The 56,945-nt window shown below is 71.9% G+C and carries 50 protein-coding genes and 1 riboswitch (2 of these 51 running past the window's edge); of the genes, 23 read left to right on the top strand and 27 right to left on the bottom strand.

Going from position 1 to position 56,945, the window contains the following annotated elements; all coding sequences use genetic code 11:
* From KV205_RS01075 to KV205_RS01060, 4 genes are all read left to right on the top strand, one after another.
* Window positions 1–232: the 3' portion of a cupin domain-containing protein gene (locus KV205_RS01075; protein ID WP_265861350.1), read on the top strand. The gene continues 86 nt to the left of window position 1, outside the view; the window shows 232 of its 318 coding nt (coding positions 87–318); the start codon falls outside the window, past its left edge; the stop codon is at window positions 230–232.
* Between the two features lie 253 nt (window positions 233–485).
* The gene (locus KV205_RS01070) at window positions 486–698 is read left to right on the top strand and encodes a DUF5326 family protein (RefSeq protein WP_265861348.1); all 213 of its coding nucleotides are present in this window, start codon (window positions 486–488) and stop codon (window positions 696–698) included.
* 282 nt (window positions 699–980) lie between these two features.
* Complete coding sequence (locus KV205_RS01065) at window positions 981–1,751, top strand: IclR family transcriptional regulator (protein ID WP_306806228.1); 771 nt, start codon at window positions 981–983, stop codon at window positions 1,749–1,751.
* A 136-nt stretch (window positions 1,752–1,887) separates the two neighbouring features.
* Window positions 1,888–2,322 carry an SsgA family sporulation/cell division regulator gene (locus KV205_RS01060; protein ID WP_265861347.1) on the top strand — a complete coding sequence of 145 codons (435 nt, stop codon included), beginning with the start codon at window positions 1,888–1,890 and terminating at the stop codon, window positions 2,320–2,322.
* 112 nt (window positions 2,323–2,434) lie between these two features.
* Here KV205_RS01060 and KV205_RS01055 read toward each other — a convergent pair whose 3' ends face one another.
* On the bottom strand, window positions 2,435–3,814 hold the full coding sequence (locus KV205_RS01055) for a YibE/F family protein (RefSeq protein ID WP_265861346.1): 1,380 nt from the start codon (window positions 3,812–3,814) through the stop codon (window positions 2,435–2,437).
* Between the two features lie 72 nt (window positions 3,815–3,886).
* Window positions 3,887–4,021: riboswitch (TPP riboswitch) on the top strand.
* Here KV205_RS01055 and thiC point away from each other — a divergent pair.
* The 3 genes from thiC (at window position 4,015) to KV205_RS01040 (ending at window position 7,715) form a co-directional block, all read left to right on the top strand.
* On the top strand, window positions 4,015–5,829 hold the full coding sequence (thiC, locus tag KV205_RS01050; RefSeq protein ID WP_265861345.1) for a phosphomethylpyrimidine synthase ThiC: 1,815 nt from the start codon (window positions 4,015–4,017) through the stop codon (window positions 5,827–5,829). Its footprint overlaps the riboswitch before it by 7 nt.
* 97 nt (window positions 5,830–5,926) lie before the next feature.
* Window positions 5,927–6,256 (top strand): hypothetical protein, encoded by a 330-nt coding sequence (locus KV205_RS01045; protein WP_265861344.1) that lies wholly within the window; start codon window positions 5,927–5,929, stop codon window positions 6,254–6,256.
* Between the two features lie 82 nt (window positions 6,257–6,338).
* Window positions 6,339–7,715 (top strand): VWA domain-containing protein, encoded by a 1,377-nt coding sequence (locus KV205_RS01040; RefSeq protein WP_265861342.1) that lies wholly within the window; start codon window positions 6,339–6,341, stop codon window positions 7,713–7,715.
* Window positions 7,716–7,736: 21 nt separating this feature from the next.
* Here the strand turns inward: KV205_RS01040 and KV205_RS01035 are convergent, their stop codons facing one another.
* The 3 genes from KV205_RS01035 to KV205_RS01025 all read right to left on the bottom strand — a co-directional run bounded on the left by KV205_RS01035 (window position 7,737) and on the right by KV205_RS01025 (window position 11,491).
* Window positions 7,737–8,540, bottom strand: a complete 804-nt coding sequence (locus KV205_RS01035) for a hypothetical protein (RefSeq protein ID WP_265861341.1) — start codon at window positions 8,538–8,540, stop codon at window positions 7,737–7,739.
* Between the two features lie 162 nt (window positions 8,541–8,702).
* On the bottom strand, window positions 8,703–10,022 hold the full coding sequence (locus KV205_RS01030) for a metallophosphoesterase (RefSeq protein WP_274709933.1): 1,320 nt from the start codon (window positions 10,020–10,022) through the stop codon (window positions 8,703–8,705).
* A gap of 362 nt (window positions 10,023–10,384) precedes the next feature.
* Window positions 10,385–11,491 (bottom strand): LacI family DNA-binding transcriptional regulator, encoded by a 1,107-nt coding sequence (locus KV205_RS01025; protein WP_046908646.1) that lies wholly within the window; start codon window positions 11,489–11,491, stop codon window positions 10,385–10,387.
* 404 nt (window positions 11,492–11,895) lie between these two features.
* Between KV205_RS01025 and hisC the strand changes: the two genes are divergently transcribed.
* Complete coding sequence (gene hisC, locus KV205_RS01020; protein ID WP_265861339.1) at window positions 11,896–13,002, top strand: histidinol-phosphate transaminase; 1,107 nt, start codon at window positions 11,896–11,898, stop codon at window positions 13,000–13,002.
* 43 nt (window positions 13,003–13,045) lie between these two features.
* Here hisC and KV205_RS01015 read toward each other — a convergent pair whose 3' ends face one another.
* Window positions 13,046–13,423, bottom strand: a complete 378-nt coding sequence (locus tag KV205_RS01015) for a cyclophilin-like fold protein (RefSeq protein ID WP_265861338.1) — start codon at window positions 13,421–13,423, stop codon at window positions 13,046–13,048.
* A 215-nt stretch (window positions 13,424–13,638) separates the two neighbouring features.
* Here KV205_RS01015 and KV205_RS01010 point away from each other — a divergent pair, with 215 nt between their 5' ends.
* Genes KV205_RS01010 through KV205_RS00995 form a run of 4 tightly spaced genes read left to right on the top strand, consistent with a single transcriptional unit; the run spans window position 13,639 to window position 21,591 of the window.
* Complete coding sequence (locus KV205_RS01010; protein WP_265861336.1) at window positions 13,639–15,144, top strand: cytochrome ubiquinol oxidase subunit I; 1,506 nt, start codon at window positions 13,639–13,641, stop codon at window positions 15,142–15,144.
* Window positions 15,145–15,163: 19 nt separating this feature from the next.
* Window positions 15,164–16,168: a cytochrome d ubiquinol oxidase subunit II gene (gene cydB / locus KV205_RS01005; RefSeq protein ID WP_265861335.1), complete on the top strand. Its 1,005-nt coding sequence runs from the start codon at window positions 15,164–15,166 to the stop codon at window positions 16,166–16,168.
* A 42-nt stretch (window positions 16,169–16,210) separates the two neighbouring features.
* On the top strand, window positions 16,211–19,858 hold the full coding sequence (gene cydD / locus KV205_RS01000; protein WP_265861334.1) for a thiol reductant ABC exporter subunit CydD: 3,648 nt from the start codon (window positions 16,211–16,213) through the stop codon (window positions 19,856–19,858).
* A 20-nt stretch (window positions 19,859–19,878) separates the two neighbouring features.
* On the top strand, window positions 19,879–21,591 hold the full coding sequence (locus KV205_RS00995; protein WP_265861332.1) for a GAF domain-containing protein: 1,713 nt from the start codon (window positions 19,879–19,881) through the stop codon (window positions 21,589–21,591).
* Window positions 21,592–21,630: 39 nt separating this feature from the next.
* On the opposite strand, the gene KV205_RS00990 is transcribed toward KV205_RS00995, so the two are convergent.
* Window positions 21,631–22,491 carry a Cof-type HAD-IIB family hydrolase gene (locus tag KV205_RS00990; RefSeq protein WP_265861331.1) on the bottom strand — a complete coding sequence of 287 codons (861 nt, stop codon included), beginning with the start codon at window positions 22,489–22,491 and terminating at the stop codon, window positions 21,631–21,633.
* Between the two features lie 178 nt (window positions 22,492–22,669).
* Between KV205_RS00990 and KV205_RS00985 the strand changes: the two genes are divergently transcribed.
* Window positions 22,670–23,572, top strand: a complete 903-nt coding sequence (locus KV205_RS00985; protein WP_265861330.1) for an LLM class flavin-dependent oxidoreductase — start codon at window positions 22,670–22,672, stop codon at window positions 23,570–23,572.
* A gap of 43 nt (window positions 23,573–23,615) precedes the next feature.
* Here KV205_RS00985 and KV205_RS00980 read toward each other — a convergent pair whose 3' ends face one another.
* The 5 genes from KV205_RS00980 to KV205_RS00960 form a co-directional block, all read right to left on the bottom strand.
* A complete protein-coding gene (locus tag KV205_RS00980) occupies window positions 23,616–24,077 on the bottom strand; it encodes a hypothetical protein (RefSeq protein WP_265861329.1) in 462 nt (153 codons plus the stop codon).
* Window positions 24,078–24,114: 37 nt separating this feature from the next.
* Window positions 24,115–24,657: an RNA 2'-phosphotransferase gene (locus KV205_RS00975; protein WP_265861884.1), complete on the bottom strand. Its 543-nt coding sequence runs from the start codon at window positions 24,655–24,657 to the stop codon at window positions 24,115–24,117.
* Between the two features lie 117 nt (window positions 24,658–24,774).
* Window positions 24,775–25,728 carry a MerR family transcriptional regulator gene (locus KV205_RS00970; RefSeq protein ID WP_265861328.1) on the bottom strand — a complete coding sequence of 318 codons (954 nt, stop codon included), beginning with the start codon at window positions 25,726–25,728 and terminating at the stop codon, window positions 24,775–24,777.
* A gap of 92 nt (window positions 25,729–25,820) precedes the next feature.
* Window positions 25,821–27,611, bottom strand: a complete 1,791-nt coding sequence (locus tag KV205_RS00965; protein ID WP_265861327.1) for an SDR family oxidoreductase — start codon at window positions 27,609–27,611, stop codon at window positions 25,821–25,823.
* Window positions 27,611–28,468: a M24 family metallopeptidase gene (locus KV205_RS00960; RefSeq protein ID WP_265861326.1), complete on the bottom strand. Its 858-nt coding sequence runs from the start codon at window positions 28,466–28,468 to the stop codon at window positions 27,611–27,613. The genes KV205_RS00965 and KV205_RS00960 overlap by 1 nt, the downstream gene beginning before the upstream one ends.
* Window positions 28,469–28,708: 240 nt before the next feature.
* Here KV205_RS00960 and KV205_RS00955 point away from each other — a divergent pair, with 240 nt between their 5' ends.
* From KV205_RS00955 to KV205_RS00940, 4 genes are read left to right on the top strand one after another with little or no spacing between them, the layout of a single operon-like run.
* Window positions 28,709–29,671: an ABC transporter ATP-binding protein gene (locus KV205_RS00955; protein ID WP_265861883.1), complete on the top strand. Its 963-nt coding sequence runs from the start codon at window positions 28,709–28,711 to the stop codon at window positions 29,669–29,671.
* Entirely contained in the window at window positions 29,668–30,582 is a 915-nt protein-coding gene (locus tag KV205_RS00950; RefSeq protein ID WP_265861325.1) for an ABC transporter permease, read from the top strand. Before KV205_RS00955 ends, KV205_RS00950 begins: the two co-directional genes overlap by 4 nt.
* Window positions 30,579–31,493 (top strand): ABC transporter ATP-binding protein, encoded by a 915-nt coding sequence (locus KV205_RS00945; protein WP_265861323.1) that lies wholly within the window; start codon window positions 30,579–30,581, stop codon window positions 31,491–31,493. Before KV205_RS00950 ends, KV205_RS00945 begins: the two co-directional genes overlap by 4 nt.
* Before the next feature lie 16 nt (window positions 31,494–31,509).
* Window positions 31,510–32,229 carry an ABC transporter permease gene (locus KV205_RS00940; RefSeq protein WP_265861321.1) on the top strand — a complete coding sequence of 240 codons (720 nt, stop codon included), beginning with the start codon at window positions 31,510–31,512 and terminating at the stop codon, window positions 32,227–32,229.
* Window positions 32,230–32,260: 31 nt separating this feature from the next.
* On the opposite strand, the gene KV205_RS00935 is transcribed toward KV205_RS00940, so the two are convergent.
* Window positions 32,261–33,538 (bottom strand): CynX/NimT family MFS transporter, encoded by a 1,278-nt coding sequence (locus KV205_RS00935; protein ID WP_374214594.1) that lies wholly within the window; start codon window positions 33,536–33,538, stop codon window positions 32,261–32,263.
* Window positions 33,535–34,224 (bottom strand): FadR/GntR family transcriptional regulator, encoded by a 690-nt coding sequence (locus tag KV205_RS00930; protein ID WP_265861318.1) that lies wholly within the window; start codon window positions 34,222–34,224, stop codon window positions 33,535–33,537. Before KV205_RS00930 ends, KV205_RS00935 begins: the two co-directional genes overlap by 4 nt.
* Before the next feature lie 145 nt (window positions 34,225–34,369).
* Between KV205_RS00930 and lpdA the strand changes: the two genes are divergently transcribed.
* Window positions 34,370–35,773 carry a dihydrolipoyl dehydrogenase gene (gene lpdA, locus KV205_RS00925; RefSeq protein WP_265861316.1) on the top strand — a complete coding sequence of 468 codons (1,404 nt, stop codon included), beginning with the start codon at window positions 34,370–34,372 and terminating at the stop codon, window positions 35,771–35,773.
* Between the two features lie 157 nt (window positions 35,774–35,930).
* Window positions 35,931–36,551 (top strand): rhomboid-like protein, encoded by a 621-nt coding sequence (locus KV205_RS00920; protein ID WP_374214593.1) that lies wholly within the window; start codon window positions 35,931–35,933, stop codon window positions 36,549–36,551.
* 135 nt (window positions 36,552–36,686) lie between these two features.
* On the opposite strand, the gene KV205_RS00915 is transcribed toward KV205_RS00920, so the two are convergent.
* From KV205_RS00915 to KV205_RS00875, 9 genes are all read right to left on the bottom strand, one after another.
* Entirely contained in the window at window positions 36,687–37,496 is an 810-nt protein-coding gene (locus tag KV205_RS00915; RefSeq protein ID WP_265861314.1) for an HAD family hydrolase, read from the bottom strand.
* Window positions 37,493–38,782 carry a serine--tRNA ligase gene (gene serS / locus KV205_RS00910; RefSeq protein ID WP_265861313.1) on the bottom strand — a complete coding sequence of 430 codons (1,290 nt, stop codon included), beginning with the start codon at window positions 38,780–38,782 and terminating at the stop codon, window positions 37,493–37,495. Before serS ends, KV205_RS00915 begins: the two co-directional genes overlap by 4 nt.
* Before the next feature lie 377 nt (window positions 38,783–39,159).
* Complete coding sequence (gene pheA, locus KV205_RS00905; RefSeq protein WP_265861312.1) at window positions 39,160–40,095, bottom strand: prephenate dehydratase; 936 nt, start codon at window positions 40,093–40,095, stop codon at window positions 39,160–39,162.
* 89 nt (window positions 40,096–40,184) lie between these two features.
* Window positions 40,185–41,471 (bottom strand): iron uptake transporter deferrochelatase/peroxidase subunit, encoded by a 1,287-nt coding sequence (efeB, locus tag KV205_RS00900; RefSeq protein ID WP_274709976.1) that lies wholly within the window; start codon window positions 41,469–41,471, stop codon window positions 40,185–40,187.
* Complete coding sequence (locus KV205_RS00895; RefSeq protein WP_265861310.1) at window positions 41,468–43,441, bottom strand: copper resistance protein CopC; 1,974 nt, start codon at window positions 43,439–43,441, stop codon at window positions 41,468–41,470. The genes efeB and KV205_RS00895 overlap by 4 nt, the downstream gene beginning before the upstream one ends.
* Before the next feature lie 25 nt (window positions 43,442–43,466).
* Entirely contained in the window at window positions 43,467–43,919 is a 453-nt protein-coding gene (locus KV205_RS00890) for a copper chaperone PCu(A)C (protein ID WP_265861308.1), read from the bottom strand.
* On the bottom strand, window positions 43,916–44,674 hold the full coding sequence (locus KV205_RS00885; RefSeq protein ID WP_265861307.1) for an SCO family protein: 759 nt from the start codon (window positions 44,672–44,674) through the stop codon (window positions 43,916–43,918). Before KV205_RS00885 ends, KV205_RS00890 begins: the two co-directional genes overlap by 4 nt.
* Before the next feature lie 29 nt (window positions 44,675–44,703).
* Window positions 44,704–45,462 carry a YcnI family protein gene (locus tag KV205_RS00880; protein ID WP_265861305.1) on the bottom strand — a complete coding sequence of 253 codons (759 nt, stop codon included), beginning with the start codon at window positions 45,460–45,462 and terminating at the stop codon, window positions 44,704–44,706.
* A 133-nt stretch (window positions 45,463–45,595) separates the two neighbouring features.
* A complete protein-coding gene (locus KV205_RS00875) occupies window positions 45,596–46,399 on the bottom strand; it encodes a hypothetical protein (RefSeq protein WP_265861303.1) in 804 nt (267 codons plus the stop codon).
* Between the two features lie 287 nt (window positions 46,400–46,686).
* On the opposite strand from KV205_RS00875, the gene KV205_RS00870 reads away from it, so the two are divergent.
* Window positions 46,687–47,136 (top strand): ATP-binding protein, encoded by a 450-nt coding sequence (locus KV205_RS00870; protein ID WP_265861302.1) that lies wholly within the window; start codon window positions 46,687–46,689, stop codon window positions 47,134–47,136.
* A gap of 46 nt (window positions 47,137–47,182) precedes the next feature.
* On the opposite strand, the gene KV205_RS00865 is transcribed toward KV205_RS00870, so the two are convergent.
* Both KV205_RS00865 and KV205_RS00860 read right to left on the bottom strand, forming a co-directional pair.
* Window positions 47,183–48,658, bottom strand: a complete 1,476-nt coding sequence (locus KV205_RS00865; protein ID WP_265861300.1) for an aminopeptidase P family protein — start codon at window positions 48,656–48,658, stop codon at window positions 47,183–47,185.
* A gap of 127 nt (window positions 48,659–48,785) precedes the next feature.
* A complete protein-coding gene (locus tag KV205_RS00860) occupies window positions 48,786–50,204 on the bottom strand; it encodes a PP2C family protein-serine/threonine phosphatase (RefSeq protein ID WP_265861299.1) in 1,419 nt (472 codons plus the stop codon).
* A 561-nt stretch (window positions 50,205–50,765) separates the two neighbouring features.
* Here KV205_RS00860 and KV205_RS00855 point away from each other — a divergent pair.
* Together KV205_RS00855 and KV205_RS00850 are read left to right on the top strand one after the other, a co-directional pair.
* Window positions 50,766–51,689 carry a bifunctional DNA primase/polymerase gene (locus KV205_RS00855; RefSeq protein ID WP_306806227.1) on the top strand — a complete coding sequence of 308 codons (924 nt, stop codon included), beginning with the start codon at window positions 50,766–50,768 and terminating at the stop codon, window positions 51,687–51,689.
* Between the two features lie 143 nt (window positions 51,690–51,832).
* Window positions 51,833–52,417: a hypothetical protein gene (locus tag KV205_RS00850; RefSeq protein WP_265861298.1), complete on the top strand. Its 585-nt coding sequence runs from the start codon at window positions 51,833–51,835 to the stop codon at window positions 52,415–52,417.
* Between the two features lie 274 nt (window positions 52,418–52,691).
* Here KV205_RS00850 and KV205_RS00845 read toward each other — a convergent pair whose 3' ends face one another.
* The 3 genes from KV205_RS00845 to KV205_RS00835 form a co-directional block, all read right to left on the bottom strand.
* Complete coding sequence (locus tag KV205_RS00845) at window positions 52,692–53,678, bottom strand: DUF5926 family protein (protein ID WP_265861297.1); 987 nt, start codon at window positions 53,676–53,678, stop codon at window positions 52,692–52,694.
* Window positions 53,679–53,871: 193 nt separating this feature from the next.
* Window positions 53,872–54,471, bottom strand: coding sequence for an ATP-binding protein (locus KV205_RS00840; protein WP_265861296.1), 600 nt, complete (start codon window positions 54,469–54,471; stop codon window positions 53,872–53,874).
* Between the two features lie 102 nt (window positions 54,472–54,573).
* Window positions 54,574–55,398 carry a glycerophosphodiester phosphodiesterase gene (locus tag KV205_RS00835; RefSeq protein ID WP_265861295.1) on the bottom strand — a complete coding sequence of 275 codons (825 nt, stop codon included), beginning with the start codon at window positions 55,396–55,398 and terminating at the stop codon, window positions 54,574–54,576.
* A 173-nt stretch (window positions 55,399–55,571) separates the two neighbouring features.
* On the opposite strand from KV205_RS00835, the gene KV205_RS00830 reads away from it, so the two are divergent.
* A protein-coding gene (locus tag KV205_RS00830) for a S1C family serine protease (protein WP_265861294.1) crosses the window boundary here: on the top strand, window positions 55,572–56,945 show its 5' portion. It continues 96 nt past the right edge of the window; only the first 1,374 of its 1,470 coding nucleotides appear in the window; its start codon is at window positions 55,572–55,574; the stop codon falls past the right edge of the window.

Below are 56,945 nucleotides of genomic sequence, written 5' to 3'. Positions count from 1 at the left end.
GTCGGTGGGGCTGTACGCGCTCGACGCCGGGGCGCTCGATCCGCAGCAGCCGCACGGCCAGGACGAGGTGTACTTCGTGGTGAGCGGCCGGGGGGCGATCACGGTGGGGGCGGAGACGACCCAGGTGGCGCGGGGCAGTGTGGTCTATGTGCCGGCGGGGGTGCCGCACAAGTTCCACCACATCACCGAGGACCTGCGGGTCATGGTGGTCTTCTCGCCGCCGGAGGCGTGATCCCGGAGACCCGGAGCATCCCGGAGCGTCCCGGGGCCTCGGAGCCCAGGAGCCGCGTGGACCCTGAGCCTCCCCGGCCCGGAACTCCCGGGTCCCTTAGGGGGCGGATCAGGGAAGAGCGGGGGCCGGGAGGGCCCCGCGGGCTCGGTGCCCGGCCCTAGCATCGAGGTGTCGGGTGCAGAGAGCGCCCACGGACCCGGTGGCTGAGCCCTTCGGGCTCGCACTCTTCGGAGATGAGGTAAGCGCAATGGCGGTGAAGGAGATTCTCGCGGGGATGCCGTGGTGGGTGAAGTGGATCGCCATACCCGTCATCGCTCTGGTCGTCTTCGGCGGCCTGATCACCAGCGTTCTGACCTTCGTGGTCGGTCTGCTGTTCAAGCTGCTGGTGTTCGTGGCGCTGGTCGGTGGACTGATCTATCTGGTCCGCAAGTTCACGTCCTCGTCCGGTTCTCGGGGCGACTGGTAGACCCGGCCGGGACCCCGGCCCGGACCGCGGCCGGGAGGCTCCGTTCACCACGGGTTACCTGCCGGTATGAATGCCCTGTCGGGTATTAGCCCGGCAGAGGGAACGCGCAGGTGGAAACCGGGTGTGCCCCCAGAGGCGCCATTAGGGTGGAAAACCTCCGCCGCCCCGGGAACCACAGGCGTAGGCCCCACGGGATCCACCGGTCCCGGGTCGCGGCGGGCGCGCGGGGGCGGCCCCCGCGGGCGGGTGCGACGCACTCGTCGACACGCCTGGGGGTGACCTTTGGCCACTGCTTCGCAGCCCGCTGCGCCAACCCTGATCGGTTCGGTTCAGCGGGCGCTGAGACTTCTGGAGGCCGTGGGCTCCCACGAGGACGGGGCCCCCGCCAAACAGCTCGCGCGCGAGGCGGGACTTCCGCTTCCCACCGCGTACCACCTGCTCCGCACCCTGACGCACGAGGGCTATCTGCGCCGTGAGAAGGGTGTGTTCGTCTTCGGCGACGCGGCCGGCCGTCTGGTCGGCGGCGGAGTTCTGCAGAATCGTCGCACCAAGATCGAAGACTCTCTCGCCCACTGGCGGGACTCCATCGGCGTCCCCGTCTACTTCGCCATCTACCGCGAGGGCGAGATCGAGCTCGTCTCCGTCGCCGACACTCCCGCCGCGCCCGCCGTGGAGGAGTGGGCGGACTTCCGGGAGACCGGTCACGCGCACGCCATCGGGCAGTGTCTGCTCAGTCAACTGGATCTGAGGAGTCGTCAAGACCACCTCGACCGCCACCCGGTGGAAGCCATCACGCCATATACGCTGCGTAATCGCCGTGCCCTTTTGGACCGTTTGGGCGGTATGGGGCGAATGGAACCCCTGGTGGAGCGTCAGGAATATGCGCTCGGCACAGTTTGTGCCGCCATCCCCATCACCGCGGGGTCAACGGCGGCCGCGATGGCGATTTCACTCCCACTTCACCAGGAAGAACGGTTGCTACCTGCTATCGCTCGGCTACAGAATGAGATCGGAAGGCTCTTCAGCTCACTCGCGTTCTCTATCAGTATCTGAAAAATCACTCCTTGTGATCTGCTAGCGCTTACAGCACGATTGCGTCAAGAGGGCCATGGGGGATCATTCCTGGCCGTTTCGACCACAGCTTTCAGCAGCGTGTTTACACAACTGCTCATCAACTGCGGGGTACATGATGCGAGAGACGGTTCAGGCCGAAGTCCTGATGAGCTTCCTCGTCTCCGAGGAGCTCTCCTTCAGGATCCCGGTGGAACTGCGATACGAGACCCGCGATCCCTACGCGGTAAGGATGACGTTCCACCTCCCCGGAGACGCGCCGGTGACCTGGGCCTTCGGCCGGGAGCTGCTCCTCGACGGGATCAACCGGCCGAGCGGGGACGGCGATGTGCACATCGCCCCCACCGACCCCGAGAGCCTCTCTGACGTGATGATCCGGCTCCAGGTCGGCGGCGACCGCGCCCTGTTCCGCGCGAGCGCGCCGCCGCTGGTCGCGTTCCTCGACCGTACGGACAAGCTCGTCCCGCTCGGTCAGGAACGTACCCAGGGTGACTTCGAGGACCACCTCGAGGCCGCGCTCGGCCGGATCCTCGCCGAGGAGAACGCGGGCTGACGGAAGGGTCGTCGAGCACGCGCCCCGGTACGAGTCCCCGCCCGCGGCCCGTCGCCCGCCCCCGTACGGGTCAGCGCCCACCCGGCCCGTACAACCGCCCCTTCGATACGTGTCACTTGGCGCGGCGCCGACGGCCGCCGCCCCCGGCAGCCCGCCCGCCCCGGCCCGCCCCGGCCTTCGCTGCCTCCGGTCCCGGACGGTCCGCCGACACCACGAGCGCCGCGAGGGCGGTGGTGATCGGCACCGAGGCGACCAGACCGATCGACCCGACCAGGGTCCGGACGATCTCCTCCGCGACCAGCTCGCTGTTGGCCACCGTGCCCACGCTGCTCTGCGCGATCGAGAACAGCAGGAGCAGCGGAAGCGCCGCGCCCGCGTAGGCCAGGACCAGGGTGTTCACCACCGAGGCGATGTGGTCGCGACCGATCCGGATCGCGGCCCGGTAGAGCCGTCGCGGCCCCATGCCCGGGTCGGCCTGGTGCAGTTCCCAGACCGCGGAGGTCTGGGTGACGGTCACGTCGTCGAGCACGCCGAGCGAGCCGATGATGATGCCGGCGAGCAGCAGACCGGACATGTCGATCTGCGGGTAGAGCCCGTGGATGAGGCCGGTGTTGTCGTCGGTGTTGCCGCTGAGCGAGGCCCAGTCGATGAAGACCGAGCCGAGCAGCCCGATCAGCAGCAGCGAGACGAGGGTGCCGAGCACCGCGACCGAGGTGCGGGCCGAGAGGCCGTGGCACATGTAGAGCGCGATGAGCATGATCGCGCTCGATCCGACGACCGCGACGACCAGCGGATTCGAGCCCTCGAGGATCGCCGGCAGGATGAACAGGGTCAGCACCAGGAAGCTGATGGCGAGCGCGATCAGCGCCATCACGCCGCGCATCCGCCCGACGATCACGACGGCGAGCGCGAAGATGCCGGCGAGCACCGCGATCGGCACCTTCCGGTTCACGTCGGTGACGGAGTACTGCAGGTCGCGCGGGGCGTCGGGGGCGTACGCCACCACCACGCCCTGCCCCTCGTGGAGTTGCCGGGGCGCGTCCGGCTGCACGACCTCGACGAACCTGCGGCCCTTGTCCTGGCCGGTGGTGACCTCGACGGTGGCCTTCGCGCACTGCCCCTGCTGCCCGTTGACCGCCTCGCGCCCCTGCGGGGTGGAGGTGTCGCCGGTCGGCGGGACCTGGGCGGCGTTCACGTCCTTGCAGTCGACGTGCTCGACGGAGACGACCTCGCCCTGCTCGGTCTGCCGGTCGAAGCCGACGCCGGTGCGCTCGTGCCCGGGCGTGGCGCCCGGCCACAGCACCACGAGCCCGACGACGACGGCGGTGGCGAAGGGGATCAGAACGGCCGCGATGACCTTGCGCAGATGCCGGGAGACCGGCGCGGCGGGGCCGTGACCGTGCGCATGGGAATGCCCATGGCCGTGCTCGGGCCCGTATTCATGGCCGTGCTCGTGGCCGTGCGGTTCGGGGGGCTGCTCGGAGGAAGTCACCGACCGATCATCGCAAGAACGTCGAGACCCCCACTGTTCAGCACGCCCGGGATGCCGCTAGCGTGGTGACACCTTTGCACACGCGGGAGCTCGGAGCACCGGGCTGAGAGGGCGCTGATCACCGTACGCACGTACGGGAAGAGGCTGCGCCGACCGCCGAACCTGTTACCGGGTAATGCCGGCGTAGGGAGATCGGTCTCATGACCATTCAGGATGCACACACGCCTGCCTCCGACCAGAACGACGGCCAGGGCGGCCGGCTCGGTCAGACCGGCCAGGGCGAGCGCACGCCGGGCTGGCACAAGGGTTACGTCGAGGGCTCCCGCCCCGACCTCCGGGTGCCGGTGCGGCAGGTGCACCTCACCAACGGCAAGGACGTGACGCTGTACGACACGTCCGGCCCGTACACCGACCCGGGCGTCGAGACCGACGTCCGGCGGGGGCTGGCGCCGCTGCGCGAGAACTGGATCATCGCGCGCGGCGACACCGAGGAGTACCCGGGCCGCCCGGTCCGGCCCGAGGACGACGGCATCAAGCACACCTCGCCGCGCGGCGGCGGGCTCAAGAACCTCGACGCGGTCTTCCCCGGCCGCCCGCGGCTGCCCCGCCGCGGCCGCGCCGGCCAGGCGGTGACGCAGCTCGCGTACGCCCGCCGGGGCGAGATCACCCCGGAGATGGAGTACGTCGCGATCCGCGAGAACGTCTCCCCCGAGGTCGTACGGGAGGAGATCGCGGCGGGCCGCGCGGTGCTGCCGGCGAACGTCAACCACCCGGAGATCGAGCCGATGATCATCGGCAAGCGGTTCCTGGTGAAGGTCAACGCCAACATCGGCAACTCCGCCGTCACCTCCTCCATCGAGGAGGAGGTGGAGAAGATGACCTGGGCGACCAAGTGGGGCGCCGACACGGTCATGGACCTGTCCACCGGCCGCAACATCCACACCACCCGCGAGTGGGTGCTCCGCAACTCCCCCGTGCCGATCGGCACCGTGCCGCTCTACCAGGCCCTGGAGAAGGTCGACGGCAAGGCCGAGGAGCTGACCTGGGAGATCTACAAGGACACGGTCATCGAGCAGGCGGAGCAGGGCGTCGACTACATGACGGTGCACGCCGGCGTGCTGCTGCCGTACGTGCCGCTCACCGCCCGCCGCAAGACCGGCATCGTCTCGCGTGGCGGCTCGATCATGGCCGCGTGGTGTCTCGCGCACCACAAGGAGAACTTCCTCTACACGAACTTCGAGGAGCTCTGCGAGATCCTCGCGGCGTACGACGTCACGTACTCGCTCGGTGACGGCCTGCGGCCCGGCTCGATCGCGGACGCCAACGACGCCGCGCAGTTCGCGGAGCTGCGCACGCTCGGCGAGCTGAACACGATCGCCAAGCGGCACGACGTGCAGACGATGATCGAGGGCCCGGGCCATGTCCCGATGCACAAGATCAAGGAGAACATCGACCTCCAGCAGGAGATCTGCGAGGAGGCGCCGTTCTACACGCTCGGCCCGCTGACCACGGACGTCGCCCCGGCGTACGACCACATCACCTCGGGCATCGGCGCCGCGATGATCGCCTGGTGGGGCACCGCGATGCTCTGCTACGTCACGCCCAAGGAGCACCTGGGCCTGCCGAACAAGGACGACGTGAAGACCGGCGTCATCACCTACAAGATCGCCGCCCACGCCGCCGACCTCGCCAAGGGCCACCCGGGCGCCCAGGAATGGGACGACGCGCTGTCCGACGCGCGCTTCGAGTTCCGCTGGGAGGACCAGTTCAACCTCGCCATGGACCCGGTCACGGCCCGCGAGTTCCACGACGAGACGCTCCCGGCGGAGCCCGCGAAGACGGCCCACTTCTGCTCGATGTGCGGCCCGAAGTTCTGCTCGATGAAGATCTCCCAGGACATCCGCCGCGAGCACGGCGGCGACCTGAAGGCGGAGGAGATCGAGGCGGGCATGGCCGAGAAGTCGGCCGAGTTCGCGGCCGCGGGCAACCGGGTGTACCTGCCGATGGCGGACTGACCCGGCGACCGTAAGCACGAGGCGGGCCCGCGGCCCATGGGGGGAGTCGCGGGCCCGCCTCCGACCGCTCACGGCGGCGTCGTATGGGATCGCCCGGGTGTACGACCTCGAACGGGCACTGACAGAGCCGGGCGTGCTCGACGGTGATGGCCTGCTGCCTTGGCGGAGCTGGGCCGACGCCGAGATCTACGCCGCCTGTTGGCTCGCCGGCGATCGCCTGGCGGTGGCGACGGGTGAGGACGAGGGCGAGGAAGACGAGGACGACCCGGCGACGCTGGGGCACAGGCAGTTGGGCGTGCGGTCGCTGTCGGAGCAGAGACACGTACCGACTTCCGTGGCCGCGCTCCATCCGGACGGCAGCCGTCTGGCGGTAGCCCAGCCGGACGGAATCGCGATCGTCACGCTTCCGCCGCCGGTCGGCCGTTGAGCCCGAGTCCGCCGAGTCCGCCGAGTCCGGAAAGAACGGCAAGAACAAGCCATTCGGGCCGTGCACTCGGCAGACTGAGTCCATGACAGCGAGATCCCTCAGCAAGGGTGCCAACGTGGCCGTGGAGTCTTCGGCGTTGCGTGTCGAGCTCGTCTGGAGCCAGGGAGCGGGGGTGCCCGATGTCGATGCCTCGGCGCTGCTGCTGACGTCGGGCGGGCGGGTGCGGGACGACGGGGACTTCGTCTTCTACAACCAGCCGCGGCATGCGTCCGGGGCCGTGGCTCATCTGGGGAAGCAGAGCGCGGCCGGTGGTATGAGCGACACCGTGGCGGTGGACCTCGGCTCGCTGGAGGCCGGGATCGAGCGGGTCGTGTTGTGCGCGTCGGCGGACGGGGGGACGTTCGGGCAGGTGCCCGGGCTGATGATGCGGCTGCTCGACGCGGCTTCCGGGGACGAGGTGGCGCGCTTCGAGATGACGGCCGGGACCGAGACGGCGTTCATCTGCGGCGAGCTGTATCTGCGGCAGGGGCAGTGGAAGTTCCGGGCCGTGGGGCAGGGGTACGCGGCGGGACTCGCCGGTCTCGCCACGGAGTTCGGCATCACGGTCGACGAGCCGGCCACGGGTGCTGCCCCTCCGCCCGTCCCCGTCCCCGTACCGTCGCCGCCGCAGGCGCCGGCGCCGGCCGCCGGACCGCGGCTCACCAAGGGCGAGGAGCGGCTGCCCGTGGACATGCGCAAGCGGCTGTCGCTGCGCAAGGAACAGGTCGCGGTCAGTCTGCGCAAGCACGGGGCGGAGGGGGTCGTCGCGCGGGTCGTGCTCGTGCTCGACGCCTCCGGTTCCATGAGCTTTCTGTACACCCGGGGCGTCGTGGCCGACGTGGTCGAGCGGATGGCCGCGGTCGCCGCGCAGCTCGACGACGACGGCGAGATGCAGGCCTGGACCTTCGCCTCGCAGCCGGCTCGGCTGCCCGACCTGCGGCTCGGCGAGCTCCCCGACTGGCTGCGGCTGCACGTACGCGTCGGGCAGGTGGGCCTCTTCCGCCGCAACAAGAGGCCGAGGGGGCTCGAACCCGGCCAGGTCGACATGCGGACGGTCGGCATCCAGAACGAGGAGCAGCGCGTCATCGCCGAGGTGCGCTCGTACGTCGCCCAGCACCCCGCACCCGTCCCCACCCTGGTGCTGTTCTTCTCGGACGGCGGGGTCTATCGCAACGCCGAGATCGAGCAGGAGCTGCGCGCGGCGGTCGAGGAGCCGATCTTCTGGCAGTTCGTCGGCCTGGGTCGGTCCGACTACGGAGTCCTCGAACGGTTCGACACGCTGCCCGGCCGCCGCGTCGACAACGTCGGCTTCTTCTCCGTCGACGACATCAGTACGGTCCCCGACCCGGAGCTCTACGACCGGCTCCTGTCCGAGTTCCCGAGCTGGATCACCGCGGCGCGCCAGGCCGGCATCCTCTGACCCCCGACCTCTGTCCGACGGCTATTCGGGCTGTCGCTCCGGTGAGCCGAAGTCCGGGCTGGTGAAGTCCGGGCTGGAGTACGTGGGGCGGATGTCGGACGCGCCCTCGTTGGGGCTGGAGAAGTCCGGGCCGCTGTAGCCGATCTTGGGTATCCGGCTGGCCGGGGGCGGGGTCTGTTTCGGTACGGAGGGCGGCGGTGTCGCGGCGAGGGCGTCGCGGAGGAACGGGAGCACGCCCCGTTCCAGGAGCGCCGCGCGCCAGGCGGCCCGGGCGCGGGTCAGTTCGTCGTCGGGGGCCTCGGCAGGGACCTCGGTGGCGCTGTTGCGCAGCGCGGTGACGAGGAGGCTGGCCCCCGCCCACAGCAGGCCGGCCGCGGCGACGGAGCCGAAGAACAGGCCCGCGGTGAGCAGCGCGTCGGCGAAGGCCGGGGCCGGGTCCAGCATCTTCAGGACGGCGCCGACCAGCAGGAAGATGACGGCCGCGGTGCCCGCGAGGAGCGGGGCGAGGACGGTCACGACGGCGACGACGCCCGCACCGTCCGGGCCGCCGGTCCGGGTCTCGGCCGGGTCCGGTGCGGCGGTCGCCCGCACCTGTTCCCGGATCTGCTCGCGGACCTTCACGAAGTGGTCGTACTCGGTCGCGGCGGCGGTGGTGATGAGCGCGGTCGCGTTCAGGGCCATCGCGCGCAGCTGGGTCGTGCTGAGCCGGGTCCCGGCCTCGGCGAGGTCCGGGTGGGCGTGCGCGTTGCGCAGTGCGTCGTCGAGGACCCGCTCGAACTCGGCGCGGTCCTCGGTCAGCAGGTGCGGAGCCACGTTCATTCGCATCCCCCGATGCTCCGTACGGGCCGGAACCGACCGTGACGGGACGGCGGTTCAGGCGGAAACGGAGGAGAGCCTGCTACGGATGAGCCGATGGTAGGGCGGCCACGGCACGTGGTGACAGGGTGTTTCGGGAAATCGACTTCCCCGGATGCGGAGTGTTATGCGTCAGGCGGGCAGCGGGAGTTGGACGACCAGCAGCTTTCCGGCCATGGTCACTCCGCCGTCCATCGCGATGGCGAGCCCGTCCGCGTACACGTGCGGGCCGTCCACGACCGGGCGCTCGCCCTCCTCGCCGTCCTCCGTGCCGACCTGGCCGAGGAGGTACGGGATGGGGCTGTGGCCGTGCACGATCCGGCGCCCGCCGTAGGTGCCGAGCAGCTCCTGCACCGCCTGCGGCCCCGACGCCTCGTCACGGAACGCGAAGCGCTTGGTGAACTTCCGGAAGAGGTCCCAGACTTCGTCCGCGTCGTTCCGGGTGAGGATCTCGTGGACCTTGTCGTTGACGTCCTCGATGGTCTGGCCGTACTCCAGGTACGCGGTGGTGTCCGAGTGCAGCAGCAGGTGCCCGTCCTGCTCCACCACGGCGTCGAGCCGGGACATCCACTGCAGGTGCATGTCCGTGAGGCGGTCCATGTCGTGCTTCTGGCCGCCGTTGAGCAGCCAGGCGGCCTGGAAGGTGGCGGTGCCGGCGCCGGAGTTGACCGGGGTGTCGCCGAAGCGCTTGGCGCCGATGAGCAGCAGTTCGTGATTGCCCATCAGGGCCTTGCAGTAGCCGCCGGCGGCGGCCGCCTCGGCGGACAGGCGCATCACGAGGTCGATCACCCCGATGCCGTCGGGGCCGCGGTCGGTGAAGTCGCCGAGGAACCACAGGCGGGCGTTGCCCGCGGCCCAGCTGCCGTTCTCGTCGATGAGGCCCTGGGCGCGCAGCGCCTCCAGGAGCTCGTCCAGGTAGCCGTGGACGTCGCCCACGACGTAGAGCGGGCCGCGGCCGTCGGGCGCGGCGGGGGCGGGCAGCGGCGCCGTGGCGACCGGGACCTGGAGGGTGTCGGTCCGCTTGATCACCGGCAGGTCGCGCTCGGTCGGCGTGTAGCCCTCGGGCGGTGCGTCGTCCGGGTAGGCGTTGCCGGGGTGGCCGGAGGCGGCGGGAGCCGCGGGGGCTGCGGGGGCTGCGGGGGTTGCGGGCGCCGCCGGGGCCGGCGCGCCGGCCGGAGCGCCGTAGGAGGGCTCGTACGCCGCCTGGGGCGCGTTCGCCAGGGGGTGCTGGGGCGTGAGGGACCCGAGGTGCAGCGTGGCATCGGCGGGCGCGGGGGTGGGTGCCGGTGCGGACGCGGGTGCCGGTGCGGTCGCGGCCGGGGGTGCGGGGACCTCGGCCGGGAACGGCTCGCCCGTATGGCCCTGGACGGGCACCCGCGCGTACGGAGGTACACGGAAGTCACGCAACGTCGCCGTGCGCACCACGGGTTCCTGCCCGGCCCCCTGTGTCATCGACCCCTCCACCACCGTCGCGATGCCCTGCACATCGCGGACCGGTCCTGGTCGGGGTGGCCCGCGGTGTCGTCCGCCCATCATAGGAATGAGCGTCCTCCTGTGTGACGCACCAGGGGTGGTGAATCCGGGTCCACTCCGGGTTCACCGGTTGTTTCGCCCGAATTGAGAAGGTCCAGGCCAGGGAAGGGACCGGGCCGCGCCGAGGTTTGGCCCCGGACCGCGCCAGAGATGCGGCCCCCGCCCCGCACCTCTGGCCCCGACCCCGCCCCCGTTCCCGCCCCGACCCCGCCCCCGTTTCCGGCCGCGCGTCCCCGCGCGCGGCCGGTTCCCCGCGCCCCCCGTCCGCTCCCCCCTCGGGATCAGTCCTTCGAGGGAGAGCGCGGCGGGCTGACCGTCGTCCGCGGCGAGCGGCGCTGCGAGGAGGTGCGGACGATCAGCTCCGTCGGTATCACCTGCTCGACCGGGCCGTCCGTCTCGATGCCCTCGATGGCGTCGATGAGCAGCTGGACGACGGCGGTGCCGATCCGGCGCGGTTTGAGCGAGAGCGTCGTGATCGGCGGCTCGGTGTTCGCGTAGACCGTGGACTCGCTGCAGCACACGAGCAGCAGGTCGTCCGGGACCCGCAACCCGTAGCGGCGGGCCGCCGCGAGCAGATCGGTGCCGTTGGGGTCGAAGAGCCCGTAGACGGCGTCCGGGCGGTCCGGCCGGGCGAGCAGCCGGTCGGCGGCGACGGCCCCCGCACACGGGTCGTGCGCCGGGTAGGCCTCGTAGACCGGGTCCTGGCCGACCCGTTCGCACCAGTTGAGGTAGGCGGTGGTGGACAGGCGGGTGTACGTGTCGGTGGTGGTGCCGGTGAGCAGGCCGATCCGGCGGGCGCCGGCCGCGGCCAGGTGGTCGAGCAGGTCGAGGACGGCGGCCTCGTGGTCGTTGTCGACCCAGGCCGTCACCGGCAGGGTGCCGGCGGGGCGTCCGTCGGAGACGACGGGCAGCCCCTGGCGGACCAGTTCGGTGACCACCGGGTCGTGGTCGGAGGGGTCGATGACGACGGTGCCGTCGAGGGCGACGTTCGACCACACGTCGTGGCGGGAGGTGGCGGGGAGGATGACGAGGGCGTAGCCGCGGGCGAGCGCGGCGGACGTGGCGGCTCTCGCCATCTCCGCGAAATACGCGAATTCGGTGAAGGTGAAAGGTTCATCCCCGTATGTGGTCACGGTCAGGCCGATGAGTCCCGACTTGCCCGTACGGAGCGTGCGGGCCGCCGCGGACGGGCGGTAGCCCAGCCGGTCTGCGACCTCGCGGACGTGACGGCGGGTGGCGTCCGGGAGCCGGCCCTTGCCGTTGAGCGCGTCGGAGACAGTCGTGATGGAGACCCCGGCGGCGGCGGCCACGTCCCGGATGCCCGCTCGACCCTGCCGGCTTCCCCGGGTCTGTGCCCGGCTCACCTGGTGCTTCCCTGCTGCTGTCATGGCGAGCCGATAGTAGGGCGATGGGGGTGGGTTGAGCCGGTCGCATATGCAGGCATTGACAGGCACGTTTCTGCATGATCGAGAAACGTCAATGGCCTTGGAAACAAAGAAAGTTCAGGTCAGCGCCATGGGACCTGGGGCCCCGGGTGCTCATGCGCCTGGTGTGGGGGCGAGGTCTCGAAGAGGTCTCAACTCACCTCTACGGGGGATGCGCGCCACGGCGCTCGCCACCGGCGCGCGCCACCCCGCCGCGCGCTCCCCCCTGGGTTGTCCCCTGGGTTGTCCACAGGGTCGGCCGGGCCGAGGGCCGTGGTGGACCTTTTGTCCACAGCCCATTCGCAGCGGAGCCGAATCCTCATAAGGTGAGGAGTATTGGTGGTACGGAAGGTCGAGGAGGACACAGAGTGAGCGAGACCAGCGGGACGAGCGGGACGAGCGCGTCGGGCCCCAGGCTGCGCGCCGAGCTGGACGGCGTCCCCACCTACAAGCCGGGCAAGCCGGCCGCCGCGGGCGGTCCGGTCGCCTTCAAGCTGTCCTCCAACGAGAACCCGTATCCGCCGCTGCCCGGCGTCATGGAGAGCACGCTGGCCGCCGCCGCGAACTTCAACCGCTACCCGGACATGGCGTGCACGGGGCTGATGGAGGAGCTGGCCGACCGCTTCGGCGTGCCCGTCTCGCACCTGGCCACCGGCACCGGCTCGGTCGGCGTGGCCCAGCAGCTGCTGCAGGCCACGGCGGGCCCGGGCGACGAGGTGATCTACGCCTGGCGCTCCTTCGAGGCGTACCCGATCATCACGCAGATCAGCGGGGCCACCTCGGTACAGGTGCCGCTGACCGAGGGCGAGGTGCACGACCTCGACGCGATGGCGGCGGCGATCACCGACCGGACCCGGCTGATCTTCGTCTGCAACCCGAACAACCCCACGGGCACCGCGGTGCGCCGCGCCGAGCTGGAGCGCTTCCTGGACCGGGTGCCCTCCGACGTCCTGGTGGTGCTCGACGAGGCGTACAAGGAGTTCGTCCGCGACGCCGACGTACCGGACGGCATCGAGATCTACCGCGACCGGCCGAACGTGGCGGTGCTGCGGACCTTCTCGAAGGCGTACGGCCTGGCCGGCCTGCGGGTGGGCTTCGCGGTCGCCCACGAGCCGGTGGCGGCGGCGCTCCGCAAGACGGCGGTCCCGTTCGGGGTGAGCCAGCTGGCGCAGGACGCGGCGGTGGCCTCGCTGCGGGCGGAGGACGAGCTGCTTGGGCGGGTCGGCTCGCTGGTGGCCGAGCGCGCGCGGGTCCATGCGGGGCTCGTGGCCCAGGGCTGGACCGTGCCGGACACCCAGGCGAACTTCGTCTGGCTGCGGCTCGGCGAGCGGACCATGGACTTCGCGGCGGAGTGCGAGCGGCACGGCGTGGTCGTGCGGCCGTTCGCGGGGGAGGGCGTCCGCGTCACGATCGGTGAGTGCGAGGCGAACGATCTGTTCCTGAAGACGGCGGAGGGCTTCCGCAAGGACGGCTGAGCCGGCGGGTCGGTACGGCTGAGCCGAGTCGTTCGGGGCCGGGTCAGTCCACGAGTTCGACGCGGATCGGGTCGCCGTCCCTGACGGTGGCCAGAATCCGCGGGTCCGCGTCCAGCGCGCCCAGGATGTTGCAGGGGCTCGCGAGCCGCGGTTCGTCCCCGCGCGAGATCGGCGTCGGGCCGTAGGGGAGGGCGAGCGCGTCGCCCTCCGTCCAGAAGGCCACCGTGCCCGGGGCGACGACCTGCCGGGCGTCGGATTCGAGCGGCACGGAGACCGGAGTGTCGAAGTAGACCTCCTCGCCCCAGGTCCGGGCGGTGGAGGAGATCGGGAGAGCCCCCGCGAGCGCCTTGCTCGTGGGGGTTTCCTCGATGGTGGCCGTGGTGTGGCCGGCGGGCCAGGAGATGCGTATCCGAAGGGTCATGGCCGGGATTCAACAATATGTTGAAGTCCTTGGGAAGAGGTGGCCCACGGGGTGACCCTTGACATAGGGACCCCGCCTGTACGTACGGATTTCGTATGAGCCATAATGCTTGTGAATGTGAACGCGTTCACAAGCGTGTCCCTGTTCCTCCCGAAATGGGTCGGATCAAAGGGGCAAACTGCCGTTGTGACCACGGCGACGTAAGGAGAGACGACGTGGATCTAGCGTTGGCGCCGGAGACTCTGGCGCGCTGGCAGTTCGGCATCACGACCGTCTACCATTTCCTCTTCGTACCGCTGACGATCTCCCTCGCCGCCCTCACCGCCGGTCTCCAGACGGCCTGGGTGCGCACCGAGAAGGAGAAGTACCTCAAGGCGACGAAGTTCTGGGGCAAGCTCTTCCTGATCAACATCGCGATGGGTGTCGTCACCGGCATCGTGCAGGAGTTCCAGTTCGGCATGAACTGGTCCGACTACTCGCGCTTCGTCGGCGACATCTTCGGCGCTCCCCTGGCCTTCGAGGCCCTGATCGCCTTCTTCTTCGAGTCGACCTTCATCGGTCTGTGGATCTTCGGCTGGGACAAGCTCCCCAAGAAGATCCACCTCGCCTGCATCTGGATGGTGTCGATCGGCACGGTCCTGTCCGCGTACTTCATCCTGGCCGCCAACTCCTGGATGCAGCACCCGGTCGGCTACAAGATCAACGCTGAGCGGGGGCGGGCCGAGCTCACCGACTTCTGGCACGTGCTCACCCAGAACACCGCCCTCACCCAGTTCTTCCACACCATCACCGCGGCCTTCCTGGTCGGCGGCGCCTTCATGGTCGGCATCGCCGCCTTCCACCTGGCGCGCAAGAAGCACGTCGCGGTGATGCGGACCTCGCTGCGGCTCGGCCTGATCACGCTGATCATCGCCGGTCTCGGCACCGCGATCAGCGGAGACCTGCTGGGCAAGGTCATGTTCAAGCAGCAGCCGATGAAGATGGCCGCCGCAGAGGCCTTGTGGGACGGCGAGGCGCCGGCTCCGTTCTCCGTCTTCGCCTACGGCGACGTCGAGAAGGGCCACAACAAGGTCGCCATAGAGATCCCGGGCCTGCTGTCCTTCCTCGCGAACGACGACTTCAGCTCGTACGTCCCCGGCATCAACGACGTCAACAAGGCGGAGCAGGAGCGCTTCGGGCCCGGCGACTACCGGCCCAACATCCCGGTCGCCTACTGGGGCTTCCGCTGGATGATCGGCTTCGGCATGGCGTCCCTGGCCGTCGGCGTCGTCGGACTCTGGCTGACCCGCAAGAAGTTCATGCTGGCGCCGGGGCTGAGGACCGGTGAGGACGACGTGCCGCATCTGGTCCTGTTCCGGCGGAAGGCGCTCAGCCCCCGCCTGGGCAAGTGGTACTGGATCGTCGCCCTGTGGACCATGCTCTTCCCGCTGATCGCCAACTCCTGGGGCTGGATCTTCACCGAGATGGGCCGTCAGCCGTGGGTGGTCTACGGCGTGCTGCGCACCCGTGACGCCGTCTCCCCCGGGGTCTCCCAGGGCGAGGTGCTCACCTCGATGATCGTCTTCACCCTGCTCTACGCCGTCCTCGCCGTGATCGAGGTCAAGTTGCTCGTCAAGTACGTGAAGGCCGGCCCGCCGGAGCTCACCGAGGACGACCTCAACCCGCCCACCCGGATCGGCGGGGACCGCGACGCCGACCGCCCCATGGCCTTCTCGTACTGAGGCTCAGGAGACCGAGGCAATGGAACTCCACGACGTCTGGTTCGTACTCATCGCCGTCCTCTGGACCGGCTATTTCTTCCTGGAGGGCTTCGACTTCGGGGTCGGCGTCCTGACCAAGCTGCTCGCCCGCGACCGGTCCGAGAAGCGGGTCCTCATCAACACCATCGGCCCGGTCTGGGACGGCAACGAGGTGTGGCTGCTCACGGCGGGCGGCGCGACCTTCGCCGCCTTCCCCGAGTGGTACGCGACCCTGTTCTCCGGCTTCTACCTGCCGCTGCTGCTCATCCTGGTCTGCCTCATCGTGCGCGGTGTCGCCTTCGAGTACCGGGCGAAGCGGCCGGAGGAGAACTGGCAGCGCAACTGGGAGCAGGCCATCTTCTGGACCTCGCTCGTCCCCGCGTTCCTCTGGGGCGTGGCCTTCGGCAACATCGTGCGCGGCGTGAAGATCGACAAGAACTTCGAGTACGTGGGCGACTTCTGGGACCTGCTCAACCCGTACGCGCTGCTCGGCGGTCTGGTCACGCTGACCCTCTTCACCTTCCACGGCACGGTGTTCGCCGCGCTCAAGACGGTGGGGGACATCCGGGTCCGGGCCCGTGCGCTCGCGCTGAAGCTGGGCCTGGTCACGGCGGTGCTCGCGCTCGGCTTCCTCGTCTGGACCCAGCTGGACACGGGCGACGCCTGGAGCCTGGCCGCGATGCTGGTCGCGGTTGTGTCCCTGGTCGGTGCGATCGGCGCGATCCGGGCCGGGCGCGAGGGCTGGTCGTTCGCGCTCTCCGGTGTCACGATCGCGGCCGCGGTGGCCATGCTCTTCCTGGCGCTCTTCCCGAACGTCATGCCGTCGACGCTCGACCCGGCGTGGAGCCTGACCGTCACCAACGCCTCGTCGAGCCCGTACACGCTCAAGATCATGACGTGGTGCGCGGCCGTGGCGACCCCGCTGGTGCTGCTCTATCAGAGCTGGACCTACTGGGTGTTCCGTAAGCGGATCGGTACGCAGCACATCGCGGAACCGGCCCACTAGCCACCGCACACCAGCCACCGCTCACCGGGGAGCATGTTTCACGTGAAACCGATCGATCCGCGTCTGATGCGCTACGCACGGGCCACCCGGTTCTTCCTGCTTGCGGTGGTCGGCCTCGGCCTGGTCGGGGCGGCCCTGATCGTCGGCCAGGCGATGCTCATCGCCGAGGTCGTGGTGGGGGCCTTCCAGAAGGGTCTGTCGGTCTCCGGACTCGGCACGCCCCTGCTGCTGCTCGCCGCGGTGGCGGTCGGGCGGGCCCTGGTCTCCTGGCTCACCGAGCTCGCCGCCCACCGGGCGAGCGCGGCGGTCAAGTCCGAACTGCGCGGCCGGCTGCTCCAGCGGGCCGCGCGGCTCGGCCCGGGGTGGCTCGGCGGGCAGAAGGCCGGTTCGCTGGCCGCGCTCGCGACCCGGGGCGTGGACGCCCTGGACGACTACTTCGCCCGCTATCTGCCCCAGTTGGGGCTCGCGGTCGTGGTGCCGGTGGCGGTGCTCGCCCGGATCGTCACCGAGGACTGGATCTCGGCGGCGATCATCGTGGTGACCCTGCCGCTGATCCCGGTCTTCATGATCCTCATCGGCTGGTACACCCAGGCCCGGATGGACCGGCAGTGGAAGCTGCTGTCCCGGCTCTCCGGGCACTTCCTGGACGTGGTGGCCGGCCTGCCCACCCTCAAGGTCTTCGGCCGCGCCAAGGCCCAGGCCGAGAACATCCGGGCGATCACCGCCGACTACCGGCGGGCGACCATGCGGACGCTGCGGATCGCGTTCCTCTCCTCCTTCGCCCTGGAGCTGCTCTCGACCCTGTCGGTCGCGCTGGTCGCGGTCGCCATCGGCATGCGCCTGGTCCACGGCGACCTCGACCTCTACACCGGGCTCGTCATTCTGGTCCTCGCGCCCGAGGCGTATCTGCCGCTGCGGCAGGTGGGCACGCAGTACCACGCGGCCGCCGAGGGGCTTGCCGCCGCCGAGGAGATCTTCGAGGTCCTCGAAAGCCCGCTGCCGGCCAGCGGTACGGGGGCGGTGCCCGCGTCGGTACGCCTGGAGCTCGACCGGGTCACCGTCCGGCACCCCGGGCGCGCCGCGCCCTCCCTGGACGCCGCCTCCCTCACCGTGGAGCCCGGCGAGACGGTGGCCCTGGTCGGGCCGAGCGGCGTCGGCAAGTCCACCCTGCTCGACGTGGTGCTCGGCTTCACCGCCCCCGAGGAGGGCACCGTCCGCATCGGCGGCGCGGACCTCGCCTCCCTCGACCTGGAGCAGTGGCGCTCCCGGATCGCCTGGGTGCCGCAGCGGCCCTGTCTCTTCGCCGGGACGATCGCCGAGAACGTACGGCTCGCCCGGCCCGACGCCTCCGACGAGGCGGTACGGCAGGCGCTCGGCGACGCGGGTGCCGACGGGTTCGTCGCCGAACTGCCCGACGGCGCGGACACCCCCCTCGGCGAGGACGGCGCCGGCCTCTCGGCCGGCCAGCGCCAGCGCCTGGCCCTGGCCCGTGCCTTCCTCGCCGACCGGCCGGTCCTGCTGCTCGACGAGCCGACCGCCGCGCTCGACGGCGAGACCGAGGCGGCCGTCGTCGACGCCGTCCGCCGCCTCTCCACCACCCGCACCGTCCTCCTGGTCGTCCACCGCCCCGCCCTCCTCGCCGTCGCCGACCGCGTGGTCCATCTGGCCCCGGCGGCGCGGGCGGACGAGGGCGCGGGTGAGGCGGCGGAGGCTGTGGGCGGTGCCGGTGCCGTGGGGCATCCGCAGGTGGCCGGGCTGCTGCCCGACGGCGCTCCCGCGACCGCCACGAGGGCCGAGGGTCTCGCCCGGGCGGAGCCGGGTGCCGCCGTCCCGGACAGCGCTCCCGCGTCGGGCGCACCTGCGGCGGCCGACGCGGCGGTGAGCGGCGCGTGGTCCGTCTTCCGGCGGGTGCGGGGGATGGCCGGGCGGTTCAGGGGGCGGATGGGGCTCGCGCTGGGGCTCGGGAGTCTGGCGCTGGGGTCGGCCGTGGGGCTGATGGCGGTGTCCGGGTGGCTGATCTCGCGGGCATCCGAACAGCCGCCCGTGCTCTATCTGATGGTCGCCGTCACCGCGACCCGCGCCTTCGGTATCGGGCGGGCCGTGTTCCGGTACGCGGAGCGGCTGGTGTCGCACGACGCCGTGCTGCGGATGCTCGCCGACCTCCGGGTCGCGGTCTACCGGCGCCTTGAGCGGATCGCCCCGGCCGGGCTGCGCCGCACCCGGCGCGGTGATCTGCTCGCCCGGCTGGTGCAGGACGTGGACGCGCTCCAGGACTACTGGCTGCGCTGGCTGCTGCCCGCGGGCGCGGCCGTCGTCGTCGGCGCCGGGTCGGTCGGGTTCCTCGCCTGGCTGCTGCCCGAGGCCGGCGCGGTGCTCGCGGCCGGCCTGCTGGTCGCCGGCGTCCTCGCTCCGATGGCCGGCGGCGCGCTCGCCCGGCGGGCCGAGCGGCAACTGGCGCCCGCGCGCGGTCTGCTCACCACCGCCGTCGTCGACCTGCTGCGCGGCTGCGCCGAACTCACCGTGGCCGGCGCCCTGGACGCCCGCCTCGCGCGCGCCGGGCGGGCCGACCGTACCCTCACCGGCATCGCCTCCCGGCAGTCCGCCGCCACCGCCCTGGGCGCCGGGCTCTCGGCCCTGGTCTGCGGCCTCACCGTCGCCGCCGCCGCGCTCGTCGGAGTCCAGGGGGTCCGCGACGGCCGCCTCGACGGCGTCGCGCTCGCCGTCGTGGTGCTCACCCCGCTGGCCGCCTTCGAGGCCGTCAACGGGCTGCCGCTCGCCGTGCAGTACCGCCAGCGGGTGCGGCGCAGCGCCGAGCGGGTGCTCGACGTGCTCGACGCGCCCGTGCCCGTACACGAGCCGGCGACGCCCGCCACTCCCCCGGCGAGCCCGTTCCCGCTGGAACTGGCCGGGCTCTCCGCGCGGCACGCCGGGCAGGACCGGCCGGCCCTCGCCGACTTCGCGCTCACCCTCCGCGCCGGGCACCGGGTCGCCGTGGTCGGCGCGTCCGGCTCCGGCAAGACCACGCTCGCGCAGGTGCTGCTTCGCTTCCTGGACGCCGAGTCCGGCACGTACCGGATCGGCGGAACCGACGCGACGGAGCTCGACGGCGACGCCGTCCGCCGCCTCGTCGGCCTGTGCGCGCAGGACGCGCACCTCTTCGACAGCACGCTGCGCGAGAACCTGCGGCTCGCCAGGACCGGAGCGGACGACGCCGAACTGCGCGAGGCGCTGCGCCGGGCCCGGCTCCTGGACTGGGTGGACGCGCTGCCCGACGGCCTCGACACGCTCGTCGGCGAGCACGGCTCCCGGCTCTCCGGCGGGCAGCGGCAGCGGCTCGCGCTCGCCCGGGCGCTGCTCGCCGACTTCCCGGTCCTGGTCCTCGACGAGCCGGCCGAGCACCTGGACCTGGCGACGGCCGACGCGCTCACCGACGACCTGCTGCGGGTCACCGAGGGCAGCACCACCGTCCTCATCACCCACCGGCTGCGCGGTCTCGACGCCGTCGACGAGGTCGTGGTCCTGGACCGCGGCCGCACCGTGCAGCGCGGGAGCTACGCCCAGCTCGCGGCGGCCGACGGCCCGCTGCGGCGGATGCTGGCACAGGAGCGGGAGAGCGATCTGCTGCTCGACCCGTCGGCCACGGCCACGGCCGCGACTACCTCTGACCGTCCGACTTTTCTCTCCAAATAGGACTAACTAGGCTCACGACCATGACAGCCGCCGTGCCCGACGCCCCGGACCCGCTCGAAGCCGCGACCCAGGCCACCCGCAGCCTGCACGGCCTCTCCACCGAGCTCACCGCGCGCGTGCCGCAGCTCCTGGAGGCGATGCGCTCCGTCGGCACCGGCCTCGAACTGCACACCACGCTCGACCGGATCTGCGAGACCGCCGCCGAGCTGGCCGGCGCCCGCTACGCCGCCATCGGCGTGATCGACGAAGAGGGCGAAGGACTCTCCGACTTCGTCACCTTTGGGGTCGTGGAGGAGGTCGCCCGCCGCATCGGGCGGCGCCCCGACGGGTACGCGGGGCTGCTCGGCGCGCTGATCCGCGAGCCGCAGACCATTCGCCTCGCCGATCTGTCGAGCGACCCGCGCTCGGCCGGCTTCCCGCCCGGGCACCCGCCGATGAAGACCTTCCTCGGCGTCCCCATCCGGGTCCAGGGCGAGATCTTCGGCAATCTCTACCTCGCCGAGAAGAACGGCGGCGGCGAGTTCAACGACTACGACGTGCACATGGTCCGGGTGCTCGCGACCGAGGCCGGCATCGCCATCGGCAACGCCCGGCTCTACGAGGCCGCCCGGCAGCGCGAGCGCTGGATCGACGGCTCGGTCGCCGTCACCACCGCGCTGCTCTCCGGCGGCGACGCGGACGACGCGCTCACCGTCGTCGCCGAACAGGCCCGCCGGCTCGCCGACGCGGCCGCGGGCATCGTCATGCTGCCGGCCGAGGAGGGCGGTCTGGAGATCGTGGCCGTCTGCTCGGCGCACGCGAGCAAGTCCCTCGGGGTGGTGATCCCGCCGGAGAGCCCGGTGGTGGAGCTGCTCATGGAGGGCGAGGCGGTGTTCGTCGACGACGCCTCCACGGACCCGCGGATGCTCAGCAGCCTCTCCGCGCAGTACGGGCCCGCGATGCTGCTGCCGCTGCAGAGCGGCGGGCGGGTGCTCGGTGCCCTCGCCACCCCGCGGGCGCGCGGCGACCGCCCGTTCACGGAGGCCGAGCGGACCCTGGCCACGCAGTTCGCCTCGCAGGCGGCGCTCGCCCTGATGATGGCCGAGGCCCAGCGCGACCGGGAGCGGCTCGCGGTCTACGAGGACCGCGACCGGATCGCCCGGGACCTGCACGACCTGGTCATCCAGCGCCTGTTCGCCACCGGGATGATGCTGGAGAGCGCCCAGCGGAAGTCGATCGTGCCGGCCGTGCGCGAGGGCGTCGGCAAGGCCGTCGACGAGCTGGACGTGACCATCCAGGAGATCCGCACGGCGATCTTCGCGCTCCAGCAGGGCCCGGCCGAGGCGCCGTCGGGGCTGCGCACCCGGGTGCTCCGGGAGATCAACATGGCGGCCGTGCCGCTCGGCTTCAAACCCGCGCACCGCTTCCTCGGCGCGATCGACGCGACGGTCGGCGACCTGACCGGCAAGAACCTCATCGCGGCGCTGCGCGAGGCGCTGTCCAACGCCTTCCGGCATGCCGGGGCGGGCCGCATCGAGGTGGTCGTGGACGCGACCGTGACCCTGCCCGACGGCACCCCCGGCGTGCGCCTGTCGGTCGCCGACGACGGCGTCGGCATCCCGGAGGGCGGCCGCCGCAGCGGTCTGCGCAACCTGGCCCGCCGCGCCGAGTCGCTGGGCGGCGCCAGCTGGTGCGACCCGGGCATCGGCGAGGACGGCGGCGGCACGACGGTGGTGTGGGAGGCCCCGCTGTAGCGGTGCCCTGGTGCTGACCGATGCCGGTCCCGTACGGGGCTAGCTGTTCCGTACGGCTTCGGCGACGAGCTCCTCGATGATCACCGCGACGCCGTCCTCGTTGTTGCCGGTGGTGCGGCCGGTGGCGGCGGCGATCACGTCGGGGTGGGCGTTGCCCATGGCGTACGAGCGGCCGGCCCAGGCGAGCATCTCGATGTCGTTCGGCATGTCGCCGAAGGCGGCGACCTCCTCGGGTGCGATGCCGCGCTCGGCGCAGCAGTGCGCCAGGGTGGAGGCCTTGGAGACGCCGAGGCCGCTGATCTCGATGAGCGCGGTGGGGCTGGAGCGGGTGAAGGAGGCCAGGTCGCCGGCGGCCTCGCGGGCGGTGGCGAGGAAGACGTCCGGGTCGAGCTCGGGGTGCTGGGCGAGCAGCTTGATGACCGGGGCGGCGGCGCCCGGGGCCTCCTCGAAGAGCAGCTTCTCGGCGGTGGCCACGGTGGCGCCCGGGTCGAGGAAGAACGGCGGGTACTTCGGCTCGTAGTGGATGCCGGTGGTCAGCTCCACGGCGAAGCTGGTGCCGGGGGCGGCGGCGCGCAGCGCCCGTACGACCTCCAGGGCGACGGGGCGCTCCAGGGGGCGTACCTCCAGAAACGTTCCTCCGGCGTGCAGGTCCACCACCGCGGCTCCGTTCGCGCAGATGGCGAGGCCGTGGCCGTGGACGTGGGAGCTGACGACGTCCATCCAGCGGGCCGGGCGTCCGGTGACGAAGAAGACCTCGATGCCCGCCCGCTCGGCTGCGGCGAGCGCCGCGATGGTGCGCTCGGAGACGGACTTGTCGTCCCGCAGGAGGGTGCCGTCGAGGTCGGTGGCGATCAGCCGGACGGCCGGGGCTTCGGAGCGCGCGGAGTGGGATGAGGTCACCGCACCATTCTTCCGCACAACCTGCACGGGCGTGCGAGGGGGCGCACATTTGAGTAACCGATATGTCACTCCGTGCCGCGGCGGGCGAGTGCCGGCCGGCGGTGCCCGGTGGCGCCCGGCGGCGGCCGGGGAAGTCCGGGAGGGGAGACCCGCCCGAGCCCGACGTAGGCTCGGGGCCATGAGCCTGCGCCTGAGCACCGTGATCCTGCCCGTCGACCGCTGGCACGAGGGAGGCCGCGCCAAGTGGCAGCGCGCCGAGGAACTCGGCTTCCACGCCGCGTACACGTACGACCATCTCTCGTGGCGCAGCTTCCGTGACGGCCCCTGGTTCGGCGCCCTGCCCACCCTCACCGCCGCCGCCACGGCCACGGACCGCCTGCGCCTGGGCACCCTGGTCACGTCGCCCAACTTCAGGCATCCGGTGACGCTCGCCAAGGAGCTGATCTCGCTCGACGACGTCTCCGGCGGGCGGATCACCCTCGGCATCGGCGCGGGCGGCAACGGCTTCGACGCCACCGCGCTCGGGCAGGAGGCCTGGACGCCGAAGGAGCGGGCGGACCGGTTCGGCGAGTTCGTGCCGCTGCTCGACCGGCTGCTCACCGAGGGCGCGGTCTCCCAGCAGGGCACCTTCTACACGGCCGACGAGGCCCGGAACATCCCCGGTTGCGTACAGCGTCCGCGGCTGCCGTTCGCGGTGGCCGCGACCGGGCCGCGCGGGCTGCGGCTGGCCGCCCGGTACGGGCAGGCGTGGGTGACGACGGGCGACCCGAAGCTGTACGAGACGGGTACCCCGGAGCAGTCGGTGGAGGCGCTGCGCGGGCAGGTCGAGAAGCTCGGCAAGGCGTGTGCCGAGTCCGGGCGGGACGTCGCGGAGCTGGACAAGATCCTGCTGACCGGCTTCACCCCGGACCGCGGCCGGCCGCTGGAGTCCGTGGCCGCCTTCGTCGACTTCGCCGGCCGCCATCAGGAGCTCGGCTTCACGGAGATCGTCGTCCACTGGCCGATCCCCGACTCGGACTTCGCCGCCGACCAGGCCGTGTTCGAGTCCATCGCCACCGAAGCGCTCGCTCAGCTCGGCTGACCACCGGGCGCTGTCCGCTGACCGGCCGCCGGCCGACGGCCGCTCAGCGGACCTTGCTGGACAGCCAGGGGGTGAGGGTGCCGCGGAGGACGAGTTCCTTGTAGGTCTCGTCGCCGGGGAGGGGGACGATCAGCCACCAGCCGGGCGGGAAGAAGCGGCCCTTCACGTGGGCGAGACCGCCGTGCACAGAGCGGAGGAAGGCGGGGGCGGAGTCGCGCGGGATGTCGTCGAAGACGATGCCGTCGACGGTGATCTGCGCGTCGTCCTCGGGGTAGAGGCGGACGGTGACGGAGGGGGAGCCGCCGAGCTCGACGAAGGCCTCGTGGGGGAGGGAGCCGTCCGGGTCGAGGACGGTGAAGACGCCGGCGGAGGTGCGGCGGGAGGTCTGGTCGGCGCCGATGTCGTCGGTGACCGTCAGCTCCAGGTTCAGCTCCTCGGCGACGGCGCGGATCGCTCCGACGGCCGATTCGGTCGTGGGCAGGTGCGGATGCCGGTGTCGTCCCATGGGGACGATCATGCCTGACGGCCGGCCGGGGGCGGGTTCAGCCGGGGAAGCGGATGAACTCCGGCGGTACGGAGTCGGTGAGCCAGACGCCGTTGGCGCTGATGTGGAAGACATGGCCGGCCCGGTGCATCGCGCCCGCGTCGACGCTGAGCACGAGGGGGCGGCCGCGGCGGGCGCCGACCCGGGTGGCGGTCTCGCGGTCGGGCGAGAGGTGGACGTGGTGGCGGGCCATGGGGCGCAGCCCCTCGGTCCGGATGGCGGGGAGCCGGTCGGCGACCGTACCGTGGTAGAGGTACGCGGGCGGCTCGGCGGGCGGCAGGTCCAGGTCGACCGGGACGGTGTGGCCCTGGCTGGCCCGGATCCGGGTGCCTTCGATCGCGAAGCGCTTCTTGTCGTTGGCGGCGACGACGTGGTCCAGTTCGGCCCGGGTGATCGGGAAGCCGTGTGCGGCGGCGGCCGCGAGGAGCGTGTCGATCTCGGTCCAGCCGTGCGGGTCGAGAACCAGTCCGATGCGCTCGGGCTGGTGACGCAGATGCTTCGAGAGGTACTTCGACACCCTCACGGTGCGTCTCTCGTCCACGGGGTGTTTTTCGTCGTTCATGAAATCCATTGAAGCCGCAGGTTTGTTCCACAGCCAAGTGGGTTTTTCCACAGGCAAGTTGACGATTCTGTGGACAACACCCCTGTGGAGTGCGGCCTATTGGGTGATTTGGCCATCCTTTGCGGCATTTGAGGCAAGAGTGTCCAATGTTCTTGTCTGCACCTCTCGTTCGGCCGCCGCGGTGACGAACGCCGCCACGTTCTCCGCGCCAACCAGCCTCTCCACGGCCCGAATCGTCTCCGTCGGCAGCGTCACCGCACGCGGCTCGCGCCCCTCCGGCGGCGGGTTGTCCCAGGACAGGTGGTGCTGGAGGTGCCGGGTGGCGAACAGGCGCATCGCCCGCGCGAGTTCGGCGTCCACCGTCTGCTGGGCCAGCGGCCGCAGCCGCCGTACCAGGGTCGCCGCCTCGGCCGCGTCGGCGTCCGTCGGCGGACGGTGCTCCAGATAGCGGGCGAAGACGTGCTCGCTGGTGAACTCCAGGAAGCGGGAGGCGATGTGCTCGACCTGGCCGCGAAGTTCCCGAAGATGTCCGGTGATTGCGGCGAGCGGAACGCCGGCCGCGTACAACTCGGCCGCCACCGCCAGCTCCTGGGGGCTCGGCACGAGGTACTCCTCGGTCTCCCGGTCGGGGATGCGCTCCAGGACCCCGAGCTCGATCGCCTCGCGGACCGCGTCCTCGTCGGGGGTGCCGCCGAAGCGGGCGTCGAGGTCGGCGCGGGAGATCCGGTCGGCCTCCTCGTCCGTCCACGGACCGTCGACCTCGGCCACCAGGCCGAGCACCCCGCCGAGGCCGCGCCCGGTGTCCCAGGCCTCCAGGAGCTCCTTGATGGAGGCCAGGGTGTAGCCGCGGTCGAGCAGGTCGGCGATCTGCCGCAGCCGGGCCAGATGGCTGTCCCCGTACACGTTCGACCTGCCCCGCCGCTCCGGGCGGGGCAGCAGTCCGCGGTCCTGGTAGGCGCGGATCGTCCGCACGGTGGCCCCGCTGTGATGGGCCAGATCCTCGATCCGGTATTCCGGCTGTGCCGCCCGCTCGGACAAACCCGTTCCCATCGCCCGCTCCCTTCACCCGTCGAGGGATGGTACGACTGCCCCGCCCGACCTCGTCCCGCCCCGTCCTGCTCCGCCCCGCCCAGTCCTGCGCCCTACGCCGGCGGCCGTACCCGGGCGAGCGCCCGCAGGGCGCCCGGGGCGAGCCGGGACAGCAGATGGGCGCCGCGGGCCTCCGGGGTAACCGGGACGACGGCCTCGTCGCGCAGCACCGCGCGCAGGATCGCGTCCGCGACCTTCTCCGGCGGGTAGTTGCGCATCCCGTAGAGGCGCGAGACCTTCTGCTGTCGCCGCTTCTCCTCGGCCGCGTCGGTCACCCCGGCGAACCGCGCGGTCGACGTGATGTTGGTGTTCACGATGCCCGGGCAGATCGCCGAGACCCCGATCCCCTGCTCCGCCAGCTCGGCCCGCAGGCACTCGCTCAGCATCAGCACCGCCGCCTTCGACGTGCTGTACGCCGGGAGCGCGCGGGAGGGCTGGAAGGCCGCCGCCGAGGCCGTGTTGACGATGTGGCCGCCCTGGCCGCGCGCCGCCATCTGTCCGCCGAAGATCCGGCAGCCGTGGATCACGCCCCACAGATTGACGTCGAGGACCCGCTGCCACTCCTCGCTGGTGGTCTCGAAGAACGAGCCGGTGAGCCCGATGCCCGCGTTGTTGACCAGCACGTCCACCACGCCGTACTCGCTCGCCACCTTCGCGGCCAGCTTCTCCATCGCCTGCTCGTCGGAGACATCGACGGTCTCGCCCCAGGCCTCCGGCGCCCCGATCAGCCGGGACATCTCGGCCGTACGGACCGCGCCCTCGGTGTCCCGGTCCACCGCGATCACCCGGGCGCCGGCCTCCGCGAAGGCGAAGGCGGTGGCCCGGCCGATGCCGCTGGCCGCGCCGGTCACCAGGACCAGCTGCCCGCCGAAGCGCTCCGCGTACTCCGGGCGCACGTCGCCCTTGGGCGCCGGGCGTGGGGCCTTGGTCGCCGGGTCCTCGTTCGCCTCGACGAACTCGGTGATCCACGCGGCCAGTTGGTCGGGGCGGGTGCGCGGCACCCAGTGCTTGGCCGGCAGGGTGCGGCGGGTCAGGTCCGGCACCCAGTCGGCCAGGTCGTCGTAGAGCCGCTCGGAGAGGAAGGCGTCGCCGGTCGGGGTGATCAGCTGCACGGGCGCGTGGGCGAAGGCGTCGGCGCGCGGCCGGGTCAGCCGGGCCCGCACGTTGTCCCGGTACAGCCAGGCGCCGGTGGCCGCGTCGCTGGGCAGCGAGGGCGTCGGGTAGGCGCCGGCCGGGACCTTCTCCATCCGCTCCAGGAGCTTCGGCCAGCGCTTGCCGAGCGGCCCGCGCCAGGCCAGCTCGGGCAGCACCGGGGTGTGCAGCATGTACACGTACCAGGACTTGGCGCCCTGGCCGAGAAGCTGGCCGACCCGGCGCGGGGTCGGCCGGGTCATCCGGGTCTTGATCCAGTGCCCGAAGTGGTCGAGCGACGGACCGGACATCGAGGTGAAGGAGGCGATCCGGCCCTCGGTGCGGGGCACCGTCACGAACTCCCAGGACTGCACCGAGCCCCAGTCGTGCCCGACCAGGTGGACCGGCCGGTCCGGGCTCACCGCGTCCGCGACGGCCAGGAAGTCGTCGGTCAGCTTCTCCAGCGTGAAGCCGCCGCGCAGCGGGGTCGGCGCGGTCGACCGGCCGTGGCCCCGCACGTCGTACAGCACCACGTGGAAGCGCTCGGCGAGCCGGGTCGCGACCTCCGACCAGACCTCCTTGGAGTCCGGGTAGCCGTGCACGAGCAGCACCGTGGGGCGGTCCGCGTCCCCCAGCTCGGCCACGCACAGCTCGATCCCGCCGGTGCGGACCCGGCGCTCGCGCGCCTCGTTCAGCCCTGCGATCCCCGCCATCAGGCCGCCGTCCCTTCCTCGTTCCAGCGCCGCACGTGCGGCAGGTCGTCGTCCAGCCAGAACGCGCTCTGCTCGGGGTCCTTGGAGTCGGTGACGACCAGGATCTCCTCGAACTTCGCGCCCGTACCCCGGAATCCGAGGTGCGGCTCGACCGCCCACAGGCCCGGCCTGGGCGGGTGGTCGGAGAACTTGTACGGCGACCAGAGCGGCGACCAGCCGTCGCGGTGGCCGTGCAGGGCGTCGCTCGCCAGGCCCTTGAGGGACTGGGTGCCGAAGCCGAACAGGGTCGGCGCCCAGCGGCGCTCCTTGACCCGGTCGATCTTGTGGGCGATGACGCCGAAGGGATAGGCCCGGTGCCGGTTGGCGTAGCCCTGGCGGACCATGAGCCGGTCCACGTCCTCGTATATCTCCCGCAGCGTGCGGCGCTCGCGCACCTCGCGCAGGATCAGCTCGCGGTGGTCCTTCAGATCGGCGAGCAGCTTGTCGTGGACCGGGTTGAGGCCCAGGCAGCCGGAGTAGCCGATGTCGGCGGTGTGGCCCTTGTAGACGGGCGCCATGTCGAGGATGAACGGCATCCCGGCCTCAAGGCGCTTGTTCGTGGGGAAGAACTGCAGCGGGATCCTGAAGTCGACGAAGGCCGTGCGGTCGCCGAACCAGGCGAACGGGCGGTGGAACCAGTCCTTCACCCCTCGCGCGGACAGCCACTCGCGCTGCATCCGGGCCGCCTCGCGCTCGGTCACACCCGGCTTGAGCTGGGCCGCGACGGCCTCCGCGCACTCGTACGAGAGGCGCTGGACCTCCCTGAATCCCCGCAGTTCCGTGGTGAGCCCGCCCATCACCGCACCTGTTGAGGTCATGCCACCCGCCCGTCCGTGTGTGAGCGCGCGTGAGCGTCCGGTAGCCCTACGCGTCCGTAACTTGACATCGATGAATGTGACAATGCCCAGCGGCTGCGTCAAGGGGTGTGCACCGCCCCTGTGGAAAACGAGACCTTCGTCGTCGCCCCCGTACGGGCTTGTACTCCTGGAGTCGGACAAGGATCGAGCCGTTGGTCTGACGACTCGCGTGACGCACACCACTACCGTCGAAGCGTGACTGTGATCGCCACCGAAAGCCTCAGCAAGCGGTTCCCCCGGGTGACCGCTCTCGACCGGCTCTCCCTGGACATCGGGCCCGGTGTGACCGGACTGGTGGGTGCCAACGGAGCCGGCAAGTCCACGATGATCAAAATCCTGCTCGGTCTGTCCCCGGCCACGGAGGGCCGCGCCGAAGTCCTCGGACTCGACGTCGCCACCGCCGGCGCCCAGATCCGCGAGCGGGTCGGCTACATGCCGGAGCACGACTGCCTGCCGCCCGACGTCTCGGCCACCGAGTTCGTCGTGCACATGGCGCGCATGTCCGGGCTCCCGCCGGCCGCCGCCCGTGAGCGCACCGCGGACACCCTGCGCCACGTCGGCCTGTACGAGGAGCGCTACCGCCCGATGGGCGGCTACTCGACCGGCATGAAGCAGCGGGTGAAGCTGGCCCAGGCCCTGGTCCACGACCCGCAGCTGGTGCTGCTCGACGAGCCGACCAACGGCCTGGACCCGGTCGGCCGCGACGACATGCTCGGCCTGATCCGCCGGGTGTGGACCGACTTCGGCATCTCCGTCCTCGTCACCTCGCACCTGCTCGGCGAACTGGAGCGCACCTGCGACCACGTCGTCGTCATCGACGGCGGCCGGCTGCTCCGCTCCAGCTCCACCAGCGACTTCACCCGCACCACCACGACCCTCGCGGTCGAGGTCACCGACTCCGACGCCCACCCCGACGGCACGGAGGCGCTGCGCGCGGCCCTCACGGCCGCCGGCGTCACCCTGCACCCCGGCGTCGAGGACGGCCTGCCGGGCGCCGGGCACATCCTGCTCCTGGAGGCCTCCGGCGACGAGACCTACGACCTGGTCCGCGACACCGTCGCCGGCCTCGGCCTCGGCCTGGTGCGCATGGAGCAGCGCCGCCACCACATCGCCGAGGTCTTCAAGACCCAGCAGCAGGAGCAGGAGGAGGTGCCGGCGCGATGAGCACCCAGACCCCCGGGCCCGTCCAGGCCACCGACACCAGCCGGATCCACAACATCGGCTACCGCAGCTACGACGGACCGCGGCTCGGCCGCTCCGCCGCCCGCCGCGCCCTGTTCTCGCAGTCGCTGCGCGGCGCCTACGGCCTCGGCCGCAGCGCCAAGTCCAAGGTGCTGCCGATGCTGCTGTTCGCGGTGATGTGCGTGCCCGCGCTGATCATCGTCGCGGTCGCCGTCGTCACCAAGTCCTCGAAGCTGTCGATCGAGTACACGCAGTACGCGATCTTCCTCCAGATGGTCATCGGGATCTTCGTGGCCGCCCAGGCCCCGCAGTCCGTCTCCCGCGACCTGCGCTTCCGGACCGTGCCGCTGTACTTCGCCCGCCCGATCGAGCGCGTGGACTACGTCCTCGCCAAGTACGGGGCGATGGCCTCGGCCCTGTTCGTCCTGACCGCCGCACCGCTGCTGATCATGTGGATCGGCTCGCTGCTCGCCAAGATGGACTTCGCGGACCAGACGCAGATGTTCGGCCAGGGCCTGGTGTCCGTGGCGCTGCTCTCGCTGCTCTTCGGCGGCATCGGCCTCGTCATGGCGGCCCTCACCCCGCGCCGCGGCTTCGGCGTCGCCGCCGTGATCGCCGCCCTGGTGATCACCTACGGAGCGGTCTCCACCCTCCAGGGCATCGCCTACGGCACGGACAACGTGGGCGCCGTCAAGTGGATCGGCCTGTTCTCGCCGATCACCCTCATCGGCGGCGTGCAGGACGCCTTCCTGGGCGCGCCCACGGCCGCGCCCGGCGGCGAGGCCGCGGCCCCCGGCACCGCGGTCGGCGTGGTCTACCTGCTGGTCGTCCTCGCGCTCATCGCCGGTTCGTACGGCGTGCTGATGCGCCGCTACCGAAAGGTCGGGCTGTGACAACGCTCAACATCGACCACGCCTCGCGCTGGTTCGGCAACGTCGTGGCCGTCAACGACGTCACCATGACCGTCGGTCCCGGTGTCACCGGCCTGCTCGGCCCCAACGGCGCCGGCAAGTCCACCCTGATCAACATGATGGGCGGCTTCCTCGCCCCCTCCACCGGCACCGTCACCCTCGACGGCGCGGCGATCTGGCGCAACGAGTCGGTCTACCGGCAGATCGGCGTCGTCCCTGAGCGGGAGGCGATGTACGACTTCCTCACCGGCCGCGAATTCGTCGTCGCCAACGCCGAGTTGCAGGGCCTCGGCGAGGCGGAGGCCCAGAAGGCCCTCGCCACCGTGGAGATGGAGTACGCGCAGGACCGCAAGATCGCCACGTACAGCAAGGGCATGCGGCAGCGCGTGAAGATGGCCTCCGCCCTCGTGCACGAGCCGTCCGTGCTGCTGCTCGACGAGCCGTTCAACGGCATGGACCCGCGTCAGCGCATGCAACTCATGGACCTGCTGCGGCGGATGGGCGCCGACGGCCGCACCGTGCTGTTCTCCTCGCACATCCTGGAGGAGGTCGAGCAGCTCGCCTCGCACATCGAGGTGATCGTCGCCGGACGGCACGCGGCCTCCGGCGACTTCCGCCGGATCCGCCGCCTGATGACCGACCGGCCGCACCGCTATCTGGTCCGCTCCAGCGACGACCGGGAGCTCGCGGCGGCGCTGATCGCCGATCCGTCGACGGCCGGCATCGAGGTCGAGCACGGCGCCGAGGGCGGATTGCGCATCCAGGCCGTGGACTTCGGCCGGTTCACCGAACTGCTGCCGAAGGTCGCCAAGGAGCGCGGCATCCGGCTCCTCACGGTCTCGCCCTCGGACGAGTCCCTCGAATCCGTCTTCTCGTATCTCGTAGCGGCCTGAAAGGAGCCCCCGACCGATGTACAACCCCACTGTCGCCCGGCTCACCTACCGGGCCCTGCTCGGCCGCCGGCGGGCGCTGATTCTGTTCGCGCTGCCCGCGCTGCTCATCCTGATCGCCGCGGCGATCCGCGCCTTCAACGGCGCGGACGACCAGGTCGCGGCCGATGTCCTCGGCGGCTTCGCGCTCGCCACCATGGTGCCGCTGATCGGCGTGATCGCCGGCACCGGCGCGATCGGCCCGGAGATCGACGACGGCTCGATCGTCTATCTCCTGTCCAAGCCGGTGAAGCGGCCCACGATCATCTTCACCAAGCTGATCGTCGCCATCGCGGTCACGATGGTCTTCTCCGCCGTGCCCACCCTGATCGCCGGCTTCGTCCTCAACGGCAACGGGCAGCAGGTCGCCGTCGCCTACACCGTGGCGGCCCTGGTGGCCTCCATCGCGTACAGCGCGCTCTTCCTGCTGCTCGGCACGGTCAGCCGGCACGCCGTGGTGATCGGCCTGGTCTACGCGCTGGTGTGGGAGTCGCTGTTCGGCTCCCTCATCTCGGGCGCCCGCACCCTCAGCGTCCAGCAGTGGGCGCGCGCCCTCGCGGAGAAGGTCACCGGCGACAGCCTGATCACCTCCGAGGTGTCCCTGCCCACCGCGATAGCGCTGCTGGTCGCCGTGACCATCGGCGCCACCTGGTTCGCGGGCCACAAGCTGCGCACGCTCACGCTGGCGGGCGAGGAGTAGCAGGGCCCGAGGCCCGGGACCGGATTGTTGTTCAGACCGTACGGTTCCGGGCCGCGAGCAGGCCCAGGGCGAGGGCCGCCGCGCAGACGCCGAGAACGGCGGCGATCGGCAGCGTCCAGGAGCCGGTGGCCTGGTGGAGGGCGCCGGCGGCCAGCGGGCCGGCCGCGGCGAGGAGATAGCCGACGGTCTGCGCCATCCCGGAGAGGCGGGCGGCGGTCGCCGCGTCGCCCGAGCGCAGCACGATCAGGGTGAGGGCCAGGCCCACCGCCCCGCCCTGGCCGACGCCGAGCACCGCCGACCACAGCCAGGCGCCCTGCACCGGGGCCACCATGAGGCCCGCGTATCCGACGGCGACCAGCGTCGTCACCAGGGCGATCAGCGGCCGCTGACCGCGCATCCGCCCGGCGAGCAGCGGCACCGCGAAGGCGCCCGCGACCTGGATCAGATTGTTGAAGGCGAAGACCACTCCGGCCGTCGAGCGGCTCATCCCGTGCTCGGTGAAGATCGTCGGCATCCAGGCGATCAGCACGTACGACCACAGCGACTGCAGCCCCATGAACAGGGTCACCTGCCAGGCGAGCGCCGAGCGCCACACATTCACCGGCCGGGCGGCGCCGGCCGGGACGGCCCGTACCGGCTCGGCCGTACGCCCCGTCCCACGCCGGGCGATCAGCACCTGCGGCAGCCAGGCGAGCGCCGCCACGGCCGCGAGCAGCGACCAGACGCCGAGGGAGGCCTGCCAGCCGCCGAGCGACCGCTCCAGGGGGACCGAGGCGGCGGCGACGACGGTGGCGCCCGCGATCATGGCGCCCGTGTAGACGGAGGTCATGGACGCGGCGCGGTCCGGGAAGTCCCGCTTGATCAGGCCCGGCATCAGCACGTTGAGCAGGGCGATGGCGGTGCCGACCAGGACGCCGCCGCCGTAGAGCGCGGCCGCCGAGGGCAGGATCCGCACCAGGATGCCGACGCCGAGCAGCAGCAGCGCCCCGAACAGCACCCGCTCGGCGCCGAAACGCCGGCCCAGCCAGGGCGCCACCAGCGCGCCGAGCCCCAGGAACAGCACCGGCACCGAGGTCACCAGCGAACTCGCCGCCGAGGACAGTCCGTACGTCTCCGCCAGCTCGCTCACCAGCGGCGACACGCTCGCGAGCGCGGCCCGCATGTTCAGCGAGGCCAGCACGATCCCGACCAGCAGCAGCGCCGGGTGCCGCAGCAGCGCGCGGCGGGCGGCGCTGCCCTTGATCCCGGCTTCGGTACCGACGACCGGCGGAGCTGCGTCCAGAAGGCGGGGGCCGGGGCCGGTCGTCACTTGTCGCCCGCTTCCCGCTCAAGCAGCGCCGTGACCGTCTCCCTCGGCACCCGCAGCAGCTCGCGTGCCCCGGCCTCGGCCGCGTCGGCGTCCCCCGCCTCGATCGCGGCGACCAGCGCCTCGTGGGCGTCGATGTCGACCGGCGGCATCGCCCGGTCGCCCAGCGCCTCCACCAGGACCTCGTGCACCTGGGTGGAGAAGAAGCGGTAGACCTCGCGGAAGGCCGCGTTGTGGGTGGCCTCGACGACCGCCAGGTGGAGGGCGAGGTCGGCGTCCGCGTCCCGGTCGCCCTCCTCGCGCAGGGTGGTGAGCGCGGCCCGCAGCCGCAGCAGGTCGTGGGTGTCCCGCCGGGCCGCCGCGAGCCGGGCCGCCTCCGCCTCCAGGGCGGTGCGCAGCTCCAGGACGTCCAGGGCGCCCGCGTGCCGTACGCCGTGGAGCACGGCGGCCGGGTCGGCGGTGGACCGGACGAAGGTGCCGTGGCCCTGGCGGGACTCCAGGAGCCCGGCGTGGACGAGCACCCGGACGGCCTCGCGGACCGTGTTGCGGCCCACGCCGAGGAGCTCGGCCAGCTCGTGCTCGGTGGGGATGCGGTCGCCGACGGCCCACTCGCCCTCGGCGAGCTGGGCGCGCAGCTGCGTCACCACGGAGTCCACCAGCGAGGTCCGCCCCGCCGCCTTCAGTGCCATCGAAAACCCCTATTCGCCCGGTTGCCCAGTCATCCTACAACTGACCCGATGTGACCTCGCTCGCCTCTCCGGCCGGTCCGCAGGGACCGGACTACTGTGGGCTCGTACGTGTGCCGAACACCCTCACCACCCTCGGGAGTCAGTCATGTCAGACCGCTTCGACGTCGTCGTACTCGGAGCTGGCCCCGGCGGCTACGTCGCCGCCATCCGCGCCGCCCAGCTGGGCAAGCGGGTCGCGGTCGTCGAGGAGAAGTACTGGGGCGGTGTCTGCCTGAACGTCGGCTGCATCCCGACCAAGGCGCTGCTGCGCAACGCCGAGCTCGCCCACATCTTCAACCACGAGGCCAAGACCTTCGGCATCAAGGTCGACGGCACGGTGTCCTTCGACTACCGCGAGGCGTTCAGCCGCAGCCGCACGGTCGCGGACGGCCGCGTCAAGGGCGTCCACTTCCTGATGAAGAAGAACGGCATCACCGAGTTCGACGGCCGGGGCACCTTCGTCGACGCGAACACCCTCCAGGTGGCGAAGTCCGACGGCACCACGCAGACGATCACCTTCGACAACTGCATCATCGCCACCGGCGCCACCCCGCGGCTGCTCCCCGGCACCGCGCTCAGCGACCGCGTCGTCTCGTACGAGCAGCAGATCCTCGCCGAGGACGCCCCGCAGTCGATCATCATCGCCGGCGCCGGCGCGATCGGCATCGAGTTCGCGTACGTCCTGAACAACTACGGCACCAAGGTCACCATCGTCGAGTTCCTCGACCGGATGGCCCCGCTGGAGGACGAGGAGGTGTCGAAGGAGCTCGCGAAGCAGTACCGCAAGCTCGGCATCGACGTCCTCACCTCGACCCGCGTCGAGGCCATCGACGAGTCCGGCCCGCAGGTCCGGGTCACCGTCACCGCCAAGGACGGCTCCCAGAAGGTCCTGGAGGCCGACAAGGTCCTGCAGGCCATCGGCTTCGCCCCGAACGTCGCCGGCTACGGCCTGGAGAACACCGGTGTCGCCCTCACCGAGCGCGGCGCCATCGACGTCGACGGCCGCTGCCGCACCTCCGTGCCGAACATCTTCGCCATCGGCGACGTGACCGCGAAGCTGATGCTCGCGCACACCGCCGAGGCCATGGGTGTCATCGCCGCCGAGACCATCGCGGACGCCGAGACGATGGAGCTCGACTACGTCATGATCCCGCGCGCCACCTACTGCCAGCCGCAGATCGCCAGCTTCGGCTACACCGAGGCGCAGGCCCGCGAGAAGGGCTACGACGTCAAGGTCGCCAAGTTCCCCTTCATGGCGAACGGCAAGGCGCACGGCCTCGGCGACTCGACCGGCTTCGTGAAGATCGTCGCCGACGCCCAGTACGGCGAGATCGTCGGCGCCCACCTGATCGGCCCGGACGTCACCGAGCTGCTGCCCGAGCTGACCCTGGCCCAGCAGTGGGACCTGACCGTGCACGAGGTCGCCCGCAACGTGCACGCCCACCCGACCCTGGGCGAGGCCGTGAAGGAAGCGATCCACGGCATCGCCGGACACATGATCAATTTCTGATCCGGGTTTCCGGGTTTCCGGGTTTCGGGGTATTTCTCTCAGGTTTCCCCCATAAAGGGGTGATAGGCACGGACTCGTGCCTCGCGAAACCTCTCCCCGAGCGCCTCGTGCGTCCCGTGCGCCGGGTGGCGAACCGTCCCGACCGATCAGGTCGTGGGTGCGTTCGTCACCCGGTACGCACATCTGGCTGGCCGTCATCGCGCTCACCAGCCTGGTCATCGCGCTGTCCCCGGACGGCCTGGAGCACTATCTGCTGCACCGCAACAGCAGCAATCTCCACGAACTCTCCCGGCACCCCATGCGGGCCCTGCTCGGCAGCGCCTTCTGGATCGAGAACCCGGCGAGCCTGCCCTTCTACGCCGTCCTCTTCGAGGTCTTCCACGCGCCCGTCGAGCGCTGGCTCGGCACCCTGAAATGGCTGATCGTCGTCGGCACCGCGCACGTCGCCGCCACGCTCGTCAGCCAGAAGGTCGTCCTGGAGGCCATCAGGGACCACGACGTGCCGCGCAGCATGGCGCACGTCGTCGACATCGGGGTGAGTTACGGCCTCGCCGCCTCGGTCGGCATCCTCACCTACCGGCTGCCGCGCCCCTGGCGCTGGTTCTACCTGGCCGGCGCGGTGGCCTTCTTCGCGGTCCCGCTGATCACCGACCGCACGTACACCGACCTCGGCCACGCGGTCTCGCTGGTGATCGGGCTGGCCTTCTGGCCGCTCACCGGAGAAGGCCACGGCCCGGAAAAACCCCTGGTGGGCGGCGACGCACGCGGAGCACACTGAGGGGGTACGGGAACGGGGCGGCCGCTTCGAGCGCGCGGAGGCGAACCGCGCGGGCCGCCCCGCTCCTCGTACCGAAGTACCGAGGTACCGAAGTACCGAAGTACCGAAGTACCGAAGTACCGAGGTACGGACTTCCTAGGACTGCAGCAGCCGCTCCAGGACGACGGCGATGCCGTCCTCCTCGTTGGAGCCGGTGACCTCGTCGGCCACCGCCTTCAGCTGCTCGTGGGCGTTGGCCATGGCCACGCCGCGGGCCGCCCAGCCGAACATCGGGATGTCGTTGGGCATGTCGCCGAAGGCGATCGTCTCCGCCGCCTTCACGCCGAGCCGGCGCGCGGCCAGCGAGAGCCCGGTCGCCTTGCTGAGGCCGAGCGGCACGATCTCCACGATGCCCGGACCGGCCATCACGACGTCGACCAGACCGCCGACGGTCTCCCGCGCGAGCCGGGTCAGCTCGTCGTCGCCCAGCACCGGGTGCTGGATGTAGAGCTTGGTGAGCGGCGCCGCCCACAGCGCGGCCGGGTCCTCGTACGGCACGTACGGCAGCGGCCCGCCCTGGGTCCGGTAGCCGGGGCCGATCAGGACCTCGCCCTCCAGGCCATCGCGGCTGGCGGCAAGCGCCAGCGGCCCGACCTCCGCCTCGATCTTGGAGAGCGCGAGCCCGGCGAGCTGCCGGTCGAGGGTCAGCGAGGTCAGCAGCCGGCGCTCGCCCGCGTGGTAGACCTGCGCGCCCTGCCCGCACACCGCGATCCCCTCGTAGCCGAGGTCGTCGAGGATGTGCCGGGTCCAGGGCACGGCCCGCCCGGTGACGACGATGTGCGCCGCGCCGGCCGCGGTCGCCGCGGCCAGTGCCTCGCGCGTCCGGTCCGAGACGGACTCGTCGGGCCGCAGCAGCGTCCCGTCGAGGTCCGTCGCGACCAGGCGGTAGGGGAAGGCGGTGCTCACTTGGAGATCGGCTCCAGGACCTCGCGCCCGCCGAGGTAGGGGCGCAGGATCTCGGGCACCCGCACCGAGCCGTCGGCCAGCTGGTGGTTCTCCAGGATCGCCACGATGGTGCGCGGGACGGCGCACAGCGTGCCGTTCAGGGTGGCCAGCGGCTGTACGACCTTCTTGCCGTCCTTGTCGTCGCGCATACGGACGGAGAGGCGGCGGGCCTGGAAGCCGTCGCAGTTGGAGGCCGAGGTCAGCTCGCGGTACTTGCCCTGGGTCGGGATCCACGCCTCGCAGTCGAACTTGCGGGAGGCGGAGGCACCCAGGTCGCCGGTGGCGACGTCGATCACCTGGAACGGCAGCTCCAGGGCGGTCAGCCACTGCTTCTCCCAGTCGAGCAGCCGCTTGTGCTCGGCCTCGGCGTCGTCCGGAGCGACGTACGAGAACATCTCGACCTTGTCGAACTGGTGGACGCGGAAGATGCCGCGGGTGTCCTTGCCGTACGTGCCGGCCTCGCGGCGGAAGCACGGCGAGAAGCCGGCGTACCGCAGGGGCAGCTTGTCGGCCTCGATGATCTCGTCCATGTGGTACGCGGCGAGCGGGACCTCGGAGGTGCCGACCAGGTAGAAGTCGTCCTTCTCCAGGTGGTACACGTTCTCCGCGGCCTGGCCGAGGAAGCCGGTGCCCTCCATGGCGCGCGGGCGGACCAGGGCCGGGGTCAGCATCGGGGTGAAGCCGGCCTCGGTGGCCTGCGCGATCGCCGCGTTGACCAGGGCGAGCTCAAGGAGGGCGCCGACGCCGGTCAGGTAGTAGAAGCGCGAGCCGGAGACCTTGGCGCCGCGCTCGACGTCGATGGCGCCGAGCGCCTCGCCGAGCTCCAGGTGGTCCTTGGGCTCGAAGCCCTCGGCCGCGAAGTCGCGGATGGTGCCGTGGGTCTCGAGGACGACGAAGTCCTCCTCGCCGCCGACCGGGACGTCCGGGTGGACGATGTTGCCGAGCTGGAGCAGCAGCGCGCGGGCCGACTCGTCGGCCTCGTTCTGCTCGGCCTCCGCGGCCTTCACGTCGACCTTGAGCTGCTCCGCCTTCTGCAGCAGCTCGGCGCGTTCCTCCGGGGAGGCCTTGGGGATCAGCTTGCCGAGCGACTTCTGCTCGGAGCGGAGTTCGTCGAAGCGGACGCCGGACGACCTGCGCCGCTCATCGGCGGAGAGCAGGGCGTCGACGAGGCCGACGTCCTCTCCACGGGCGCGCTGGGAGGCGCGAACACGGTCGGGGTCCTCACGGAGCAGGCGAAGGTCAATCACCCCACCAGGCTACCGGTGCGGCCGGGAGCGCCCTACCCGATATAGGTTTGCGTGTCGCTTTGCCCGAATTGCTTTGTTTTTCGGTGAATTCCTCATTCGGAGTTCTTGGGGCTCTTCGGGGCCCTTCGGGGTTCTTCGCGTTCTTCGGAGTTCTGCACAGCGAGGGTGAGTTATCCACAGGCTGTGCGAAAGATCTGTGGACGAGCGCCGCCCGTCGATCTTCACCGCATTTTCCCACTCCTTCGAGTGGGAATTGCTCGCTCCAAAGTGTGGGGCCCCGGACCTGGGGTGACGACGATTTGTCGACCTGTGTCCGCGGCCTTGTCGACTTGTCCCCAGGTCGAGGGGCGAGCCTGTGGATAACTCCGGCCGGTGGCTCAGGCCCGGCCGTCCTGGGCGCGGGCCAGCCAGTCGGAGGCCTCGGTGAACTCGCTGTCCGTCGTCCCGCGCCGCAGCGGCCGGACGTCCTCCACCGCCACCCCCGCGCGCGGATACGAGCCGAGGAACCGCACCTTCGGGCAGATCCGCTTCAGGCCCATCAGCGCCTCGCCGACCCGCCGGTCCGCGATATGGCCTTCCGCGTCGACGGCGAAGCAGTAGTTCCCGATGCCCGCGCCGGTCGGCCGCGACTGGATCAGCATCAGGTTCACCCCGCGCACCGCGAATTCCTGGAGGAGTTCGAGCAGCGCACCCGGGTGGTCGTCGCCGAGCCACAGCACCACCGAGGTCTTGTCCGCACCGGTCGGCGCCGCCGGCCGGGCCGGCCGGCCCACGAGCACGAAACGCGTCTCCGCGTTCTCGGCGTCGTGGATCTCGCTGACCAGCGGTTCCAGACCGTACGTCGCCGCCGCGAACTCGCCCGCGAAGGCCGCGTCGAACCGGCCCTCCTGGACCAGCCGGGCGCCGTCCGCGTTGGACGCGGCCGACTCCCACAGCGCGTCCGGCAGATTGGCCCGCAGCCAGTTCCGCACCTGCGGCTGCGCCACCGGATGACCGGTGACGGTCTTGATCTCCGACAGCTTCGTCCCCGGTCGTACGAGCAGGGCGAAGGCGATCGGGAGCAGCACCTCGCGGTAGATCATCAGCGGCTCGCCCGAGGCCAGCTCGTCGAGGGTCGCGGTCACCCCGCCCTCGACCGAGTTCTCGATCGGCACGAGCGCGGCGGCGGCGTCGCCGTTGCGCACGGCGTCCAGGGCGGCCGGCACCGAGACCATCGGGACGAGCTCCCGCGTCGCGGCCTCGGGCAGCGTACGCAGCGCGGCCTCCGTGAAAGTGCCTTCGGGACCGAGATACGTATACCGGTTGGCGGACATACGGTCACCCTAATGGAGGGCCCGGAGCCGACGGGCTCGCTACGACGCACCGAGCGGGCCCGCCACGACTCCGGGAGACGCACTGCGCGCTACGCCTCAAGCAGGCGCTGCCCCACGTACTCGCCCTCCGCCGGCCCGCCCGGCGCCGCGAACAGACCGCTCGCCTCGTGCCGCAGGAACGGCGACAGGGCGTCGCCCCGGTCCAGCTTGCGCTGTACGGGCACGAAACCGCGCAGCGGATCGGCCTGCCAGCAGACGAAGAGCAGCCCGGCGTCCGGCGTGCCGTCGGCCGCGATCCCGTCGTGGAAGGAGAACGGCCGGCGCAGCATCGCCGCCCCGCCGTTCTGTTCGGGGGCGGAGATCCGGGCATGGGCGTTGTCGGGGATGACGGTCTTGCCGTCCGGACCCCTCTTGTTCAGGTCGAGCGGAGTCGTCTCGGTCCCGCCGGAGAGCGGTGCGCCGTCCGACTTCCGCCGCCCGATCACCTTCTCCTGCTTGTCCAGGGACAGCCGCTCCCAGTCGTCGAGCAGCATCCGGATCCGCCGGACGACCGCGTACGAGCCGCCCGCCATCCAGTCCTGGGCACCGGCAGCGCCCTGCGGCACGAAGATCCGCCGGTCGAAGTCGGGGTCGGCCGGCTTGGGGTTGTTGGTGCCGTCGACCTGGCCCATCAGATTGCGGGCGGTCATCGGGCGGGCGGTGGCGCCGGCCGAGCGGTTGAAGCCGTTCATCTGCCAGCGCACCCGGGCCGTCTCGCCCGCGTCCTTCTGGAGCGCACGCAGCGCGTGGAAGGCGACCAGCGCGTCGTCCGCGCCGATCTGCACCCACAGATCGCCCTCCGACCGCTTCGGGTCGAGCGCGTCCGAGGAGAAGGCGGGCAGCGGATCGAGCTGGGCGGGGCGGCGCGCGGCGAGACCGGTGCGGTCGAAGAAGGTGCGGCCGAAGCCGAAGGTCACCGTCAGGGAGGACGGGCCCGCGTCAAGGGCGATCCCGGTGTCGGCGGCCCCGCTCGCCGTCCGGCCCGCCATCAGCGCCTTCGCCGTCGCCGACCAGCGGCGGAGCAGCGCGGCGGCCTCCTTGCGGCCCGCGCCCGGCACGAGGTCGAAGGCGACCAGATGGCCCCGGGACTGAAGCGGAGTGGTGATCCCCGCTTGATGTTTCCCGTGAAACATCACCTCGGTCGCACCGACCGTGGTCAGCGCCGTCGAACCGCCGGAGCCGGCCTTGCCGGTCTCGGAACCGTCCCCGGACACCGCCGCGGAGATGCCGGCACCGCCGGCCGCGCCGATCACGAGTCCGGCGGCGCCGGCCGCGCCCACGGTGCCGAGCACCCGTCGGCGGGAGATCTCAAGGTTGTTGTCGCTCACGGGGCTCAGCCGATCTTCACGTTCTTCTCGATGGTGGTCTGGTCGATCTCGGAGGTACGGACGGTGACCTGCATCAGCCACTCGCCCGCCATCGGCAGCTGGACGCCGCTCGCCGTCCAGTGTCCGGTCTGGATGCGGTCGGGCAGCACCGGCAGCGGGCCGATGTCCTTCGCCTTGAGGGTGAAGGAGACCTTCACCTCGGGCACGTCGAGCGCCCGGCCGTTTGGCCGCAGCACATAGATGTGCAGCGCGTTGGCGCCCGTACGACCGGGGTCCAGGGCGAGCTGCACGGTGCCCTTGCCGTCCACGCCGCCGGTGTCGAAGGGCAGCCGGACGTCGATGGGACGGTTGGGCACGGCGGCGGCACCGGCGGCGGCGCGGCCCCGGCCGGCCTCCTCCTCGGTACGGGCGGGCTCGGTGGAGGTGAGCACGGTCGTCACCGCGAGCAGGACGACCGCCACGGCGGCCTCGGTGAGCACCGAGCGGCGCAGCCCGGCCCGCTCGGGGTCGGCGTCCCGCGCCTTCTTCCGCTGCGCGGTGGCGACGGCGGCCCGCTGCCGGGCGAGCTGCGCGGCCCGCTCGGGGTCGGCCTCCGGCTCGGCGGCCTCCGGCTCGTCGGCCACCTCTGCGGAGACCTCGTCCTCAGAGACCTCGTTCTCAGAGACCTCGTCCTCAGAGGTCTCCGCATCGGAGGTCTCCGCTCCCACCGGTCGCTCCGCGAGCCGCCGCACCCACCGCCGCGACACCCACCCGATGCCGACCAGGACGGCCACCAGGCCGACCTTGACCAGGAGCAGCTGTCCGTACCGGGTGTCGGTCAGGGCCGACCAGGTGCCGACCTGCCGCCAGGTCTGGTAGATGCCGGTGGCGGCGAGGACGACGACCGAGCCGAAGGCCAGGTTCGAGTAGCGCTCGACGGCGGACCGTTCGACCGACGGAGCCCGGTAGAGCGCGACGAGCAGGGCGGTGAGTCCGCCGAGCCAGGCGGCGACGGCCAGCAGGTGCAGGATGTCGACCGGCATCGCGATGCCCGGCTGGAGCCCGGTCGAGGCGTGCTCGGCCAGCGCCCACGTACCGGCGATGCCGGCCGCGACGACGGTGCCGCCGAGGGCGAGGCCGAAGGTGAGGTCCTTGTGCTCCTTCTCGTCGCGGCGCCGGGCGTAGGCGCCGAACAGCACGGCGACGAACAGCGCGGCGGCGCCGAGCAGCAGCAGCCGGGAGGAGAGCGCGGCGCCGGTCTTGGTCTCCAGGACGGCCCGGAGGCCGCCCAGGTCGAAGACGTCGCCGAGCTTTCCGGTCTTGGTGTACGGGTGGCGGAGCAGCAGCAGCGCCAGGGTGGCCGCGGTCAGCGTGAGCCAGCCCCGGACCACGAGCCGCTGCACCGGGCGCGCGGCGGCGCCGCGCGGCCAGCAGGCCAGGACGAAGGCCCCGCCGCCGACGAGGACGACGAATCCGGCGTACGAGAGGTAGCGCGCGATGCCGTAGAGCGCGCCGACCAGGCCGCCGCCGACGGGGGTGTCGGGCAGGGCGACGGAGGTGGTGGAGGGGGCGCCGACGGAGAAGGTGAAGGCGCCGGAGACCGGGTGGCTGTCGGCGGAGACGGTCTGCCAGGCCACGGTGTAGGTGCCGTCGGGCAGTCCGGGCAGCAGGGCGACGCCGTAGCGGACGATCGAGCCGCTGCACAGGTTCCGTATCTCGCCGGTGTCGACCCGCTTCCCGGCCGGGTCGAGGACCCGGATGGAGTCGTCGCTCATGGCGACCTCCTCCGAGAAGGTCAGGTTGACCTCCTTGGGGGCGGTGGCGACCACCGCCCCGTCCTGCGGGTCGCTGCCGGTCAGCGCCGCGTGCGCGGACGCGGGGCCCGCGGCGGCGAGCACCGTGCCGAGCAGCGCGGCGGCGACGAGCAGCAGCCGGACGAGCCGGACGAGGGCGTGTCCCCGTCCGGGGGCCGGCCCGAGGCGCGGGGCGGTGGTTGTCATCGTGTGTGTCACTCCCTCAAAGAGCTCAGTGCTGCTTGGGGTTGTGGTTGGGCGCCTCGACGGGAAGCGTGACCTTGATGGGGTCGGACTTCTCGAAGTGGAGCTCGATGTCGACCTTCTCGCCCTGCTTGGGCTGCTTCTTCAGCTCCATGAACATGATGTGGCTGCCGCCGCGTTCGAGCTTCAGTTCGCCGTTCGCGGGGATGTCGAAGGACGTCACCTCCTGCATCTTCTGGTTCTTGGTCTCGTGGATCGTGATGTCGTCCGAGAGGCCGCTGGTGACGGAGGTGAGCTTGTCGGCCGTGCCGCTGCTGTTGGTGATGGTGAGGAAGCCGCCGGCCATGTCCATCACCGGCTGGGGCATGAACGCGCCGCTCACCTTCAGCTCGGGCTTGTCGCTGTCGGTCGAGCACCCGGTCAGCGCGAGCGCGGCGGCGAGCGCCACGGCGGCGGACAGGGCGGTGGTGCGGCGGTTCACGGGTTCTCCCCCTTGATGAGCTTCGGCAGGTCGGCGGCGTACTGGTCGGACGTGGTGTCCTCGCCGTAGAGCACATAGCCCTGGTCGGTGGTCGGCGAGAACGCGATCACCTGGGCGCCGTGCATGGAGACGACGGAGCCGTCCTTCTCCTTCTGGGGCGGGTCGATGCCGATGCCGATGGAACGGGCCCCGGCCTGGATGGCCGAGAAGTCGCCGGTGAGTCCGGTGAAGGACGGGTCGCCGGCGGCCGGCAGCCACTTGCCGAGCTCGGCGGCGGTGTCCCGCTCCGGGTCGGTGGTGACGAAGACGACCTGGAGCTTGTCCTGGTCGGCCTTGGGGAGCGCCTTGCGGGCGATGGCGATGTTGCTCATCGTCAGCGGGCAGACGTCCGGGCAGTGGGTGTAGCCGAAGTAGAGCAGGGTCGGCTTGCCCTTGGTGCGCTCGCGCAGGTCGTACTTCTCGCCCTTGCTGTCGGTCAGGACCAGGTCGGGCTTGGTGAAGGGCCGGTCCAGGACGGTGGCGGCCTTGGTGTTGTCGGAGCCGCCGGAGACCTCGGCGACCGGGCTGCTGCCGGTGCCGGCCTTCGTGTCGTCGCCACCGCCGAGGCCCACGGCCGCGGTGACGCCGATGGCGGCGACGATCGCGGCCGCGGAGATGATCAGCGGGGCCCGGCGGCCGGGGCGGCCGCCGTCCTTCGCGTCGGAGTGCTTCTCGGAGCGCTTCTCGGACGTCGTGTCGGACTTGGTGTCGGACATGCTGGTTCTTTCCGTGAGGGTGACGGCCGTCAGGCCGAGCGGCGGCGCCCGGCCAGGACGCCGAAGGCGATTCCGGCGACGCCCACGAGGATGCCGACCACGCCGAGCACGCGCGCCGCGGTGTCGGTCGTGTCGGCGGCGGCCTCGTGCGCGCCGTCCTCGGTGTCGTGGCCGGCCTTGTCCGCGGTCTTGTCGTCGGCGGCCGCACCGCCGTGGTGGTCGTCGGACGCGGCGGACAGCTTCAGGACCGGCGCCGGGCTCTCGGGCTCGGCGGCGCCCTCCTTGGGCTCCTCGATCCAGCGCACGACCTCGTTGTTGTCGTAGGTCTGGATCGCCTTGAGCACGAGCGAGTCGGTGTCCTCGGGCAGCTGCCCGAGGGAGAGCGGGAACTGCTGGAACTGGCCGGGGCCGATCTTCGAGCCGTCGGCGGTCCAGGTGACCTTGGCGACCGCCTGGTCGATCTTCTTGCCGTGCAGCTCCAGCGGCTTGGCCAGCTTGGCCTTGGTGACCTCGACCTTCCAGCCGGGCACCGGCTGCGGCATCACGGACGCCAGCGGGTGGTCGGTCGGGAAGTTGACCTCGACCTTGACGGTGGAGGCGTTGTCGCGCTCGTTCGGCACCTTCACGTTGACGGTCGCGTAACCGCCCTTGGCCGCCTGGCCCACGGGCTGCACGCTCACGTGCGCGGCGGCGGTGCCGGCGAGCAGCAGGACGGAGGAGGCGGCGACACCGCCGGCGACGGCGGCGCGGGCGAGGAAGGTCCGGGAGAAGGCACGGGAAACGCTCATGACGGAGACACTCCAGTTCATGGGAGAGGTGCCTCAGGGGAGGCACGAAGCAGGCGGGTGCGGTCCGCGCACACGCGCGGACGCTGCGGACCCGCCCCCCCGAGGTGTCTCGATGTGGCTGGAGCGGTCCGCGTCAGGCTGCGAGGACGCAGCGGGCGGCGGCCGGCGGGCCGCGCCTGATCACCGTGTCCTTGAGCACCTCGGCCACCGGCGGCGGCGAGGAGTCGGCGGTGGTACGGGACGGGCCGCGCGGCCCGGTGGCCGGAGCGCCCGGCAGCCCGGCGAGCAGCGCCCGTACGAGCGCGAGCGCGCCGCGCAGCGAGCGGACGAGCGCGCACTCGGCGAGCTCGACGGCACCCTGCGCGGAGAGCGTGACGAGGCGGCGGAGGGCGAGGTCGCCCCGGCGCAGCAGCCAGCCCGTCACAAGCGCGGCGAGCAGGTGGCCGAGCACCATCGGCAGGCTGGGGACGAGGGCGGCGAGACCGGTCTGGCCGGCCGCCGGGTCCGCCATGCCGGCCAGGTGCGCGTGCACCCCACCGGCCGGGACGGCGGGGGCGAGCCCGGCGTCGCTGACGATGCGGGCCGCGTCGGCGGGGCTGAGCGCGGCGGCGCCGCCCCCGCAGACCAGCTTGGCGGCGAGCCGGAGGAGCGCCTCGTCGGCCTGCGGGCCGGTCACGAGCCGGCGCTGGCCGAGCCCGAACAGGGCGTGCAGGGCGAGCTGTCCGCCGGCGAGCGCGGTCACGATCGCGGGCAGCGAGCGCTCCCGGCCCGTGAAGAGCACGATGACCCCGAAGACGCCGAGGAAACCGGCGACCAGCGACCACAGCGCGATCCCCGCACAGGCGGCGAGCGCGTGGCCGAGCCCGGACAGCACGACGCAGACCGCGGTGAACACCGCGGCCCTCAGCAGACGTGGTGCGAGCGCGGGGGCAGACATGGCGGGGCCCATCATCGCACCAGGCCCACCCCCTCCATACGGCAGGTCCGGAAGGTCACCCTTGGGGGTCTTCGGGGTGCCTTCTGGGGATCTTCCGAGGGATCTTCCGAGGGGTCTTCTGGCCGTCTTCCGGCGGTCTTCGCGGCGACATACACCGGCGGACGCGTCCCCGCATCCGCCGAACGGGCGCTGTTGCGGTGGGAGGGGGCTTATGGACCACCCCGTACGGCAATACGTATCGGTATGTCGTGCCGCAGCATGTCGAGCCGCAGCCAGGAGGCTGGAGCATGAGCATCTGGTGGTCCCTGCATCTGCGGCGCGAGGCCGCGAGCGTCCCGCTCGCCCGGCGCCTGCTGCTCGGCACGATGGAGACGGCCGGGGTCGATCCGGACGTGTCGTACGAGTTGTCGGTGGCGCTCACCGAGGCCTGCGCGAACGCCGTCGAGCACGGCGGGGCCGCCGCCGGCCGGGGCGGCCGGACCTCGGAGGCGTACCGCGTCACCGCCTACCTCGACGGCGAGACCTGCCGGATCGAGGTGGCCGACGCGGGCCCCGGCTTCTCCGGCGCCGCACTCGTTCCGGCGGCGGCCCCCGACGCCGAGAACGGGCGCGGCCTGCGTCTGATCGAGGAGCTCGCCGACCACGTCCACTTCGGGCGTACGGGAAGAGGCGGCGCGCTCGTCAGCTTCGACAAGCTGCTGAAGTGGCGCGCGGACGCGCCGCTCGCGCTCACCTAGACGAAAAGCCCCCGCCGACGTCGTCGGCGGGGGCTCCACATGCGTGTCAGCCCAGCAGGCCGGCCATCCACGCCTCGACCTCGTCGGAGCGGCGCGGCAGCTGGTCGGAGAGGTTCCGGTTGCCGTCCTCGGTGACGAGGATGTCGTCCTCGATCCGGACGCCGATGCCCCGGTACTCCTCCGGCACGGTCAGGTCGTCGGCCTGGAAGTAGAGCCCCGGCTCGACCGTCAGGCACATGCCCGGCTCCAGGGTCGTGTCGACGTACGCCTCGGTGCGCGCGGCGGCGCAGTCGTGGACGTCCATGCCGAGCATGTGACCGGTGCCGTGCAGGGTCCAGCGGCGCTGCAGGTTGAGCTCCAGGACGCGCTCCACCGGGCCCTCGACCAGGCCCCACTCGACGAGCTTCTCGGCGAGCACGCGCTGGGCGGCGTCGTGGAAGTCGCGGTAGCCGGCGCCCGGCTTCACCGCGGCGATGCCGGCCTCCTGCGCCTCGTACACGGCGTCGTAGATCTTGCGCTGGATCTCCGTGAACCGGCCGTTGATCGGCAGGGTGCGGGTGACGTCGGCGGTGTAGAGCTCGGTGGTCTCCACGCCGGCGTCGAGCAGCAGCAGGTCGCCGGAGCGGACCGGGCCGTCGTTGCGGACCCAGTGCAGGGTGCAGGCGTGCGGGCCGGCGGCGGCGATGGTGCCGTAGCCGACGTCGTTGCCCTCGACGCGGGCGCGCAGGAAGAAGGTGCCTTCGATGTAGCGCTCGCTGGTGGCCCGCGCCTTGTCGAGGACCTTGACGACGTCCTCGAAGCCGCGGGCGGTCGAGGCGCAGGCCTTCTCCAGCTCGGCGACCTCGAAGGCGTCCTTCACGAGGCGGGCCTCGGAGAGGAAGACCCGCAGCTCCTCGTCGCGCTCGGCGGTGACCTTGTCGGTGAGGGCGGCCTCGATGCCGGCGTCGTGGCCGCGCACGGCGCGGACCGGGCCGGTGGCCTCCTTGAGCCGCTCGGGCAGCTCGCGGACGTCCTGCGCGGGGATGCCGAGCAGCTGCTCCGCCTCGGCGAGGGAGTGCCGGCGGCCGACCCACAGCTCGCCCTGGCCGTCGAGCCAGAACTCGCCGTTCTCGCGGTCGGAGCGCGGCAGCAGGTAGATCGTCGCCTCGTGGCCGTCCTCGTCGGCGGCGGGCTCCAGGACGAGCACGCCGTCCTGGGTCTGGTCGCCGGTGAGGTACGCGTACTCGGTGGAGGCGCGGAAGGAGTACTCGGTGTCGTTCGACCGGGTCTTCAGATTGCCGGCCGGGATCACCAGGCGCTCGCCCGGGAAGCGCGCGGAGAGCGCGGCGCGGCGGGCGGCGGTGTGGGCGGCCTGGGCGATCGGGGCGAGGCCGTGCAGCTCGGTGTCGGCCCAGCCGGACTTCATGCTGTCGGCGAGCTCGTCGGAGACGCCCCGGTACAGGCCGTTCTTGCGCTGCTTGATCGCCTGCTCTTCGGACTCCTCCGGGGTCTCCGGGTTCTCCGTCGTGAGCTCCTCGGCCACGGGTCTGCCTCCTCTTGGTACGACACTGAACCATCACCATCGTACGGGCGTGCGGTCAGGAGCCAAGAGCCGTAAGACCCATGACAGCTCTCACCCGGGTCCTACCGGCGGGTCAGGGCGACGGGCGTCACTCGAAGCGGGCGGCGAGCAGCACCACGTCCTCGCCGTCGGCGCCGCCCGTGTCCAGGCCCTCGGGCAGCACGGTCCGCAGCACGTGGTCGGCGACCGCGCCCGGATCGGCCTGGTCCGCCCTGGGCACGCTCGCGGCGGCGGCGTGCAGCCGGGCGAAGGCCCGGTCCATGGCGTCGCCGGTGCGCCGAAGGAGTCCGTCGGTGTAGAGAAGCACCGTTTCTCCGGGGGCGGGCGACAGCTCGACGCTCGGCGCCTCCCAGCAGGACAGCATGCCGAGCGGCGCGGACAGCGAGGTCTCCACGTACTCGGTGCGGTGCTCGCCGATGACCAGCGGCGGGGTGTGTCCGGCCCCGGCGAGCACGATCCGGCGGGCGGCCGGCTCGCAGAAGGCGAAGAGCGCGGTGGCCGAGCGGGCGGGCTCGGTGAGGCGGAGCAGCAGCTCCAGGTCGGAGAGGACGGCGACCGGGTCCTCGCCCTCCATCACGGCGTACGCGCGGAGGCTGGCGCGCAGCCGGCCCATGGCGGCCAGGGCGCTCGGCCCGCTGCCGGAGACGGAGCCGACGGCCAGGCCGAGGGCGCCGTCGGGCAGCGGCAGCGCGTCGTACCAGTCGCCGCCGCCGCGCGGGCCGGTGCGGTGCCGGGCGGCGAGCTGGACGCCGGGGACCCGGGGGAGCCGGCTGGGCAGCAGTTCCTCGGCGACGGTGGCGACCCGGGCGCGGGACCGCTCGACCTCCAGGAGGCGGGCCAGGTGCTCGGTGGCGAACCCTCCGTACAGCCCGATCAGGTGGCGCTGCCGCTCGGTGGGCTCGGCCGGCTCGTCGTACAGCCAGACGACGGCGCCGAGCTTGCCGGCCTCCTCGGTGACGAGCGGCAGGGCGTAGCTGGCGGCGTAGCCGAGGCGGGCGGCGACCTCGCGGTGGCGCGGGTCGAGGTCCTCCTCGGAGCGCAGGTCGGGGTGGGCGACGGGGCGGGGCAGGGCGCCCTCGGGGAGCGGGTCGAGTCCGTCGAGGATCCGGCCGTACGAGGTGACGCTGCGCGGGACGGTCTCGATGGTGCCGAGTTCGGCGTGGGCGAGGCCGAGGCCGACGGTGAGGGCCGGGCCCTGTCCGTCGGCGGGTTCGAGGACGGCCATGCCGCGGCGGGCCCCGACGAGGGCGGCTCCGGCGCGCAGCACCTCGCGCAGTGCGCCGTCGAGCGAGGCGGTCCTGATCAGGGCCTCGGTGAGTTCGTGGAGGAGGGTGAGATCGGAGACCCAGCCGGCCAGCCGGTCCTGCAGGGCCACGGCGGAGGCGGGCGGGGGGAGCGGCGCGCCGAAGGGGGCCGCGGTGTGGGCCGCCGTGGGGGCGGCAGTGTGCGGGGGAGAGGGGACAGTGGAATCGATTCCGGCCACTTTCGGCGCACGCGGTGTACTCATGGCATTCCGCTTTCCGACCTGCGCGTTTCATGCAATAGCATCGCAAACCCCCAAGTCATTCTGCGCGGCTACCCATCGATCCACATCTACACGCACAAGAGGATCGATGTCCAGCATTGTCACCATGGGACTTCTGGTGTCCGTGAGATGCGGCGAGAGGGTTGAAGACTAGGGGAAGTTGGCCGAAAATTGACCCCGGTGTGCACCATTTGCGGTCGACTGGCGTCGTTTGAAAGCGCGTCATTTTGAGCGTGACGGGTACGTAATCGGTGACGGGCAGGGGCAGTTGGAGACGCCCCTGAATACGGACGTGGAACCCGAGCGTCCTCATCACCGCAGGCCGCACCCCTACCCCGAGTGGCGGGGAACGTGTTCCGGCAGGATCGCCGCCCGAACGCCCGCCGCTCGCAGAGAGCGCCCGCACGGGCTGGGCAAGGCTCGTCAGCGCCTGGACGCGCGCAGCGAGTGCGCGAGTGATACGTACGGTGAAAGCAGCACCACGTAGGGTGACACCCCCTGTGGTGCGTGGATTCGGCGTTCAACGGAAAGGAACGAGCGCTCATGCGCGAGATCCTCGGAAGGCGACGCAGGCTCCGGTTCGGGCGCGGCAAGCGCGGGGCGAGCACGGAGGGCATGCAGGGCCCGGCGGATGTGCGGGCCTCGACGGAGGTACGGGAGCGTGCGCGGCGTGACGCCGCGCTGCTGTTCGGCACCGAGTGGGGCTGGCCGGTGGTGCCCGGCGTGGGCCTGCGGGTGGACGAGGCGGACGGGACGGACGGGACGGTACGGGCCGAGCCCGTGGCCGGAGAGGCCGCCGGCGTCGTACGGAGCAGGGTGCCGTGGTGGGCGCGCGGGCGTACGCGGGAGCGCGCGCGGAACGGCGGGCTGTGGGCGGCGGTGGCCGCCGGCTCCCTGTCGGGGGCGCTCACCGCGCCATCGCCGCCACTGCCCGCCGTCGTGGACTGTGCCTGTCCCGATCCCCAGTGCGTCGTGCCCGGCGCACACCCCCTGGACCCGGGTCTGCTCGCGGCCACCACCGACGCGCGCATGATCCGCTGGTGGTGGACCCGGCGCCCCGAGGCCCCGGTCCTCCTCGCCACCGGCGGCCGCGCGCCCTGCGCGGTCAGCCTCCCGGCCGTCGCCGGCGCCCATGCGCTCGCCGTGCTCGACGCGCAGGGCATGCGGCTCGGCCCGGTCGTGGCCACGCCCACCCGCTGGGCGATCCTCGTCGCCCCGTACGGCCTCGAACGGCTCGGCGAACTCCTCCACTCCAAGGACAGCGTGCCCGCCTCGCTGCGCTTCCACGGCGACGGCGGCTATCTGCCGCTGCCGCCCTCGACCACCGGGACCGGCGAGGTGCGCTGGGAGCGCGCGCCGCTGGCGGGCTCGGCCCGGCCGTGGCTGCCGGACGTGGAGGCGGTCGTGGACGCGCTGGTCGAGGCGAGCACGAGCATGCCGGGGGGCGGCAGCCGGCTCGCGTACTGAGCGGCGGCCCTCGTGGGCCGGGGGGCGTTCACCCGAACGGGTGTGGAACGGCCCGCCATCCAGCAGAAACGCGCGCGCGGCCGGCCGGGAGTCCGCCGGCCGCGGCTATCTTCGCGGGCAGGATCCGTTCCCGAGGAGCGAGTATGGCGCGCAAGAGTGGGCGCAGGAGTCCGGCACGTATCGGTCCCGCGCGCCTGCGCGCCCTGGGGCTCGGCGCCGCCGTACTGATCGCGGTCCTGGTGCCGGTCGCGGCGTCGGCGGGACCGGCGGGTGACGGCGGTGGTGACGGCGGCGGGGACGCGAAGCCGAAGGGGCTGCTCCAGGACCTGCGCCTGACTCCGTCCCGTACCGCGGACGCCGCTCCCTCCGAGCCGCCGGCCGTCACCCGCTGCGGGCCCGAACTCGCCTCGCCCGACGGCGTGGAGGCGCAGACCTGTGTGGTGGCCGAGGGGCCGGACGCCTGGGCGCGTACGTACTACCGCAACGCGACGGGCCGCGAGCTCGACGCCGTACTCACCCTGATGGCGCCCGGCGGGCGGACCGTACAGGTGCGCTGCGCGATCGCGGCGCGCGACGAGCCGGGGACGTGCGAGACGCCGAGGGAGCGGGGCCGGGGCGCGGCCGACGCGTACACGGCGGTCGCGGAGTTCGCGGGGCGGGGCGAAGAGGGAAACGCGCCGCTGCTGCTGCGCTCGGGAAGCAACACGGCGGAGCCGGAGAGCAGTTGACCGCCGGTCGATCACCGCTTGATCCGAAGAATGCGGATCAAGACCTTCCGGATCAGTGACGCATCAGTGTCCGGGCATGAGAACGCCCGGTCGCTGGCGACGGGGGATGCACCAGCGACCGGGCTTCCAGAACGGTAACAAGAGATTGGCCGTTCGCAAATTCGATCTCGGTTATTCGGACAGGGATTTCGCCCTTCCGAGGAGGGGTTGTGGCGGACATCACCGACTGGTCGGTCTGTCAGTCACCGATCAGTCACGGATACCACCCCGGGTATCAGCTGAGCGTCACCTGACGGTTGGTGAGACCGCCGCGCGCCCGGCGCTCCTCGGTGGTGAGCGGAGCGTCCGAAGCGAGGGCCGCGGCGAGCCGCTCGGCGAACTCGGCGGCCGGCTTCTCGCAGTCCTCCGCCGTCATCGTGGTGGGCAGGTCCCACACCGGCACCATGAGCCCGTGGGCCCGGAAGGAGCCGACGAGGCGGGTGTCCGGGCCGAGCGAGGAGGTGCCCGCGGCCTGCAGCCGGGCGAGCGCGTCGAGCAGCTTCTCCTCCGGGTGCGGCATGACCCAGCGCAGGTGGTTCTTGTCCGGCGTCTCGCACCAGTAGGCGGAGTCGACACCGGTCAGCTTCACGGTCGGGATGGCGGCGGCGTTGGCGCGCTCCAGGGAGGCGGCGACCTCGGGGTTGGAATTGTCCGCGGACTCCGGAATCCAGAATTCGAATCCCGAGTGCACGACAGGCGAAAAATCGCTGTCGGCGTCGAGCAGATCCTGAAGGCGCGGACCCTCCGCCGGTACGCGCCGGGGCTCGACCGGCGTGCCCGGCTCGGCCACGAGGGCGCGCTCCAGGGTGTCGGCGAGGTCGCGGGCGAGGTCGCCGGAGGACGAGTCGTTCTGCAGCGCGAGCAGCACCGAGCCGTCGTCGCGGCGCAGCGCGGGCCAGGCCATCGGCAGCACGGTCGCGAGCGTCACCGACGGCACGCCCTCGGGCAGCCCGGCCTTCAGCGTGAGCGGCACGGTCGCGGCGGGCACCAGCTCGCGCAGCGCGACCCAGTCGCACTCGCCCGGCAGCCCCTCGAAGGGCCGCTGTACCAGCTCGGTCGCGGCGTGCGAGGCGGCCCGCCCGTGACACGCCTTGTAGCGGCGGCCGGAGCCGCAGGGGCACGGCTCGCGCGCTCCGACGACCGGGATCTCCCCGTTCGTGACCTGTGCCTGGCCGGTGCTGCCGGCCTTGCCGGGCTTCGTCTGGGGGCGCTTCTTGGCCATGGTGTGGCTATCTCCCGATCGCGGCGGTGCTGTCTCGGGCGCGAGCCTAGCCGCACGGGGACCGCGACGCGGGTATGCCGGTGCGGCGTCCCCCGGGAGGGGCCGGGAGCCTCCGGGAGCGCTGGGAGTGCTGGGAGGGCGGAAGCGGGGCGGGCGTCCCTGTAGGCCGCGCCCGCCCCGTACACCCCGGTCGTCATTCCAGGTCGTCGTACGCGTCGAGGAAACCGAATCCGGAGCCGCCGACCCGGGCGGCGAAGTCCTCGCCGCGGTGGCCGCCGGTGACCTGCACCCAGACGGTGACCTCGCCGGTCGCGCTGTCCCGTACGCCCCAGTCCTGGGCGAGCGCGCTGATGATGTTCAGCCCGCGGCCGCCGCGCGCGGTGACCGACGGAGTGGCCGGAACGGGACGGGTGGGACCGCCGCCGTCCGTGACCTCCACCGTGAGCCCGCCGGACCGGTCGATGCTCCAGGCCGCTCGCACATCTCCGTCGCCCACGTCCGCACAGCCCAGCGGTCTGCCGTGCCGACAGGCATTGCTCAACAATTCGGAAAGGATCAGTACCGCGTCGTCGACGACCGATTCGGCCATTCCGCTGCGGCTCAACTGCTCCCGCATCCGGTGCCGTGCCTCACCCACGCCCGCAGGGCCATGGGGTACGGCCATGCTCGACGACGTGGGCACCTCCTGTGCCACCACCAACGCCACCCCCGAGACCTCCTTTGCCCCACGCCACGTGGTGAATGCCCCAATGGCCTGGACCGGAAACCGGCCAGTACGCCTCCGGTGACGCACTCGTGACGATCGCGTACGTCCCGAACGCGCCGGTGCACACCCCGCACCGGTGGGGTGGCTGGGTCAAAAGAGGTGAAAGGGGTTGGGTGAGGCGGTTCGGGCTCAGGCGCGGCCGAGGTGGGCGAGGACCTGCTTGGGCCGGTTGGTGATGATCGCGTCCACGCCGAGCCGTACGCACAGCTCCACGTCCTCCGGATCGTCCACGGTCCAGACGTGGACCTGGTGGCCGGCCTGCTGGAGCCGCAGGATCACCGCCGGGTTGTGCCGCACGATCCGGACCGAGGGGCCGGCGATCCGCGCGCCGGCCGGCAGCCCGCCGACCCGCAGCCGCGGGGTGACGAACTGGGAGAGGGAGACGGTCGGCATGGTCGGCGACGCGGTGGCGATGCGGTGCAGGGAGCGGGCCGAGAAGCTCATGACGCGGACCGGGGAGTCCTCGGGCGTGGCCGGCTCGGCGAGGCCGAAGCGGCCGAGGAGCTGGAGCAGCTTCTCCTCCACCTGGCCCGCCCAGCGGGTGGGGTGCTTGGTCTCGATGGCGAGCTCGATCCGGCGGCCGGCGTCGGAGACCAGCTCCAGGAGGCGTTCCAGAGTGAGGACGGACGTGGCCTCCGGGTCGCCCCAGTCCGGGCTCTCGCCCGCCTCGTCGCGGCCCTTCCAGGTGCCGAAGTCGAGCGCGGCGAGGTCGGCGAGCTCCAGGGCGGAGACGGCGCCCTTGCCGTTGGAGGTGCGGTTGACGCGCCGGTCGTGGACGCAGACGAGGTGTCCGTCGGCGGTGAGCCGGACGTCGCACTCCAAGGCGTCGGCGCCGTCCTCGATGGCCTTCATGTAGGCGGCCAGCGTGTGTTCGGGGGCGTCCTCGGAGGCGCCGCGGTGGGCGACCACCTGGACGGGGCTGCGGTGGCTCGGCGGCTGCGGTGCGTGGGTCACCGCGACATGGTACGGGTGAGGTACGGGTGGGGTCCGGGTGTCCGTTTCGCCCCAAGTAAACAATGGGGTGCGGACGCACAGCTCCGGCTTACAGTGGCCTGACGTGCTGTGGGAAAAGCTGTTCGCAGCACGATTCCGCCGAGACGGCCTGCGCAGTGAACGAGGAGAGAGCTGTGAGCACCGAGAACGAGGACGAGGGCACGGAGGTTCCGGCGGCCCCGGCGACTCCCGCGACCCCGGCGGCAGCTCCGGCGACCCCGGCGGCTCCCGAGGAGCAGGCCGCCCCGTCCGCCCCCGCGGCGCCTCCCACGCCTCCGACTACGCCTCCCACGCCTCCCGCGCCTCCGACTACGCCTCCCACGCCTCCCGCGCCGGTGGCGCCGCCCGTGGCGCCCGAGCCGGCGACCGTCGCAGCGCCCGCGGTTCAGGGCGCTCAGGGCGCCGACGGCTGGCCGCCGGCCCCGCCGGTGACCCCCGCCTGGGGTGCGCCGCCGGTGCCGCCGGGCCCGGCGGCACCGCGCAAGCGCACCGGCGGACTGGTCGCGGCCGTCCTCGTCGCGGCGCTCGTCGCCGGCGGTGTCGGCGGCGGCATCGGTTACTGGGCCGCGTCCCAGCGGGACGGCGACACCGCCGGCTCGACCACGGTCTCCTCGGGCGACGCCCCCTCCTCGTTCAAGCGCGACCCCGGCACGGTCGCCGCGGTCGCGGCGAAGGCGCTGCCGAGCGTCGTCACCATCCAGGCCAAGTCCGGCGGTTCGGAGGGCGAGGGCGGTACCGGCACCGGCTTCGTCTACGACAAGGAAGGCCACATCGTCACCAACAACCACGTGGTGGCGTCGGCGGCGGACGGCGGCACGCTGTCCGCGACCTTCTCCAACGGCAAGACGTACGACGCGGAGGTCGTCGGCCGCGCCGAGGGCTACGACGTCGCGGTCATCAAGCTGAAGAACGCGCCGTCGAACCTGCTGCCGCTGCCGCTGGGCGACTCCGACAAGGTCGCGGTCGGCGACTCGACGATCGCGATCGGCGCCCCCTTCGGCCTCTCGAACACGGTCACCACGGGCATCATCAGCGCCAAGAACCGCCCGGTCGCCTCGGGCGACGGCGGCGGTGGCAAGAACTCGTACATGAGCGCCCTGCAGACCGACGCCTCGATCAACCCGGGCAACTCCGGCGGCCCGCTGCTCGACGCGAGCGGCGCGGTGATCGGCATCAACTCCGCGATCCAGTCGGCGGGCAGCGGCTTCGGCCAGTCCCAGGCCGGTTCGATCGGCCTCGGCTTCGCGATCCCGGTCAACCAGGCGAACAACGTGGCCCAGCAGCTGATCAAGACGGGCAAGCCCGTCTACCCGGTCATCGGCGCCACGGTGAACATGCAGGACCGCGGCGAAGGCGCCGTCATCGCCGACACCGGCTCCGGCGGCACCCCCTCCCTCACCCCCAACGGCCCCGCCGCCAAGGCCGGCCTGAAGCCGGGCGACGTCATCACCACCTTCGACGACCGCCAGATCGACAGCGGCCCGACCCTGATCAGCGAGATCTGGACC

The organism is Streptomyces sp. SKN60 (assembly GCF_026236535.1).
GTDB lineage: Bacteria > Actinomycetota > Actinomycetes > Streptomycetales > Streptomycetaceae > Streptomyces.
Note: the sequence above shows the minus strand (reverse complement) of the source record. Positions and strands in the feature narration are given on the sequence as shown.

Bases quoted from the DNA above. Each gene is read 5' to 3' on its own strand.
- KV205_RS01060 (WP_265861347.1), top strand. From the start codon at position 1,888: ATGCGAGAGACGGTTCAGGCCGAAGTCCTGATGAGCTTCCTCGTCTCC.
- thiC (WP_265861345.1), top strand. From the start codon at position 4,015: ATGACCATTCAGGATGCACACACGCCTGCCTCCGACCAGAACGACGGC.
- KV205_RS01040 (WP_265861342.1), top strand. From the start codon at position 6,339: ATGACAGCGAGATCCCTCAGCAAGGGTGCCAACGTGGCCGTGGAGTCT.
- KV205_RS01035 (WP_265861341.1), bottom strand. From the start codon at position 8,540: ATGCGAATGAACGTGGCTCCGCACCTGCTGACCGAGGACCGCGCCGAG.
- KV205_RS01030 (WP_274709933.1), bottom strand. From the start codon at position 10,022: ATGACACAGGGGGCCGGGCAGGAACCCGTGGTGCGCACGGCGACGTTG.
- KV205_RS01025 (WP_046908646.1), bottom strand. From the start codon at position 11,491: ATGACAGCAGCAGGGAAGCACCAGGTGAGCCGGGCACAGACCCGGGGA.
- KV205_RS01015 (WP_265861338.1), bottom strand. From the start codon at position 13,423: ATGACCCTTCGGATACGCATCTCCTGGCCCGCCGGCCACACCACGGCC.
- cydB (WP_265861335.1), top strand. From the start codon at position 15,164: ATGGAACTCCACGACGTCTGGTTCGTACTCATCGCCGTCCTCTGGACC.
- KV205_RS00995 (WP_265861332.1), top strand. From the start codon at position 19,879: ATGACAGCCGCCGTGCCCGACGCCCCGGACCCGCTCGAAGCCGCGACC.
- KV205_RS00985 (WP_265861330.1), top strand. From the start codon at position 22,670: ATGAGCCTGCGCCTGAGCACCGTGATCCTGCCCGTCGACCGCTGGCAC.
- KV205_RS00980 (WP_265861329.1), bottom strand. From the start codon at position 24,077: ATGGGACGACACCGGCATCCGCACCTGCCCACGACCGAATCGGCCGTC.
- KV205_RS00970 (WP_265861328.1), bottom strand. From the start codon at position 25,728: ATGGGAACGGGTTTGTCCGAGCGGGCGGCACAGCCGGAATACCGGATC.
- KV205_RS00965 (WP_265861327.1), bottom strand. From the start codon at position 27,611: ATGGCGGGGATCGCAGGGCTGAACGAGGCGCGCGAGCGCCGGGTCCGC.
- KV205_RS00960 (WP_265861326.1), bottom strand. From the start codon at position 28,468: ATGACCTCAACAGGTGCGGTGATGGGCGGGCTCACCACGGAACTGCGG.
- KV205_RS00950 (WP_265861325.1), top strand. From the start codon at position 29,668: ATGAGCACCCAGACCCCCGGGCCCGTCCAGGCCACCGACACCAGCCGG.
- KV205_RS00940 (WP_265861321.1), top strand. From the start codon at position 31,510: ATGTACAACCCCACTGTCGCCCGGCTCACCTACCGGGCCCTGCTCGGC.
- KV205_RS00930 (WP_265861318.1), bottom strand. From the start codon at position 34,224: ATGGCACTGAAGGCGGCGGGGCGGACCTCGCTGGTGGACTCCGTGGTG.
- lpdA (WP_265861316.1), top strand. From the start codon at position 34,370: ATGTCAGACCGCTTCGACGTCGTCGTACTCGGAGCTGGCCCCGGCGGC.
- pheA (WP_265861312.1), bottom strand. From the start codon at position 40,095: ATGTCCGCCAACCGGTATACGTATCTCGGTCCCGAAGGCACTTTCACG.
- KV205_RS00895 (WP_265861310.1), bottom strand. From the start codon at position 43,441: ATGACAACCACCGCCCCGCGCCTCGGGCCGGCCCCCGGACGGGGACAC.
- KV205_RS00885 (WP_265861307.1), bottom strand. From the start codon at position 44,674: ATGTCCGACACCAAGTCCGACACGACGTCCGAGAAGCGCTCCGAGAAG.
- KV205_RS00880 (WP_265861305.1), bottom strand. From the start codon at position 45,462: ATGAGCGTTTCCCGTGCCTTCTCCCGGACCTTCCTCGCCCGCGCCGCC.
- KV205_RS00875 (WP_265861303.1), bottom strand. From the start codon at position 46,399: ATGTCTGCCCCCGCGCTCGCACCACGTCTGCTGAGGGCCGCGGTGTTC.
- KV205_RS00870 (WP_265861302.1), top strand. From the start codon at position 46,687: ATGAGCATCTGGTGGTCCCTGCATCTGCGGCGCGAGGCCGCGAGCGTC.
- KV205_RS00860 (WP_265861299.1), bottom strand. From the start codon at position 50,204: ATGAGTACACCGCGTGCGCCGAAAGTGGCCGGAATCGATTCCACTGTC.
- KV205_RS00855 (WP_306806227.1), top strand. From the start codon at position 50,766: ATGCGCGAGATCCTCGGAAGGCGACGCAGGCTCCGGTTCGGGCGCGGC.
- KV205_RS00850 (WP_265861298.1), top strand. From the start codon at position 51,833: ATGGCGCGCAAGAGTGGGCGCAGGAGTCCGGCACGTATCGGTCCCGCG.
- KV205_RS00845 (WP_265861297.1), bottom strand. From the start codon at position 53,678: ATGGCCAAGAAGCGCCCCCAGACGAAGCCCGGCAAGGCCGGCAGCACC.